This is a genomic window from Streptomyces sp. NPDC058291, from assembly GCF_042880855.1.
In the GTDB taxonomy this organism is placed as follows: Bacteria; Actinomycetota; Actinomycetes; order Streptomycetales; family Streptomycetaceae; genus Streptomyces.
In genome coordinates this window covers 114,104-166,320 of record NZ_JBHVYK010000002.1, presented here as the reverse complement: position 1 = coordinate 166,320, position 52,217 = coordinate 114,104, and the positions used below count along the sequence as shown (strand labels likewise).

Annotated in this window: 56 protein-coding genes and 2 tRNA genes (1 of these 58 cut by a window edge); 49 read left to right on the top strand and 9 right to left on the bottom strand. The window is 67.4% G+C overall.

Annotation, left to right across the window (positions count from 1 at the left end; all coding sequences use genetic code 11):
- Positions 1 to 111: 111 nt before the first annotated feature.
- Complete coding sequence (locus ACFVYK_RS01975) at positions 112 to 420, bottom strand: YtxH domain-containing protein (protein ID WP_389767446.1); 309 nt, start codon at positions 418 to 420, stop codon at positions 112 to 114.
- A 158-nt stretch (positions 421 to 578) separates the two neighbouring features.
- Here ACFVYK_RS01975 and ACFVYK_RS01970 point away from each other — a divergent pair.
- Both ACFVYK_RS01970 and ACFVYK_RS01965 read left to right on the top strand, forming a co-directional pair.
- Positions 579 to 651 (top strand) — tRNA-Asn (locus ACFVYK_RS01970).
- A 181-nt stretch (positions 652 to 832) separates the two neighbouring features.
- Positions 833 to 909, top strand: a tRNA-Ile gene (locus tag ACFVYK_RS01965).
- A gap of 123 nt (positions 910 to 1,032) precedes the next feature.
- Here the strand turns inward: ACFVYK_RS01965 and ACFVYK_RS01960 are convergent.
- A complete protein-coding gene (locus tag ACFVYK_RS01960; protein WP_389767444.1) occupies positions 1,033 to 2,616 on the bottom strand; it encodes a tyrosine-type recombinase/integrase in 1,584 nt (527 codons plus the stop codon).
- A 490-nt stretch (positions 2,617 to 3,106) separates the two neighbouring features.
- Here ACFVYK_RS01960 and ACFVYK_RS01955 point away from each other — a divergent pair, with 490 nt between their 5' ends.
- Positions 3,107 to 4,069 (top strand): recombinase family protein, encoded by a 963-nt coding sequence (locus ACFVYK_RS01955; protein WP_389767442.1) that lies wholly within the window; start codon positions 3,107 to 3,109, stop codon positions 4,067 to 4,069.
- On the opposite strand, the gene ACFVYK_RS01950 is transcribed toward ACFVYK_RS01955, so the two are convergent.
- Complete coding sequence (locus tag ACFVYK_RS01950; protein WP_361353932.1) at positions 4,055 to 4,831, bottom strand: hypothetical protein; 777 nt, start codon at positions 4,829 to 4,831, stop codon at positions 4,055 to 4,057. The two genes, ACFVYK_RS01955 and ACFVYK_RS01950, sit on opposite strands and share 15 nt — an antisense overlap.
- An 866-nt stretch (positions 4,832 to 5,697) precedes the next feature.
- On the opposite strand from ACFVYK_RS01950, the gene ACFVYK_RS01945 reads away from it, so the two are divergent.
- The 10 genes from ACFVYK_RS01945 (at position 5,698) to ACFVYK_RS01900 (ending at position 12,972) form a co-directional block, all read left to right on the top strand.
- The gene (locus ACFVYK_RS01945; protein WP_389767440.1) at positions 5,698 to 5,868 is read left to right on the top strand and encodes a hypothetical protein; all 171 of its coding nucleotides are present in this window, start codon (positions 5,698 to 5,700) and stop codon (positions 5,866 to 5,868) included.
- Positions 5,869 to 6,022: 154 nt separating this feature from the next.
- A complete protein-coding gene (locus ACFVYK_RS01940) occupies positions 6,023 to 7,183 on the top strand; it encodes a ParB/RepB/Spo0J family partition protein (protein ID WP_389767438.1) in 1,161 nt (386 codons plus the stop codon).
- Between the two features lie 60 nt (positions 7,184 to 7,243).
- Entirely contained in the window at positions 7,244 to 7,579 is a 336-nt protein-coding gene (locus ACFVYK_RS01935) for a hypothetical protein (protein WP_389767436.1), read from the top strand.
- Positions 7,576 to 7,827, top strand: coding sequence for a hypothetical protein (locus tag ACFVYK_RS01930; RefSeq protein ID WP_389767434.1), 252 nt, complete (start codon positions 7,576 to 7,578; stop codon positions 7,825 to 7,827). Before ACFVYK_RS01935 ends, ACFVYK_RS01930 begins: the two co-directional genes overlap by 4 nt.
- A gap of 15 nt (positions 7,828 to 7,842) precedes the next feature.
- Positions 7,843 to 8,757 carry a hypothetical protein gene (locus ACFVYK_RS01925; RefSeq protein WP_389767433.1) on the top strand — a complete coding sequence of 305 codons (915 nt, stop codon included), beginning with the start codon at positions 7,843 to 7,845 and terminating at the stop codon, positions 8,755 to 8,757.
- A gap of 252 nt (positions 8,758 to 9,009) precedes the next feature.
- Positions 9,010 to 9,222 carry a hypothetical protein gene (locus ACFVYK_RS01920; protein ID WP_389767431.1) on the top strand — a complete coding sequence of 71 codons (213 nt, stop codon included), beginning with the start codon at positions 9,010 to 9,012 and terminating at the stop codon, positions 9,220 to 9,222.
- A 399-nt stretch (positions 9,223 to 9,621) separates the two neighbouring features.
- On the top strand, positions 9,622 to 10,281 hold the full coding sequence (locus ACFVYK_RS01915; protein ID WP_389767429.1) for a ParB/RepB/Spo0J family partition protein: 660 nt from the start codon (positions 9,622 to 9,624) through the stop codon (positions 10,279 to 10,281).
- A complete protein-coding gene (locus ACFVYK_RS01910; protein WP_389767427.1) occupies positions 10,278 to 11,723 on the top strand; it encodes a methyltransferase domain-containing protein in 1,446 nt (481 codons plus the stop codon). Before ACFVYK_RS01915 ends, ACFVYK_RS01910 begins: the two co-directional genes overlap by 4 nt.
- Before the next feature lie 71 nt (positions 11,724 to 11,794).
- Positions 11,795 to 12,256, top strand: a complete 462-nt coding sequence (locus ACFVYK_RS01905; RefSeq protein ID WP_389767425.1) for a hypothetical protein — start codon at positions 11,795 to 11,797, stop codon at positions 12,254 to 12,256.
- 410 nt (positions 12,257 to 12,666) lie between these two features.
- On the top strand, positions 12,667 to 12,972 hold the full coding sequence (locus ACFVYK_RS01900; RefSeq protein ID WP_389767423.1) for a hypothetical protein: 306 nt from the start codon (positions 12,667 to 12,669) through the stop codon (positions 12,970 to 12,972).
- Between the two features lie 480 nt (positions 12,973 to 13,452).
- Here the strand turns inward: ACFVYK_RS01900 and ACFVYK_RS01895 are convergent, their stop codons facing one another.
- Positions 13,453 to 14,181 (bottom strand): GntR family transcriptional regulator, encoded by a 729-nt coding sequence (locus ACFVYK_RS01895; RefSeq protein WP_389767421.1) that lies wholly within the window; start codon positions 14,179 to 14,181, stop codon positions 13,453 to 13,455.
- 157 nt (positions 14,182 to 14,338) lie between these two features.
- On the opposite strand from ACFVYK_RS01895, the gene ACFVYK_RS01890 reads away from it, so the two are divergent.
- From ACFVYK_RS01890 to ACFVYK_RS01880, 3 genes are all read left to right on the top strand, one after another.
- Positions 14,339 to 14,875 (top strand): hypothetical protein, encoded by a 537-nt coding sequence (locus ACFVYK_RS01890; RefSeq protein ID WP_389767419.1) that lies wholly within the window; start codon positions 14,339 to 14,341, stop codon positions 14,873 to 14,875.
- Positions 14,872 to 16,410 carry a terminase large subunit domain-containing protein gene (locus tag ACFVYK_RS01885; protein WP_389767417.1) on the top strand — a complete coding sequence of 513 codons (1,539 nt, stop codon included), beginning with the start codon at positions 14,872 to 14,874 and terminating at the stop codon, positions 16,408 to 16,410. The genes ACFVYK_RS01890 and ACFVYK_RS01885 overlap by 4 nt, the downstream gene beginning before the upstream one ends.
- Before the next feature lie 735 nt (positions 16,411 to 17,145).
- Positions 17,146 to 17,355: a hypothetical protein gene (locus tag ACFVYK_RS01880; RefSeq protein ID WP_389767415.1), complete on the top strand. Its 210-nt coding sequence runs from the start codon at positions 17,146 to 17,148 to the stop codon at positions 17,353 to 17,355.
- Positions 17,356 to 17,432: 77 nt separating this feature from the next.
- On the opposite strand, the gene ACFVYK_RS01875 is transcribed toward ACFVYK_RS01880, so the two are convergent.
- Both ACFVYK_RS01875 and ACFVYK_RS01870 read right to left on the bottom strand, forming a co-directional pair.
- Positions 17,433 to 17,609 (bottom strand): hypothetical protein, encoded by a 177-nt coding sequence (locus ACFVYK_RS01875; RefSeq protein WP_389767413.1) that lies wholly within the window; start codon positions 17,607 to 17,609, stop codon positions 17,433 to 17,435.
- 125 nt (positions 17,610 to 17,734) lie between these two features.
- On the bottom strand, positions 17,735 to 18,640 hold the full coding sequence (locus ACFVYK_RS01870; protein ID WP_389767411.1) for a restriction endonuclease: 906 nt from the start codon (positions 18,638 to 18,640) through the stop codon (positions 17,735 to 17,737).
- A 238-nt stretch (positions 18,641 to 18,878) separates the two neighbouring features.
- On the opposite strand from ACFVYK_RS01870, the gene ACFVYK_RS01865 reads away from it, so the two are divergent.
- The 3 genes from ACFVYK_RS01865 to ACFVYK_RS01855 all read left to right on the top strand — a co-directional run bounded on the left by ACFVYK_RS01865 (position 18,879) and on the right by ACFVYK_RS01855 (position 22,146).
- A complete protein-coding gene (locus ACFVYK_RS01865) occupies positions 18,879 to 20,729 on the top strand; it encodes a hypothetical protein (RefSeq protein ID WP_389767409.1) in 1,851 nt (616 codons plus the stop codon).
- 76 nt (positions 20,730 to 20,805) lie between these two features.
- Positions 20,806 to 21,165, top strand: coding sequence for an STAS domain-containing protein (locus tag ACFVYK_RS01860; RefSeq protein WP_389767407.1), 360 nt, complete (start codon positions 20,806 to 20,808; stop codon positions 21,163 to 21,165).
- A 100-nt stretch (positions 21,166 to 21,265) separates the two neighbouring features.
- Positions 21,266 to 22,146, top strand: a protein-coding gene (locus tag ACFVYK_RS01855; RefSeq protein ID WP_389767405.1) for an IS5 family transposase whose coding sequence is annotated in 2 segments (ribosomal slippage) — positions 21,266 to 21,626 and positions 21,626 to 22,146 — 882 coding nt in all. Because the reading frame shifts where the segments join, the coding sequence is not laid out codon by codon here.
- Between the two features lie 85 nt (positions 22,147 to 22,231).
- Here ACFVYK_RS01855 and ACFVYK_RS01850 read toward each other — a convergent pair.
- On the bottom strand, positions 22,232 to 23,113 hold the full coding sequence (locus ACFVYK_RS01850; protein ID WP_389767403.1) for an alpha/beta fold hydrolase: 882 nt from the start codon (positions 23,111 to 23,113) through the stop codon (positions 22,232 to 22,234).
- 152 nt (positions 23,114 to 23,265) lie between these two features.
- Between ACFVYK_RS01850 and ACFVYK_RS01845 the strand changes: the two genes are divergently transcribed.
- The 6 genes from ACFVYK_RS01845 to ACFVYK_RS01820 all read left to right on the top strand — a co-directional run bounded on the left by ACFVYK_RS01845 (position 23,266) and on the right by ACFVYK_RS01820 (position 27,096).
- The gene (locus tag ACFVYK_RS01845) at positions 23,266 to 23,952 is read left to right on the top strand and encodes a hypothetical protein (RefSeq protein WP_389767401.1); all 687 of its coding nucleotides are present in this window, start codon (positions 23,266 to 23,268) and stop codon (positions 23,950 to 23,952) included.
- Between the two features lie 148 nt (positions 23,953 to 24,100).
- Positions 24,101 to 24,520 (top strand): head decoration protein, encoded by a 420-nt coding sequence (locus ACFVYK_RS01840; RefSeq protein ID WP_389767399.1) that lies wholly within the window; start codon positions 24,101 to 24,103, stop codon positions 24,518 to 24,520.
- 13 nt (positions 24,521 to 24,533) lie between these two features.
- Complete coding sequence (locus ACFVYK_RS01835; protein ID WP_389767397.1) at positions 24,534 to 25,589, top strand: major capsid protein; 1,056 nt, start codon at positions 24,534 to 24,536, stop codon at positions 25,587 to 25,589.
- Positions 25,589 to 25,873 (top strand): hypothetical protein, encoded by a 285-nt coding sequence (locus ACFVYK_RS01830; RefSeq protein WP_389767395.1) that lies wholly within the window; start codon positions 25,589 to 25,591, stop codon positions 25,871 to 25,873. The genes ACFVYK_RS01835 and ACFVYK_RS01830 overlap by 1 nt, the downstream gene beginning before the upstream one ends.
- Positions 25,874 to 25,943: 70 nt before the next feature.
- A complete protein-coding gene (locus ACFVYK_RS01825) occupies positions 25,944 to 26,270 on the top strand; it encodes a hypothetical protein (RefSeq protein WP_389767393.1) in 327 nt (108 codons plus the stop codon).
- A gap of 7 nt (positions 26,271 to 26,277) precedes the next feature.
- Positions 26,278 to 27,096 (top strand): hypothetical protein, encoded by an 819-nt coding sequence (locus ACFVYK_RS01820; RefSeq protein WP_389767391.1) that lies wholly within the window; start codon positions 26,278 to 26,280, stop codon positions 27,094 to 27,096.
- Between the two features lie 143 nt (positions 27,097 to 27,239).
- On the opposite strand, the gene ACFVYK_RS01815 is transcribed toward ACFVYK_RS01820, so the two are convergent.
- Both ACFVYK_RS01815 and ACFVYK_RS01810 read right to left on the bottom strand, forming a co-directional pair.
- A complete protein-coding gene (locus ACFVYK_RS01815; protein WP_389767389.1) occupies positions 27,240 to 27,863 on the bottom strand; it encodes a 2'-5' RNA ligase family protein in 624 nt (207 codons plus the stop codon).
- Between the two features lie 14 nt (positions 27,864 to 27,877).
- Complete coding sequence (locus ACFVYK_RS01810; protein WP_389767387.1) at positions 27,878 to 29,350, bottom strand: XRE family transcriptional regulator; 1,473 nt, start codon at positions 29,348 to 29,350, stop codon at positions 27,878 to 27,880.
- A 233-nt stretch (positions 29,351 to 29,583) separates the two neighbouring features.
- Here ACFVYK_RS01810 and ACFVYK_RS01805 point away from each other — a divergent pair, with 233 nt between their 5' ends.
- From ACFVYK_RS01805 to ACFVYK_RS01690, 24 genes are all read left to right on the top strand, one after another.
- The gene (locus ACFVYK_RS01805; RefSeq protein ID WP_389767385.1) at positions 29,584 to 30,096 is read left to right on the top strand and encodes a hypothetical protein; all 513 of its coding nucleotides are present in this window, start codon (positions 29,584 to 29,586) and stop codon (positions 30,094 to 30,096) included.
- 77 nt (positions 30,097 to 30,173) lie between these two features.
- Positions 30,174 to 31,634 carry an ATP-binding protein gene (locus ACFVYK_RS01800; RefSeq protein WP_389767384.1) on the top strand — a complete coding sequence of 487 codons (1,461 nt, stop codon included), beginning with the start codon at positions 30,174 to 30,176 and terminating at the stop codon, positions 31,632 to 31,634.
- Positions 31,635 to 31,666: 32 nt separating this feature from the next.
- On the top strand, positions 31,667 to 32,176 hold the full coding sequence (locus ACFVYK_RS01795) for a roadblock/LC7 domain-containing protein (protein ID WP_054244758.1): 510 nt from the start codon (positions 31,667 to 31,669) through the stop codon (positions 32,174 to 32,176).
- A 38-nt stretch (positions 32,177 to 32,214) separates the two neighbouring features.
- A complete protein-coding gene (locus tag ACFVYK_RS01790) occupies positions 32,215 to 32,580 on the top strand; it encodes a DUF742 domain-containing protein (RefSeq protein ID WP_307042632.1) in 366 nt (121 codons plus the stop codon).
- Between the two features lie 4 nt (positions 32,581 to 32,584).
- A complete protein-coding gene (locus ACFVYK_RS01785; RefSeq protein ID WP_389767382.1) occupies positions 32,585 to 33,184 on the top strand; it encodes an ATP/GTP-binding protein in 600 nt (199 codons plus the stop codon).
- 59 nt (positions 33,185 to 33,243) lie between these two features.
- Positions 33,244 to 33,792: a GAF domain-containing protein gene (locus ACFVYK_RS01780; RefSeq protein WP_389767380.1), complete on the top strand. Its 549-nt coding sequence runs from the start codon at positions 33,244 to 33,246 to the stop codon at positions 33,790 to 33,792.
- An 84-nt stretch (positions 33,793 to 33,876) separates the two neighbouring features.
- Positions 33,877 to 35,145 carry an acyl-CoA dehydrogenase family protein gene (locus ACFVYK_RS01775; protein ID WP_389767378.1) on the top strand — a complete coding sequence of 423 codons (1,269 nt, stop codon included), beginning with the start codon at positions 33,877 to 33,879 and terminating at the stop codon, positions 35,143 to 35,145.
- A 548-nt stretch (positions 35,146 to 35,693) separates the two neighbouring features.
- A complete protein-coding gene (locus ACFVYK_RS01770) occupies positions 35,694 to 36,722 on the top strand; it encodes a glycosyltransferase family 4 protein (RefSeq protein ID WP_389767376.1) in 1,029 nt (342 codons plus the stop codon).
- Complete coding sequence (locus ACFVYK_RS01765) at positions 36,719 to 37,426, top strand: hypothetical protein (protein ID WP_389767374.1); 708 nt, start codon at positions 36,719 to 36,721, stop codon at positions 37,424 to 37,426. The genes ACFVYK_RS01770 and ACFVYK_RS01765 overlap by 4 nt, the downstream gene beginning before the upstream one ends.
- A complete protein-coding gene (locus tag ACFVYK_RS01760; RefSeq protein WP_389767372.1) occupies positions 37,423 to 38,169 on the top strand; it encodes a class II aldolase/adducin family protein in 747 nt (248 codons plus the stop codon). The genes ACFVYK_RS01765 and ACFVYK_RS01760 overlap by 4 nt, the downstream gene beginning before the upstream one ends.
- A 102-nt stretch (positions 38,170 to 38,271) precedes the next feature.
- The gene (murA, locus tag ACFVYK_RS01755) at positions 38,272 to 39,621 is read left to right on the top strand and encodes a UDP-N-acetylglucosamine 1-carboxyvinyltransferase (protein WP_389767370.1); all 1,350 of its coding nucleotides are present in this window, start codon (positions 38,272 to 38,274) and stop codon (positions 39,619 to 39,621) included.
- A gap of 97 nt (positions 39,622 to 39,718) precedes the next feature.
- Complete coding sequence (locus tag ACFVYK_RS01750) at positions 39,719 to 40,834, top strand: hypothetical protein (protein ID WP_389767368.1); 1,116 nt, start codon at positions 39,719 to 39,721, stop codon at positions 40,832 to 40,834.
- Positions 40,776 to 41,168 carry a helix-turn-helix domain-containing protein gene (locus ACFVYK_RS01745; RefSeq protein ID WP_389767366.1) on the top strand — a complete coding sequence of 131 codons (393 nt, stop codon included), beginning with the start codon at positions 40,776 to 40,778 and terminating at the stop codon, positions 41,166 to 41,168. The genes ACFVYK_RS01750 and ACFVYK_RS01745 overlap by 59 nt, the downstream gene beginning before the upstream one ends.
- A 39-nt stretch (positions 41,169 to 41,207) precedes the next feature.
- A complete protein-coding gene (locus tag ACFVYK_RS01740; RefSeq protein WP_389767364.1) occupies positions 41,208 to 41,639 on the top strand; it encodes a DUF6093 family protein in 432 nt (143 codons plus the stop codon).
- A 1-nt stretch (position 41,640) separates the two neighbouring features.
- Positions 41,641 to 42,066, top strand: a complete 426-nt coding sequence (locus ACFVYK_RS01735; protein ID WP_389767362.1) for a DUF6093 family protein — start codon at positions 41,641 to 41,643, stop codon at positions 42,064 to 42,066.
- Positions 42,067 to 42,106: 40 nt separating this feature from the next.
- A complete protein-coding gene (locus tag ACFVYK_RS01730) occupies positions 42,107 to 42,517 on the top strand; it encodes a hypothetical protein (RefSeq protein WP_389767360.1) in 411 nt (136 codons plus the stop codon).
- On the top strand, positions 42,517 to 42,948 hold the full coding sequence (locus ACFVYK_RS01725; protein WP_054244746.1) for an HK97 gp10 family phage protein: 432 nt from the start codon (positions 42,517 to 42,519) through the stop codon (positions 42,946 to 42,948). Before ACFVYK_RS01730 ends, ACFVYK_RS01725 begins: the two co-directional genes overlap by 1 nt.
- Positions 42,949 to 42,989: 41 nt before the next feature.
- A complete protein-coding gene (locus ACFVYK_RS01720; protein WP_389767358.1) occupies positions 42,990 to 43,379 on the top strand; it encodes a hypothetical protein in 390 nt (129 codons plus the stop codon).
- 132 nt (positions 43,380 to 43,511) lie between these two features.
- The gene (locus ACFVYK_RS01715; RefSeq protein WP_159051579.1) at positions 43,512 to 44,006 is read left to right on the top strand and encodes a hypothetical protein; all 495 of its coding nucleotides are present in this window, start codon (positions 43,512 to 43,514) and stop codon (positions 44,004 to 44,006) included.
- A 14-nt stretch (positions 44,007 to 44,020) separates the two neighbouring features.
- Positions 44,021 to 44,632, top strand: coding sequence for a hypothetical protein (locus tag ACFVYK_RS01710; RefSeq protein ID WP_389767356.1), 612 nt, complete (start codon positions 44,021 to 44,023; stop codon positions 44,630 to 44,632).
- A 503-nt stretch (positions 44,633 to 45,135) separates the two neighbouring features.
- Positions 45,136 to 49,245 (top strand): phage tail tape measure protein, encoded by a 4,110-nt coding sequence (locus ACFVYK_RS01705; protein ID WP_389767354.1) that lies wholly within the window; start codon positions 45,136 to 45,138, stop codon positions 49,243 to 49,245.
- Entirely contained in the window at positions 49,245 to 50,147 is a 903-nt protein-coding gene (locus ACFVYK_RS01700; protein WP_389767352.1) for a hypothetical protein, read from the top strand. The genes ACFVYK_RS01705 and ACFVYK_RS01700 overlap by 1 nt, the downstream gene beginning before the upstream one ends.
- A 15-nt stretch (positions 50,148 to 50,162) precedes the next feature.
- Positions 50,163 to 51,092, top strand: a complete 930-nt coding sequence (locus tag ACFVYK_RS01695; RefSeq protein WP_307042600.1) for a hypothetical protein — start codon at positions 50,163 to 50,165, stop codon at positions 51,090 to 51,092.
- A 57-nt stretch (positions 51,093 to 51,149) separates the two neighbouring features.
- Positions 51,150 to 52,217, top strand: partial view of a hypothetical protein gene (locus tag ACFVYK_RS01690; protein ID WP_389767350.1) — the 5' portion only. Its footprint extends 36 nt past the window's final position; the window shows 1,068 of its 1,104 coding nt (coding positions 1-1,068); its start codon is at positions 51,150 to 51,152; its stop codon lies beyond the right edge, outside the window.

Genomic DNA, 52,217 nt, shown 5'->3' with positions numbered 1-52,217 from the left:
GGGCACCGCAAGGACCGCGGGCACCGCAAGGACCGCGGGCACCGCAAGGACCGCGGGCACCGCAAGGACCGCGAGGACCGGAAGAACCCCTGGGGGGCGGTAGGGGGACGGTCAGGGCGTGCTGCTGCTGCCCCAGTCGTCGCCCCCACCGTTGTGGGTGCTGCGTTCCTTCAGCGAGCGCACCCGGCCGGCCACCGACTCCGGCATCCGGTCGCCCACCTTGTCGCTGACCGCGTGGTACGCCTTGCCCGCGTACTGCCGGCCCTGCTGGGCTGCGGTCTCGGCGGTGTTGCGCACGGCGGGGTTCTGCGCGACCTGCCGGGCGGACTTCTTCAACTGCTCGTAGCGCTCGCGCCCGGCACGCGTGCCCAGTACGTAACCCAGAGCCAGTCCGACGACGAACGTGAGCTTGTAGCGCATCACTGCCACCCTTCCCTCGTGTAGGTCCCTGGCACGACGACGGCGCCGGGGGGAACCGATTGGCGGAGCACCCCCCTGCTTGCGCTAATGTATGTGTCGCAGAGAGCGAGCGCCCCCTGGCGAATACCCAGGTAGGCACGTTCGATGCAACGAGGCATTCCCCTGTAGCTCAATTGGCAGAGCAGCCGGCTGTTAACCGGCAGGTTACTGGTTCGAGTCCAGTCGGGGGAGCATCGTGAACGAGGGCCCCATGGGGGTCCTTTTTCATGTCGGTGTCACGCCGGCGGGAACCGTGCAGGCCAGGGGTGCTGTCCTCATGGTCACGGCAAGGCCGGCCAGCCGAAGCGTGAGATCGTATGAGCGGCTATGCTGCGGCAGACGGCGCGCACACATGTACGCGACACGCCGCTATGGGGCGGTAGCTCAGCCGGTTAGAGCAGCGGACTCATAATCCGTCGGCCGTGGGTTCGAGTCCCACCCGCCCCACCACTTGCTACGCGGGAAGAAACCTTCTGACCAGGCGCTTAGCCGGTAAGGGGTGAGTGCGGCAGGATCTTGGCGGCCCGTCCCGATCATGCAATCACGCCGGTTGGGACAATGTTGGGACGCCGGTCACGCGGCGGGACGCACCCCGTCGTCCGGCTCATCGCCCTCGGCGTTCGCGCTTGTCTCGGGAGCCTCCTCCTGCGCTTCCGGTCGGGTCGCCTTATCCCGCCGGGGGCCGGCCTTCTTCGAGCGGGGTACGACCGCGCTCGTGGACTCTGCCTCGGCGGTCAGAAGCTGCGGTAGGACGCTCGTGTAGGTGTCCGAGGTGATCTGGCGGGAGCTGTGCCCCAGCCGCTCTTGGACGACCTTGATGTCGGCCTTGCCGAGCAGCGCCAGCGTTGCAGACAGGTGCCGGGTGTCGTGCAGGCGGATAGGGGGCAGCCCAGACAGTTCGACGAGCCGGTTGAACCGTCGGCTGATCCAGTCGGGGTGGATCGCCTCGCCGTTCTCGTGGGTCCAGACCCGGTTGCTCTCGACCCATGCCTTCTGCCCGGACCACTGCTGCCGTTCCTGCTTCTGGGTTTCTCGCCACGCGGCCCACAGAGCGCGTGTCTGAGCGTCGAGCGTGACGGTGCGCACGCTGTCCTGCTTCGGGGCCTCGTCGTACATCCGGTAGGCGATCTCGACGGTCTGCGCGGAGATGCGGAACCACGATTTGGTCAGGCTGACCTCGCTCCACGGCAGCGCGCACATCTCACCGCGCCGGGGGCCCCGGAAGATGAACCCGTGCCACATGCCGCAGAGCCGGTCGTCGGCGATGAAGTCCAGGAACTCGCCGGTCTGCTCCGGGGTCCAGACCATGACGGGACTGGGTTTCACACCCGTGCGCTTCCACTCTTCGACCCGTTCCGGCGTCCAGACCAGTGCCTTGGGTCGCTTGATCGGGGGCAGCTCGACCATCGCGGCCCAGTTGGTCGTGTAGTCGCCGCGCTTGATACCGCTGCCCAAGAACGAGCTGAGGGTGGCGTTGATGCGGTGCATCGTGGAGGCGCTGGTGATCTTCCGCTTGCCCTTGCGGCCTTCTCGGAGGGCGGCGTTGGCGTCGAGGTAAGCGCGGCGCCTGGCGCGGCGCTCCTCCATCTTCCCCGCGGCGCGGACCCACGCCGTGTAGGCGGCGTCGCGAGCCTCCTGCAACTCCACTATCCGGCCGTGGTGGATCAGCCGCTCGGCGTTCTCCCGCTCGATCGCGTCGTACATCGCCTCGACGTGCCGCAGCCTGAGGTCTCGCCGCTTGATGTGCCCCAGGTGGGGTTCGAGGTAGAGGCGGACGTGCTCCTCGTACCCGTGGGAAGTTGTGCGGGCCAGGCTCCTCTTTCTCTTGAGCCAGGCTTCCAGGTCCTCTCCGACGGTGGCGTTGCTGAGGACGTCCGTGCCCTTGACGGCCTCGCGGTAGACCTCGGACGCCTTGACCTTCGCCGCATCCTTCGTGGGGAAGCCGCCACGGCGAACCCGCTGTCGCTTGCCGCCCTCGCCCGCTTCGAGCTCGAAGTAGAAGTACCAGCGGCCGTGGCCCTTCTGGTCTAGCTTGGGGCAGCTGGCACCCAGTAGTCGCCGCTTGGGGCGGCCACAGGCGTCGAGTGTCGGAGTGCCGCCTTCTCCGATCACGGGCTCCCGGCAGGCGCATTGCCGGTAGTAGCTGGGGTTGAACACGACCATCCCCTTCGTGGGCTCCGTTTGTGGATCTTCCGTGCCGGTCCTTGTCGAACCGATGGCCTATCTTGCCCCAACACTCCAGTGTTGGCGTATCCTTATGAGACGTTGGCGCGGGGGAGAACGCGACAACGGGAATGACAACGAAAGACGCCTCCGTAGCTACAGCCTCTGGGGCCAGCCCAATGACCCTGGAGGAACTGCTTGCGCTGCCGCCGACTGTGAACGTCACGACGGCCGCGCGGGCCCTGGGAATCGGTGTGCACAAGGCTTACAACTTGATCAAGGAGGGATCTTTCCCCGTGCAGACGCTCCCGCTGGGCAGCACGGTGAGGGTCCCTACGGCTGCGCTCTGGCAGGTGCTGGGAGTGACGCCACCTGCGCAGTGATCACCCGTAGCTTTGGCATAACGATTCCTAGGTCACGGCCCTCGCCGTGACCTAGGATCAGGCGGCTAGAGGAGGCGCATCAGAGAAGAACGGACGACCGCATGCCACGGCTCTACGGCTTCGACGACGCGTCGAAGCGTCGTCTGCGAGACGACGAAGTGGACCCGCTTCGCCAGATGGTGAGCCGGGCACTGAAAGGTCAGTCCAACGCGGACATCGCCGTGTGGGCGAACGGCGAGGGCTACCGGGGCACGCTCGGCGGCGAGTGGAAGGACGCGTCTGTCGGACGCCTCTTTCGCAACCCTGCCATCGCCGGACTGCGCTACGACGATGATGGCGAACTCGTCGACGCCGGCCACCCGGGCGCGATCACGCACGAAGAGTTCACGGCCCTCCTTGAGAGGGAGTCGAGCCGCAAGCCGGCCGAGGCCGCACCCCCCTACGACTACCTCCTGGTCGATGGCGGGTGCACGTGCGGAAAGTGCACGTGGCCGCTTCAGGGGGCACGGACCAACGCGGGAACCCCTGGCTACCGCTGTCGCCCCAAGGACAAAGACGGTCGGGGCGGGTGCGGCGAGGTCCGCATGGACGCCGAGCTGCTGGAGACCTACGTCGGCGAGCACGTCGTGGCGGAACTCCTCAAGCCTGGCGTCCGCAAGCAGCTCCTCAAGGCCCAGGAAGCCGTCCGCGTGCAGGTCGAGAAGATGAAGTCGGCCATCGAGGACCTGGAGGGCCGCCGGACCGAAGCGGCGACCCTCTACGGGCAGCGACAGATCAGCAGCGACGCGTTCGTGACCGCAGACCGCGAGATCACGGCCAATCTCAAAGACACCCGGTCGCGGCTTCGGTATGCGGAGCAGATGGCGAACTTCTCTCTCGGGGATGCCAAGGATCTCGTGCGCTGGTGGAACACAGCACCGTCCGCGTCCAAGAGGGCGATCGCGAGGCTGTTCTTGAAGAAGATCGAGGTCTTCCCCGCCAGTGCGCGGGGAGTCCGCACCGTTGAGCCGGGCCGGGTGGTCCTCCACTGGCGCAAGCTGCGTGATCTCTCAGGCAGCCTGTGACGTAGGTACCTCGCGTGACGAACGGCGCCTGCCAACCATGGCGAGGGTCAGCCCTGTGATCAGCGCGATCACGGCGAGCCCGGCCAGGACGGGTGAAACGATCTCCTCGGCGCGCAGCGACCACGGGTGCCCGAGGTAGTGAGTTACCAGGTATGACCCCTTGCTGGCCGCGTAGGCGACGCCGAAGACGGCTGCGACCGCCGACAAGGCCAGGCCTCTCGCCGTCCAAGCGTGTGCGGTCTGCCTCGCGAACAGGGCCATGCCCGAGCAGAGGAACGCGATCTCCCCGCAAGTGATCGCCACGTAGGCCAGATAGACCATGAGATAGACCGTGACGCCCGGAACCGTCGCGAACTCAGTTGTGAACTCAACGCTGTCGTCGGTCGTTTCGATGAACAACGGCAGCATCGCAGCGAGGACGCATACCGCGAAGGCGATGCGTGCGTACAGGCTGGCCCTCAACACCTCGTGGTTGTAGGACCAGTCAACGAGCATGAATTGGAGGCTGCCGCACCACAGCACGGCGCAGATGTGTGCTCCGAGCTTTGCCGCGTTGTGCAAGCCGGTCACGGATTCTGCGAGGTCCGCGACCGGAGGTATGGCGAGGATGACGCCGACCGTGCAGACGCCGAACGCAACGGCTCGAGCGAAGCGAGCGATGCGGTATTCGTTTCGGTAACGCTGACGCCAGGCTTCACGGGCGGAGAGCGCGGTGCCCGCTAAGCCGAACAGAGCGCACAGGCCGAAGACGAGGCCGTCCATGTGGTTCAGGTTCCTTCCAGGTCAGAGACGGCCCGTTCAGCCGCCTCTGTAAAACTGAGCCGCCTCCGCCGGCCTGGTCGCGGTGGTTCAGCGACTGGCGGCGGAGGCTCTGGCACTTCGGGGACCGTGAGATCGCTGTGTCCATGTCTTGCACGGATCCCACGTGCGGCCTCCAAAAGTTCGGCAACCCCGGCTTGGCCCAGGTCGTGAACCAGACGGAGCGCCTCGCGAGCGTCTTGATGCTCCTCATAGACCGACAGCGAGGTCAAACCGTTGTAACCGGGGAGTAGATAAGCTACCGGACAGTCGAATGCCCGTGCGAGGCCTAGCAGTTGAGAAGTTGACGGGTTTGTCTTGATTCCGTTCAGGAGGTCATTCACCACCTGGTGGGTCATCGCCGGTTTGCCACCGGGCGTCTCAGCTGTGGCGGCGGCGATGGCGCGCGTACTCGGGGTCTTCCCGTCGGCTCCGCGCTTCCTGCTGAGCAGCACGGCGAGCTTGCTGGCGAGAGGGATATCCGGGCCGTGCGGCATGGGGCTTGCTACTCCTCGGGTGCGCGCCACGCCTCACCCCGGGCGGTGACTTGGCGCGCGTTCAGTGCTGGTCGGGGACATATGGTGCTTCGTGTGGCAGCTTAATGTCTATGCCTGTTGACATTAGGTGATGCCGCGAAGCAAGATCTGTTACGGCATCAGGATCGCGTACTCAGCATGCAGGCCGCCGCCCCTCTTCCGCCGTTCAGGCTGCGAGATTGTGACAGGCGCCGCCCGGCAGCTCGATGTGTGCCTAAACGTTGCTTGTGTGGGGATCTAATCGGCTCGCCGCTCGTTAAGAGGGCGGAGCGCCGCAATGCGGGGAGGGTATGGGTGGGGATCGAGCTCGGACGAGTGCTGGCCCGACTGGAGGAGTCCGGCGGCGCAGAGAACGTCGCCCTGGATGACGAGTCAGCTCGCGCCGTGCTGGGGGCCCTGTCGATCGTCGACCCGAAGCGTGTCGAGCGCGAGGCGGAGCGTCTTGGCTGTGTCGCCACTGGCTGATTCGCCGAGTAGTCACGGACGCGGGGTCCCGGACGGGGTCCCGCGTCCACGCGTTTGACCTGCAAAAACTTCGAGAAAATTGTGGACCCACCCCCTAAATGCATATAGAATAGAACCAGAAGGGAGGGGGAAGGAAGAAGCCCCCACCGACCTCTTGGAGACCGAAGTGCCGCACAAGTTCGCCACCCTGAAGATGCGCCAGATCCGCCGCAACCCGAACCAGCCCCGCGAGACCTTCAACGAGGAGGCCCTGGGCGAGCTCGCCAACTCCATCAAGCAGCACGGTCTCCTCCAGCCGATCGTCGTCCGCAAGGTCGCGGAGGGCGGCTACGAGCTGATCGCCGGCGAGCGCCGTTTCCGCGCCAACGAACTCGCGGGCAACATCACCATCGAGACGAAGATCCTCGTGACCGAGGGTGACGCCGAGATCAGCGACATGGACTCCTTCAAGAAGGCCATGGCCGAGAACCTGAACCGTGAGGACATGCTTCCGCTTGAGGAGGCGCGCGGCTTCAAGAAGGTCCTTGACGAGGAGGAGGACGCCGACCCGGCCAGCGTCGCCAAGACCTTCTCCAAGTCGGTCCAGTACGTCAACCAGCGCCTGGCCCTGCTCAACCTGCGCCCGGAGATCCAGGCCGCCGTCGACCTCGGGCACATCGGCACCCAGGCCGCCGTCCAGATCGCCGCCCTCTCCCGGGGCAACCAGAAGGCCGTCTTCGAGGACTGGAAGAAGGGCGACAAGAGCGACAACCAGCTCGTCCACATCGCCTACGCCATGCGCAAGCAGGAGAAGGCGGCCCAGCAGGATTCCATGGTCGACGTTGAGGAGATGTCCCCCGAGGAGAAGGCGCAGCACGCCCGCGCGCAGGCCAAGACCAAGAGCGACCTCGACCAGATCGAGCGCATGTGCGAGCTGTTGGACAGCATCGGCAAGGCGGACCCGATGGAGCTGGCCCGCGCCCTGGAGGGTCAGGTGGGCAAGCGGGTGGAGCAGTTGGACCGAGTCGCCAACTTCGTCCAGAAGGCCCGCTTCCAGCTCCGTCAGGCCAAGGCGCACGCCGACGCCAGCGAGATCATGGTCAACCCCGCGGCCGCCGCCCCCGACCTGGTCGCGGAGGCCGACGCCGCACTCGCCAGCCTGGAGCCCGCCGCCGACCCGTCCGCCGACGTCACCCAGGAGGCGGACGCGGAGACGACCCCGGCCGCTCCGCAGGCCGAGGCGGCTGACGACACGCAGCAGGAGGGCGCCCCCGAGCCGACGACGGAGGCGGATGCGGGCGACGCCGAGACCGAGCCGGTCACCATCGCAGCCTGAACCACACACCCCGGGGCGGCCCCAAGCGGGCCGCCCCCCTCTTCCACCAGGAGATCCATCGTGATGAACGACATCCGCACCATGCGCAACATCAATCGCAACCTCTTCAAAGGGGTGCCGGCCACGGCCAACGCCCTGGAGGAGTACGACTCCGACGCCGCCCAGCTCGTTCGGGAGGCCGCCCAGCATCTGGTCAAGGCCCGCCGCGACAACGACCCGCAGGCGCTGAACGAGGCCAGCAGCGCGACCTTCCTCGCCGCAGCCGAACTCCTCAACCAGGCCGGTGGTTCCGTCTACGTCCGCTTCCCCATCATGGTCGCGGCGCGGCTGGTGGAACTCGAAGCGGCGCTGCTCATCGCCACGGCCGCGAACCAGGCTGAGGGGCAGAGCGCATGAAGCGGCCCGAGCGCATCAACGGCCTCAAGACCTGGCCCGAAGACGGAACCCTCCCGCCCGAAGTCTGCCGCCGCTGCAACGCCGACCTGGCCGACACCCGCAATCAGCTCGCCTCCGCAATCTGCGTCGTCTGCGGCTACTGGGTCTGCGAGCTGTGCGACGGCGGCACGGACCCCGCGACGGGCGACGCCGTCTGCGAGGACCACAAGAGCCACCCGCTCGCCGCCAACTGCACCGAGTACGCCTGATCAGGAGTTCCAGCCATGCAGATAGATCCCGACGTTCTCGACGTCCTTCACGCCGCCACGGTCGACGGCCCGGCACTCCGCCTGAACGGCCAGCTCGACCGCAAGCTGTACGAGCGCGTCAACCTCGCCCTACACGCGGCGGGCGGCGTCTGGCACCGCTTCAAGAAGGCCCACATCTTCACCACCGACGCCGCCGACGCCATAGCCGGGCTGCTCGCCACGGGCGAGGTGGTCACCGACGCCGACCGTGGGTTCTACCCGACGCCGCAGCCCACCGTCGAACGCCTCCTGGAGCTGGCCGAACTCGAGGCCGGATGCGAGGTGCTGGAGCCCTCGGCGGGGCGCGGCGCTATCGCCGAAGCCGTCGCCGCCTGCGGGGCCATCGTGGACTGCGTCGAACTCGACACCGCCCGTGCCGAGCACATCCGCGCCGGCGGGTACGCCCGGCAGGTCGCGAACGCCGACTTTTTCAGCGTGCCGGTGGAGCGCCGCTACCAGCGGGTCATCATGAACCCGCCGTTCGCGGGACGCCAGGACATCCGGCACGTGGAGCGGGCGCTGCGCTTCATCCAGCCCGGTGGCCTGCTCGTCGCGATCATGTACGGCAGCCTCACCTACCGGGGTGATCGCAGAACCAAGGACTTCCTCGCCCGGATACGGGAGGCGCGGGGGGCCATGTGGGAGCTGCCCCCAGACGCGTTCCCGGCGGTAGGGGTGGGCACCGTGATCGTGGTCATCCCGGTCCGCGAGGTGGCACCCCCTCGCGGCACACGGCAGATCACGCTCAGGCCCGAGGACTTCAATGCTCGGCCCCGCGCCGTGCAGCAGGGCCTGTTCCTCACCGACGAACCGACCGCTCACGGAACGGCGCCCTTGGATGGGCTCGGCTACGGAACGCCACACGACGGCAGGGACCGCTCTTACGGCTAGATAGATCCCAACACTCAGGAGTGATAGGGTCTATCTCGTTGGCGGGAACGGCCACAGCCGAGGAACCGGCCCACCAACATGCCGTGGCATGCGGCATCCCCTTCGGTGCCTGGCGGGTGGCCAATCCCCCGCGCCCTACCCGCCAGGCACCGGCTCCGCGCCGACGCGAAGCCACACGGACCGCACGCCACGAACACGACCGGACCCGCTCCCGCTCACGCCGGGAGCGGGTCCCGTGCACTCCGGAGCGACATGAGCGCAGACGACTTCAACGGCAATCCGGAAGACCGCGAGCTGTACCTGCGTCTGCTCATCGAACGGGACGGCCCGCCGGACAGGGCCGCCGACGAGCGAGACCCGGGCCGAAGGGTTCAGCAGAGCCCCGACCCGAACGCGGCGCAGCGAAGCGCGGAGCTCGAAGCAGCCATCGCCACCAGACGACGACCCAGGAGAACAGCGGCATGACCCAGGATTCGGCACCCCTCCAGACCGAACAGCGCGAGCCCCCCGTGCCGGGTGCCGAGTGGTGCAACGCCTGCGACGCCTGGTGCCTCCCCCCGGGCATCTGCCGCTGCAACAACCGATAGGCGTCCGGCGACCGCCGCGGCGGTCGCCACCTGATTCATCGACCCGCTCACCGCCAGCACCATCACCGACGATGAACTCGACGCCGCCCGCGCCGAGCTTCGCTACTACCGGGCCACGGCAAGGCGGCCAACACCGCGACCGCCAGCGGCACTCCGCCAGCGACAGGCCGGGCCACCGGGGACGGCAGTCGGCCGACGGAACTGAGCCAAGCCCGCTGCTGATCGTCTACTGTTGGCGTGCGTAGGGCGCGGGGAACGGCCTACACAAGGGACGCCCGTGACCGCGCTCGCCAACATCCCCGAACAGCTCCAGCCGCTCGCCGTCCCCATCGGCGACCTGGTCCCGTACCACCGCAACCCCCGCACCGGCGACATCCCGGCTATCGCCGAGTCGCTGACGGTCAACGGCCAGTACCGGCCCGTCGTCATCAACAAGGGCACCCACACCGGGCGGCCGAACGAGATCCTGGCGGGTAACCACACCGTTGCAGCGGCCCAGCAGCTCGGCTGGGAGCACATCGCGGCCACCTGGGTCGACGTCGATGACGACGCCGCGGCCCGCATCGTCATCGTGGACAACCGCACCAACGACCTCGCCGGTTACGACACCGCCCTGCTCGCGGAAGTCCTCTCCGAAATTCCCGATCTCGCTGGCACCGGGTACGACCGCGAGAGCGTCGACCGGCTCCTGGACGACACCTCGCTTCCCGAGGCGCTGGAGCTGACCTCCGACGGCGCGGGCACCGGAGCCGCAGCCACCGTCGACTACCTCCAGTGGGGCTACCTCCAGTGGGAGTCCAAGCGCGTCCGGATCACCTCCGAAGAGGTCGAAGCCCTCAACGGCATCTACACGAAGTTCGTGGACGACACCAACAGCGACCTCGGCTTCGGCTGGCACGTCCTCCAGGAAGCCCACCAGGAGGGCGACACCGCATGAGCAAGGCACCCACCACGACTTTCCACGAGGCGTACCCCCTCGATCAACTGCGCCCCGCCGACTACAACCCGCGCCGCCTCAGCGAGACAGCCTTCGTCCGCCTCCAGGCATCGCTGCGCCGCCACGGAGTCGTCAAGCCGGTGATCCTCAACGCGGACGGCACGCTGGTCGCGGGCCACCAGAGGACCAAGGGTCTACAGGCCATCGGCATGACCCACACGCCCGCGGTCATGCTCGGCACGAAGGTCCGCCTCCAGGACGAGATCCAGTTCAACTTGCTGCACAACCGGGTGGAGACCGAGGCCAGCGTCGTCTACGCCGAGCCCGGCGAGATCGGCGCCTGGTCCTGGATTCCGTGGCAGTCGATCCGCGTCGCCGAGCGCAAGAACCTCTCCTTCGTCAACGCCATCGGTCACATGACGGCCGGCCACGGCCCCTGGGGCAGCGTCATCATCGACGATCAGGGCCGCATCGTCCTCAACGCCGAGTACGCCGTCGTCGCCTCCTTCTCCCGCTTCGACCTCCTCGCCTGGACCGTGGCCTCGGCCGACGCCGCCCAGCTGCACGCCGACCTCACCGGCGAGTACGGCGTGTACGACTGGAGCGCCATCGAGAGCAAGGCACCCGTCTGGAACCAGCACATCGTCCAGCCCAAGCGGCTCCGCCAGTTCTCCTCCAAGGCCAAGGCGGGCAAGCTCGCCTACGGCTCCGAGACCTGGGACCAGCTCGTCACGCCCTGGCTCAAGCCCACGCACCGCGTGGTTGACTTCGGCGCCGGATACGGCGACTACGCCAAGCACCTGCGCGCCAAGGGCTTCAACATCCACGACTACGAGCCCTACCGCTGCCGGGACGGCTCGTACGCCGTCGACATCCGGGCCGTCGTCGGCATGATCCGCGACATCGACAAGGACATCCATGCCAACGGGCTGTACGACGTCGTGGTCCTGGACTCCGTCATCAACGCCACCACCTCGCTCGACTACCAGCACTGGGTGATGACCACCGTCAACGCCCTGTGCGCCGCCGACGGAGTGGTCTGCCTCGGTACTCGGAGCCTCGCTCGCGAACTGCGTGACGAGCAGGCCAAGCGCGTAACCTCCCAGACCGCGACGACGAAGATGAGTTTTCTCGACGAGGACAACGTCGAGATGAACTTCGTCAAGGGGAAGTGGCAGAAGCTCCGCTTCCACACCCCCGAGACGCTGGAACCCATGCTGCGCCGCTACTTCGAGGACGTGAAGGTCACAGACCTCAGCGGGTCCAACCTCAAGGCGACATGCCGCCGCCCCATCGCGCTCCCCAAAGAGGAATACGAGAAGGCATTCGAAGAGGAATTCAACATGCCTTACCCGAATGACTTCCGTCATGACAGGCATCTGGAATTGGTGGGAAATTTGATAAAATTGGTAGTAGAGAGAAATGAATCTCTCGCCAGTTAGAGAGTGCAATTGGGGAGCGCATGTCGCAGCGAATACAGATCCGAATCGAATCACGAAGTCGGTACCACATCATGTGGCTGGCTGGCGTGCGGCACGTCGCCCTTGACCAGCACTGCCTGCGCAGCTTCGGCCAGCCCGACCGCCCCCGGCTCGACATCAGCCGCCGGCACCAGGCGATCGAACTTCCCGAGCACAACCCGCCCCTGGCTTGGTACCTGTGCGCGCTGCCCAACCCGTGGAAGTGGAGCGACAACGCGCACCTTGCCTTCGAGGGCGCCCCCGGAGAGCAGTGGGACGGCCCCGCCCTGGTGCCCGGCCTGTATGTGCACCTGGACAACGCTCGCCCCATCACGGGCTGGGGCGAGCACAACATCCCCGAGAACGAGCCGCGCAGGAAGTCGGTCCGCTTCCGGACTTGTCGCAACTACCAGTTTGCCTGGTGGCTGCGGACCGAACGCAACGCGCCCGACGCGCCACCCGAGTACGTGCCGCCCAAGCGGCCTGGTGAGGGCGAGCAGATGTCACTGATGTGACGCTGGTGGGGCTGGACGAACGTCGTCTGGCCCCACTGCTGTCTTGTGATCCCGCCTGGCCCCATCCGCCGTCCTGGTTGTCTCCTCGCCGCGCACAGCACGAACCAGCGCCCGTCATGAATCGACGAGAGGGGGAGCTGGTCGAGCAGCCCATGGGCCACGAAGATGACGACGGAGAGCACTCCGACCCAGGCCAAGATCCACAGGATGACGGTCGAGTCCACCGTTCGGGTTCCCTTTCAAAGGGCCGAACTGTGCGCGGGCGCGATGACGGGCGCCACGGGGAAAGGCTCATGCGCAGGCAAGCGCGCGATGGCCTGCAGGAACGTGGAAAGTCCCCTGCCCGCCGCTGTATGCTCCCGACCCAGCTGCGGCCTACGCAGAGACGTCTCGACGCACAAGGGGGCACCATGCTGCAGGTCCAGGACTGGTTACTTGTTGGACTCGGCGGGATATTCGTGATCTTCGGCCTTACCCTCCGCTTGACGTCCCGCGGCAAGGCGGAGCCGGCAAACACGGCTTCCAAACACCGTTTCGGCGGTCCCAACCGGTGGATGTACCCACTGTTTAGTGGGCTCTGTCTACTGTTCGGCAATCTTCCGCGACTTCTCGGCGCGCCGTACGTGGCGGTCGGAGTCTTCGACGCCATGGGCCTTTCACTGGCGATCGCCATGGGCGTCCTCGCGATCCGGCAGCTGCGACTCGGGGTGAGGTGACGGTACTGGGATCAGGCGTGAAGTGACCTGCGCTGCCTGCGGATTACTGGACCTGGAAAGCGGTGCGCCGGTCCTTCACCGCTGACGGAAGCAGGGGCTGACCAGCGAGTTGCCTGACCGGCTCCGCGCGACCCGTGAAGCAGAGGGCCGGGATGCGGAGCCTACGGCGGGGGTGATCGACTCGCAGTCCGCGACGGATACTGCGACGGTCGAGGCCGCGACCAGCGGCATGAGTCCGACCTCGACCTGTGCGGCGGCGGAGCGGGATGACGTTGCTATCACCGCCACCGGCGTCGCCGCCGGTGGTCACCGCGCGGGTGTGGTCGTCGGACGGGCCCTCCCAGTGAGCCTCGTCGACAATGCACTACCCCCGACCGAGGCCCCGAATTACGCCTGCCCGGACTTGGGGGGCCACGGACCGCAGCGCCAGCCTCGCCATAACAGCGAGCGACGGGCGCTTACCAGGAAAGGCTCAGTGGCTCAGTCCAAGCGATAGGAATGCTCAAATTCCTGCTTGTTGGCAGGTAGCAGCGCATCAGAGACGTGCACGGCTTGCCCCGATACATCGCGGGCAATAGCCAGGATGCTGAGGGCGGCCGTGTTGGCAGGCAGGCCCAGAAGCTCGGCTTCACTGGCATCGGGGAGCCGAGCGGAGATCCGCTCAGTCACATGATCGAGGCGGACTTTCAGGCGGGCTTCTAGGTATTCACGAAGCCCTCTATTCAGCGGCTCGAAGTTCCCCAATTCGGTTCCATCGGTCAGGCTGGCGGGGAAGTACGACGAGACCAGCTCAACCGCTTCTCCGCCCTCCTCGATCAGGAAACGCCGCAGCAACACGTCGGCCTGCTCCGGTAGCTCCAGTGCGAAGGCAACGCGCGCTGGAGCCGGTACCCAGTCAACCGCAACCAGCCGTCCGGGGGCCTGCGACTCGTTACGGTTCAGGGTGTCGCGCCCCCGACGATCACTTTCCTCGACGGCAGCTGGCCGTCCTCGCACGATGGTGCCGTACCCCTGGCGGGACTCCAGCCAGCCATCGCGTTTGAGCAGTTCAAGTGCTCGTACGACAGTTGGACGGGACATCCCGAATTCCTGGACCAGCTGGTTTTCGCTGGGCACCCTCGTGCCAGGCGGATACGTACCAGCCTCGATACGCCGTTGGACTGTCTGGGCGAGGCGTACGTACTTGGGTGCTTCCACTTCGTACGCCATGAGTGCCACCTATCGGAATTAGCCAAGTCGACTGGTCAACCAGACTACCCACTGTGTAAGGGACCCCTCAGCTGCCCTCTGACACAGGCCAGTCGCGACGAAGTGGGATCATGGCCTCGGGCGCGGGGGCGCACCCGAGCTGTGGAGGACCCCCGCCGTGGGACGCCCCGACAAAGCCGCGCGTGCGGCCATCGCGCGCCGCCGCTCGGACGCCATCGACCTACGACTCGCCGGCGTGGACTGGCTCACGATCGCCCGAAAACTCGCCGCCGACCCCACCGCCAACTCCGATGGCATCGCCTACCCCCTGGGCTATGGCATCGAGCGGTACCGCAAGAACCAGGATCCGCCCACCGACGAGGCCCTGATCCACGCCGCCTGCCGTGACGTCCGTACCGCACTCGCTGACCGCCGCGCCGAGTTGAACGACGACGTCGACGAGCTGCGCGCACTTGAGGCCGACCGCCTCGACCGGCTGTTCTTCGTGGCATACAAGAAGGCGGTCCGGGACCAGGACCTCGCGGCCATCGACCGAACCCTGCGGATCATGGAGCGGCGCGCCCGGCTGCTCGGCCTCGACATGCCCGTCAGGACGGAGCTGTCTGGCCCCGACGGCGGGCCGGTGCAGATCGAGAACGTCACTGCCGACGAACTCGACGCGCTGATCGCCCTGACCGACCCGGACGCCGAATGAGGCCCAGGGACAACGAGAGCGTCATCGCCCACTACAAGACGCTGCCGCCAGCCCAACGCCGTGCCATCGCCCGGTCCGCCTCCCCGACGCTGCGGGCCGAGCTGGCACGCGCGGAACGGCAGTTGGCCATGGACCGCTCGCCAGGCGCACTCGCCGCTGTCCTCACCGGCGGGCGAGAGATGCAGGCACCGCACCTCGACCTCATTGACCGCGCTTTCATCGACATGGCCGACGGCCGATGCGACAGGGTCATGCTCACGATGCCCCCGCGGCACGGCAAGAGCCGGCGCGCCTCCCGCTGGGCTCCGCTCTGGTACCTGCGGCGCAACCCGAGCCACCGCATGATGATCGCCAGCTACTCCGCCGACCTGGCCGACGACCACGGCCGGTGGATCAGGGACGCCATCTACACCTGGGGCGACGACCTCGGCATCCAGCTCGCGCCCGGCAGCAAGGCCGCCAACCGCTTCGACATCGTCGGCGGCGAAGGCGGGCTCCTCGCTGCGGGCATCGGAGGTGGCCTCACCGGACGCGGCGCCCACATCGCCATCGTGGACGACCCGGTCAAGGACATGGCCGATGCGGACTCGCCAACTATGCGCAAACGCGCCTGGGACTGGTGGACCTCCGTAATACAGACCCGACTCGAACCGACCGGAGCCATCTGCCTGATCCAGACGCGCTGGCACGAAGACGATCTCGCCGGGCGCATCCTCGCCACCGAGCGAGACGCATGGCGCGTCATTGACCTCCCGGCCCTTGCCGACAGCCCCGATGACCCGCTCGGCCGGACACCCGGCGAGCCGCTGTGGCCCCAGCGATTCGACGCCGCCCACCACGCCCGAACCCGCAAGCGCGTCGGCGAACGAGTCTGGGGCGCCCTCTACATGCAGAAGCCGAGGCCGCCAGAGGGAGGCGTCTGGAAGCGCGAGTGGATCGACACCGCCAGGATCAACGCTGTCCAGTTCTCCGGTATCGACATGGCGCGCATCGTCGTGGCTGTCGACCCCGCCGGCGGAGAGTCCACCGTCGGCGACGAAACCGGCGTCATCGGAGTCGGCCGGGACTTCGACCGGCAGCTATACGTCCTCGCCGACCGATCCGGCTCCATGGGCGCCAATGACTGGGGCCTTGCCGCCTGCCGACTGGCCCTTGAACTCAAAGCAGACGCCATCGTGGTGGAGAAGAACTACGGGGGCGACATGGCGCGGCAGATCGTCACCCAGGCGTGGGAGCAGCTTCGCCGCGAGGGCGTCACCAAAGGCCTGCTCATGCCCATGATCCTCGAAGTCACCGCCAAGGTAGGAAAGCGCCTGCGCGCAGCACCCGTAGCCCAGCTCTACGAACAGCAGCTCGTCCACCACGTCGGCGAGTACACCGAGCTGGAGGACCAGATGGTCACCTGGGTCGAAGGCATGGACAGCCCGGACCGTATGGACGCGGCGGTCCACGGACTGACAGAACTCGCCGACCCGGACCAACTCGACACGCTGCCAACCGACATCGATGACGACCGCTTCGACGGCCGCCGCTGAGCCGCGCCAGCAAAACTGCCAGAAACGGCCCCAAGAGGAAACTGCCCGGCCAGTGGGCCGTCTCGCCGTGTAGTGACGCGGAAAACTTGCCGCACAGCGAGACCTGCATCAAGTTTTACGTGTCATACGTACTCCTGCGTGGCTCCCACGTGGCTATGCTCGGGAGCGTTGCACACTCTCGTTTCGGTGTGCACTGTGATCGAAGGTGCGGGTACCGGCCGCCAAAGATTGCCGTCCTGAACGGCCGGTACCCATCGGGCTACTGGTCGCCGAAGTGGCTGCTCAGCCAGAAAACGATCTGGACGAGTAACCAGACTCGGCGGCCAGTGAGCCGTCGTCGCCTCGGCTTAGCGTGATCTCCCATCTCACTCTCCCTTCACCGTGAGGTGCCCGAACACACCGGACGTGTGAGCGGGCGAGCGAGACGGGTGAGCAACAGCCGTGGCATTGCGACCCTATGCATCAACTCCTGCGCCGGGGGCGGCTTTCCCCAACTCTGTTGATGACGATCGCACTTCTGTGGATGATCTCCCTCGGTCCGGCTCCTTGGATACCCTCCCGATCATGAGAACTCGGGGGAGAGCGTGCATCGGTGTGTGGGGTGCTCTGGCTGTCGTCGTGTGCCTCGCCGGTTGCTCAGCCGGCACAGACAAGCCGAGCGCAGAGGATCAGCGAGCCGCTCACCTCGACCGCGTACGCGAGACGTACCGGCTCGGGCGCAGCGAGGGGCTGGCCTTGCAGCGGCAGAAGATCGCCGACGGCGTGGCACCCGCTTATTCCAGCCCCAGCGAGAAGGAGTGCGCCGACCGATGGGACCAGCTCGGCGAGCACGAGCAGAGCGCAGGCGACCGAGGTGGCTTCCTCGCAGCTTGTTCTTCGATACCGGCCCCGGGCATGCCCGGCTACGACGAGGCCGTGGCTGAGGCGGCCGAGAAGAGGCCGTAACGCGTGTGGTGAACCGACGGCGTGTCTTCCTCAGGCACGGTGGCGGTCGCACCACTGGAGCGACCGCCACCGGCTAGCTACCGCCGCTGCTCGAACATGACCAGGAACGGGGAGACGAATCCCGACGCTTCGACCGGGCTGGTGTCTCCGAAGATGATCAGCAGCACGCCGGCCACCAGGGCGAGCCCGTAGATTCGGGCCGCGGTGGCGTCGTGGCCGTCGCTGACTTCGGGAACGGCGTTGTTTTCGCACATAATGGAGTAGCTCCTGTTCTTCGCTGGACAAGGGCACACGGTTACTCACAGCGACTAGGACCCCTGTGGTAACCAGACGGCGGCTGGGGCGGCGGCGCATTGCAGTGCGCGTACTGCCTCAGCCGTTAGTCATGAGTCGATGTGAAGCCTCCTTCATGGTTAGGCCATACGACCTCAATGCACAGGGACGCGCATAGGTCGAGCAGGTCCTCCCTCGGTGCTCCGGGCACGAGCAGTGCGAGAGTGGGAGTGGGGTGGAAGAAGCGCCGGTAGTCCATCAGGGTGCCGATCGCACCGCGAACTGACTGCCGGGTGGTGTTGTGCTTCACCTCGATGAGCCGGTTCTCGGTGGCGTCCAGAAGATCGACACGGGCAATCCTGGTCTCGCCCTTCACTCGTACCTGTGCGCTGACGACCTCCCGCCCGAGTCCACGCAGGTGATTCGCGTAGTCCGTGGTCAAACGGCGGAGGATGTCGCCAGTGGACTCCTGGATCTGTAGTCGGCGTTCAGGGACAATCCTGAACTCAGCCGCCTGGGTGATGCGTGTCTCAGTCAGCGGAGTGACCGGCAAGCGGGGGCCCTCCGGGATGGTGGCTCCTACCGGCCGCAGTCGGAAGACGATCACGGTCCGCATCTGACCGTTCGCGTCTGGCGCGTCCGCGATGTAGTACGGCTGCTCGGAGTCGACCTCGAAGCGGCCCAAGTACCGGTAGAGCCGATCCGATTGGTCTGAATGCTTGCGGAGTTGGTGGAACAGGTGCACCGTGCGCCCCTGCTCCTTGTGACGCAGCAGGGCCAGGTTCCCTCTTGTCATCTCCTGGTCGCCGTTCATGCCGGCGCCCGAGAAGTGGAAGATCCCGTCTTCCCCCCACCCTGTGGAGTCATCGGGCGATGGCCGCTCGGTGACGAAGACCATCACCATCTGGGCCTGGGTCGAAGGGGAGATGCCGCCTTGAGGGGTCCCACCAAAGCGCCTGTGCAGATCGCGGCGCGCAACGACCTCGCCCACCGTCAGCTCATCCTTGGCCACCGTTCCACCTCCCATGCCCTGAAGGTTATCGCAGTCACCGTGAATGGAGAGGGTGACTTTGCCTAGTCACGTGAAAGGAGCAGGTACCTTAACTGCACCTATGCGTTGAAAAGGTGATGAAATCCTCTGCGGGCACAGGCGGTACGTTATGGATTCGTTACTTAAAGGCTTTGAGGTCAGGGCGGAAGACGTAGGGTGTTGCCCTGCGGCGCGGGGCCGACTGCCTGGAGGGGCACCCGTGCGCCTGCGCGAGCTGATCACCGACGTCTGGAGCTGGCTGGACTACAAGCCAGTCATGGCCGACCCGCGCCGACCTGGCCGCAACGCCTGGGCGCAGCTGACCTCATCCTGGGTCCCCGACGAGGACCTGCGGCGCCTGGCCGCCTACCGTCTGCTGGCCGCGTACGACTCCAACCAGGCCGGCCAGGTCGCCGCGATCACCGGGGACGACGAAGCCGGAACCGAGCGGCGCGAGCTCGGCGACGCCTCGAAGCTGGTGGACACCGCGCTCGGCTACCTTCTCGGCTCGGAGCAGACCATCACGGTCGCGGGCGCGGAGCACGCCGACGACGAGCCGACGGACGAGGCCGCCATGGCGCTGGCCGTTCAGGACAAGCTGAGGGCGTGGGCTGAGAAGGAGCTGCTGCCCCTGCGTATCCAGCAGGCGGAGCGGACCGCCATCCTGCTGGGCGACGCGGTCTACAGCCTCGCCTGGGAACCGGCGAAGGGCCGCGTCCTGCTGCGGACCTGGGACCCGGGCCTGTACTTCCCGGAGTGGCCGGAGGACGGCGAGCAGGACGGTGCCGAGTTCCCGATGCGCGTGCATCTGGCCTGGGAGCTGCCGGAGGACAAGCGGCGCGGCCTGAAGGCCAGGCTCCGCCGGATCACGTACGAACTCGGGCCCGTCGGTCCGGCCACCCGGCGCGGCACGGCGAAGGACGGCACCGCAGTACGCGAGTACGTCCTCGCCGACGACGGCAAACCGGTCCTGAGCAAGGGCGACTCCCTCAACAGGGAGACGGGGGCGATCACCCGCACCTACCCGTGGGCTCCCGGCCGACCGACTTCGTGGACGTGCTACCTCACCGATGCCGAATGGGAACTGGATGACCTCAAGTACGCCGACTTCCTCTACGACCTGCCCATGCACAAGGCCAGCTACCGGGTCCGATCAGACGGCGAAGTCCTGGACCGCCTCGACCTGATGGTGGACTTCATCCCCCTCGTCCATGTCACCAACTCCATCCCGGCCAGCGGTGAGCACTGGGGCAAGCCCACCGTCGCCACCGTCCTCCAGGCCCTGGACGAGCTGTCCGCCACCGACACCGACAGCTCCGGGGCCTCAGCCACCACCGGCTCGCCGATCATCGGCCTGGCCGGGGCGCGGCTTCCCATCGACCGCGCCACCGGCCAGCCCCTCCCGGTCAAGGTCAGGGCCGGGACGGTCTGGCAGCTCAACGACAACGGGCGCATGGACGTCCTGGACACCTCCGCTCAGCTCGCCGAACTGCGCTCCCGCGTCGACCACATCCTCGATCGGATCTCCGCGAACAGCCGTCTCACGGCGGCTGGCCTGGGCACGCTCGACCCGACCGCTCTGCCGTCCGGCTACGCACTGCAACTCGCACTCGGCCCGTTGGACACCCTCGTTGCCGCCATGCGCCTGGCCCGGACCCACAAGTACGCCGTCCTGCTGCGCATGGTCCAACGCCTCCACCAGGCAGGGCACGCAGAAGGATGGCCCGCGGGGGAGTCGCTGCCCGCACGCCTGATGTGGGGTCCGCACACTCCGACCGACCGCGCCGCGGTCCTCGACGAGGTGGTCAAGGGCGTGGGTGCGGGAGTCCTGTCGGTGGAGACCGGCATCCGCATGCTGATCGACGCCGGATACCCGATCGACGACGCTCAAGGCGAAATCGAACGCATCCAGGCTCGCGCCTTCGAGGCCGCCGCGCGCCTCGCAGACGCAACTGGGGACAACGCGGCCGTGCGTCGGTATCTCGGTCTGCCTGCGACGGAAACGCAGCTGCCGACGGTCCCGCTGATCGGCTCCTCTTCCGGCCCCCAGCACGACGACGGTGGCGCGTAAAGGCTTTCTATGCACTCGGGGCTCCCTCGCCCGGTACAAGCCACGCAGGCATACTGTCGACATGAGTTCCTTGGGCATGAGTGGCAACGAGCAGTCTGACCAGGTCACCGGACCAGGTCCGGACCGGGCTGCGGTGTTGCAATACGAAAGGAATGGTGCCTGGGTCGTTGTCGCTCACGGGGACTACGACCTGAACTCGATTGCTCCGCTGGAAGATGCCCTTGTGACCGCTGCCAGGAAGCATTCGAAGGTCGTCCTGGATGTCTCGGCTCTTACCTTTGCGGACTCGACGTTCTTGAATTTGCTGATACGCATCCACCGCGAGACCGGGATGCGTCTGGCTGGCCCCCCGGCAAACCTCCAACGCCTGCTTGAGATCACCGGAGCGGACGGGGTCTTGGACGTGCGGGCTACGGTGGGGGATGCCGTTTCATGATCCCCGCCGTGGCAGCCCGAGATCGGTTGGCTGTTGTGGGTGGCTAGGGCCTGTCCAACGGATCATGTGACCTTCGCGGGCCTGGCTCGTTGGCCTGTCCGTGAGGCGGGGAGATCTGTCGAACGAGGAATGGGCCCGGCTGAAGCCGCATCTACCGAAGTCCGCTAAGCGGGGCGGTCGTTGGGTGAGCCATCGGAGGGTCATCAACGGGATCTTGTACCGGAATCGCACGGGGGTGCCCTGGCGGGATCTGCCTGCGCGTTTCGGCAAGTGGAAGACCGTGTATGAGAGACACAGACGCTGGTCGGCGGACGGCACGTGGGACAGGCTCTTCGCCGCTGTCCTGGCTGACGCCGACGCGGAGGGCCGTATCGACTGGTCGATGGTGAGCGTGGACTCCACCTCCTGCCGGGCTCACCAGCACGCTGCCGGCGCCCGCAAGCGACGCCCGCGGGTGCCGGGAAAAGATCAACGCCCCGGCAGCACCGCTCCGACGAGGGGCTCGGACGCTCTCGGGGCGGCCTCACCTGCAAGATCCACCTCGTTGGGGAAGGCGGACGCCGCCCGCTGGCCCTGCTGATCACGCCAGGCCAGTGGGGCGACGCCCCACAGTTCATCCCCATCATGGAACGTGTCCGAGTCGCCCGTCTCGGCGGCGGACGTCCGCGCACCCGACCGGACCGTCTCGGCGGTGACAAGGCGTACTCCTCGCGCCGCAATCGCCGATACCTGCGACGACGCCAGATCAAGCACACGATCCCCGAACCGAAGAACCAGCGGGCCAACCGCCAGAGCCGCGGCAGCAGGGGCGGCCGGCCTGCGGGCTTCGACAAGACGATCTACAAAAGGAGGAACGAAGTCGAGCGAACGATCAATGCGCTCAAGACCTGCAGGGCCGTGGCCACGAGGTACGACAAGCCTGCCTACATCTTCCACGGCACCATCATCATCGCCTCGATTCGACTCTGGCTGCGCCCATGATCTGGGACAGACCTGGCGTACTCGAGGCCGGCACCAGTACCGGAGCAGCCGCATCTCCCCTCAATGCTGCTCTGGCCATGCTTGCTCAACCGGTATGGGTCACCACGGCATCGATGAGCTCGGGCCAGAGTTCACGCGGGCGATCGTGGCCCATGTCGGGGACCAGCAGGAGTTGGGCGCCGGGAACCAGCTCCGCGGTGCGTTTCCCGCCGCTGGGGTCGATCAGCGTGTCGTCCAGGCCGTGGATCACCAGCGTCGGCACCCGCAGCTCACGCAGTGCATCCGCACGTGAACCGCTGAGGATCATCGCGCCGAGCTGCCGCCCGATCCCCTCGGGGTAGTAGGCGCGGTCGTAGCTCGCGGCGGCCAGCTCACGCAGCACCGAGGCGTCGCCGTATCGCTTGGAGGCCCACACCAGTTCCCGCTCCGCCGCCGCAACGTATCCCTCGCGGTCCGCGGGCTTGGGACTGAACAGCACCGCCTGGGCCTCCGGGCTGGACTGGCCGTATTCGCTCTCGCCGGTCGAGGACATCATCGACGTCAAGGTCAGCACCCGCTCCGGGCAGGAGAGGGCCATCACCTGGGCGATCATCCCTCCCATCGAGGCACCGACCACGTGGGCGCGTTCGATACCGAGCGCGGTGAGCAGGCCGAGGCCGTCACCCGCCATGTCGAGAAGCCGATAGGGAACCATGGCGAGGGCGGCGGGAATGTCTCCCGAGCTGACGGCGGCGATGAACTTGCCCATGTCCACAGGATGATCGTCGAACTTGGCGGACAGCCCGCAGTCCCGGTTGTCGCACCGGATCACGTAACGGCCGCGGTCTGCCAGTGCTCGGCAAAAGTCCTCGTGCCAGGCGAGCATCTGCGCGCCGAAACCCATCACCAGCAGGACTGGCGGGTCTCCAGGGTCGCCGAAACTCTCGTACGCGATAGACACCTCAGGGGACACGTCAACGATCGACATGCACGGAGACTGTCCTAGTCATCCACGGAGCGCACCCAGAATATCGTCCGGTGACCTGCACATACTTTCCTGGCTTCTGCCCATGATCCGTCGGACAGGCCCTAGACTGATTTACGGCGCGGGGGCGCTGGAGACCTGTGGATGGTTCACGCATGACGCGCCCCTCGCTCCCCAACCCGCTCGAACCTGCCGGGCACCGCCGTGACGGGCGGCCGATCTACCCGATCCTCGGTGCTTCTCCCGAGGACGACTCCAACAAGCCTGAAGGCGACGGCGGCGCGGCCGGCGGCACGGTCACGCAGGAGGACCTGTCGCGGCTGCTGGCCCGCGAGAAGACGCAAGGCGGACGCGCGGCCGTGAAGAAGCTGCTCGGCGATCTCGGCTTCGACAACTCCGAGGCGCTGACCGAGTTCATCACCACCCAGCGCGAGGCCGAGCAGGCCGCCTTGTCCGAGGTCGAACGTCGGGAGCAGGCGGCCGAGGAGAAGCTGAGGGTCGCCGAGGCGCGAGAGGCCCAGGCCGCTGCCAAAGAGCGTGCGGCAGTCCGGCGCGCATCCCTCGCCGGACTTGGCGCGGCCGGGGACGACTTGAATGACGCGGTGCTCCTCATCGACCGTGCCCTAGCCGATCAGCCCGACGCCGCTGACGACGCGGTCGCCACAGCTGCCGAGCAGTTGAAGGAGCGCAGGCCGGAGCTGTTCGGCCAGACCCGCGAGGCCACACCGCCCGCCCCCGGCGGTTCCCCCGCAGGCGGGCCGCCGTCGCGTGGGGGCGTACCGCCCAAGCCGGGCGCGGCCGGACTGGAGATGGCGCGGCGCAGGGGATTCATCTCCGGCTGACCAAGCCCAGCGACGTCATGGCGCACACCATGACCCCACCGGCGGGATAGCCGGACATGGGGACCACGCCCCTCACACCTCCCGTGGACGGCACCACCATCAGGTGAGTGCGCGAATCCGATCGCTTCACGTCCACGGGAGGACGGCTGTGACACTCCAGCCCATCACCACGTCGACGTCGTACACCGCTGACCGGGCCTGGCTCGCGGCGCTGCACGGCACCGACTCCACCGAGACCATCACGCTCGACGTGTCGAAGCTGACCGCGGGCACGCACACCGCCGCATCGACCGACACCGGCCAGCCGTACAGTCGTGTCCTGTCCGGCGTGCCCGTCGGCAAGATCACCGCGAGCGGCCTGTACGGAGCCTTCGATCCGACGGCGACCGACGGCCGCCAGAACCTCGCCGGTCACGTCTTCGCCGAGGCGCTGTTCGCGCCGACCGCCACGAAGGTGCCCGCCGCGCTGCTGTGGCACGGCGTCGTCGTCGCCGCGAAGGTCCCCGGCGGCATCGACCTCACCAAGGTCACCCCTTCGGTGACCGGTCCCCAGATCCGGTACGTGTGAGAGGCGGCCGACGATGACCATTCAGGACCTGATCAAGAACGTCGCCGCCCGCGACCTCACGACCTTCGCCCGCGCGATCCCCTCGCCGGCGGACCACCTGTTCACCAGGGACGGCGGGATCATCCCGACGCTGGAGCAGGACGAGGTGAAGTGGCGGGTCAAGGACAACGGCCGGTACGTCAACGTCGCCAAGTACCGGGCCTTCGACGCCAGCGTGCCGTTCGCATCCCGCGAGGCGTGGCAGACCACCCGCGAGGGCATGCTGCCTCCCCTCGGTCAGAAGCTCCTCGTGGGCGAGCAGGAGCAGATCCTGCTGGAAGCGTCCCGAGGCGCGGACGAGGACCGGCTGATCGAGCTGCTGTACGACGACACCGAGCGGCACGTCGAGGCGATCCGCTCCCGTGTCGAGCTGGCCTGGGGTGACGTCCTGGTCGACGGGAAGTTCTCGCTCGTCGCGGAGAACGGGCTGACCACCGAGGTCGACTGGGGCGTGCCGGCGGGCAACCTGCCGACCGTGCCGAAGCTCTGGTCGGACCCCACGTCCGACCCGATCAGGGACGAGCTGGGCTGGATTCAGTACCTCGACGACCGAGGCGCGCCCTTCCCGGAGCTGGTGGTCACCAGCCGCAAGGCGTTCTCGTTCCTGGCCGCCAACAACGCCTACAGGGCGGCGTACTACGGCTCGGTGAACCCCTCGAACACCCCGACCGCCACGCTCACGCCTCAGCAGATCAACGTGGTCCGTGACAACTACGGCCTGCCCCCGATCACCTTCTACAAGGGGCAGGTGCGCGTCGACGGCGTTCAGACCAAGGTCCTCCCCGAGGACCGGTGGATCATGCTGCCGCCGGACCGTACGAAGTGGGGGCAGACCATCTTCGGCGTGACCGCCGAGGGCCTGGCCCTGTCACGCGGGACGAACCCGGAGATCACCAAGGAGGACCGTCCGGGGATCATCATCACCCGCGGTGCCCAGGACGACCCGGTCCAGATCTGGACCAAGGGGGCCGCAGTCGGCATGCCCGTGCTGCACACGCCGGACGCCCACATCGTGGCGAAGGTGATCTGATGGGCCGCCGTCTTGCAGCCGCCGTGCACGTCCAGCATCCGAAGTCGCGCGAGTGGATCGTGCTGGAGCCGGGTGACGAACCCGACGAGGACGTGGCCGCCGAGATCACCAACCCGGACGCGTGGGAGGACGACGAGCCGTCGTCGCCGGAGGAGTCCTCTCCGGAGGAGTCCGAGCTGGACGAGTCACAGCCCTTCGGTTTCGCCGCCCCGCCCGAAGCCGAGACTGAGCCCGCGCAGTCGGCACCGCGGCGCCGCAGGAAGACCGCCGACTCCGACGCGTAGAACCCCGACGCCTCAGCCCGTCCCCGCCCTTCCCCGGTCGGGGGCGGGCGACGGCCATCCTGGAGCACTGATGGACCCGACTCTCCTCGCCTGGCTGCGAGCGCAGCTGGGCACTGCCACGGACGAACAGGACCTCGTCAGCCGCTACGAGCGCCTGGGCCGAGCTCGCGCCGTCGCCGCCGAAGTCCTGGCCGAGCGGCGTGCCAAGCTGCTCGCCGAGCCGCTGCGCATGACTGTCGACGGCGTGGTCACCATCGACCAGAGCAACAACCTCGCCGGACTGGAGCGCCAGATCACCGGCCTCGCTGAACTCGTCGCCCCGGACGATCCGGCGGCAGGCGAGGCCAGCGCCGACCTGGTCACCGTGCCGCTCCTGCCTCCTCGGCGCAGAAGGTAGAGCGGCCGTGCCGTACGAATGGCCACCGCTGGTGCCCGGAGACCCGGACGAGATCGCGCGCCGGGTCGCGGAAGTACTCGAGGAAGCCTGGCATCGACTAGCCTCCAAACAGCGCGCCGTCCTGACCCAGTTCGCCGACAACCCGAGGACGCCGCACACCGTGGCGACGTTGGAGGAGTTCAAGCAGGCGATCCGAGCCTTCCGCCAGCGCGTCGACCAGGAGGCCCGGCAGTTCGTTGAACGGCAGCTGCCTCACCTGTACGCCGCCGGGGCCCAAGCCGCCGCCGAAGCCCTCGACGTGACCTTCACCTGGACCACCTTCCATCGCGATGCCCTACAGTCGCTTGCGGCCGACTCCTACGCCGACTTCCTGCGCCGCTCCCAGGAAGCCGAGCGTATGGCCAACCAGTTCTACCGCGCGGTGCGGGAGGCAGCCCGCCGAGAGGTCCCGCTGCTCGCGGCGGGCAACATGACGGCGAAGCAGGCCGCGAAGAACCTTGCGGCCAGGCTTGCCGCCGAGCACAAGCTGACCCACGTCGTCTACCGCAACGGTGCTCGCGTCCCGGTTCGTGCCTGGGCGGAGGCTGCCACCCTCGCTAAGTCGGCTGTCGCGTACAACGCCGGCACTCTCAACCGGACCCGCGAGGCAGGGGTCACCATGGTCGAGGTCTTCGACGGGGCGGACTGCGGTTGGACCACCCATCAGGACACCGACAAGGCCAACCGCACGGTGCGGACCGTCGAGGAGGCTGCCGATTGGCCGATCTCCCATCCGCGCTGTCGGCGTGGGTTCGGGCCGCGCCCGGATCTCGTGGAAGCGGCCTGAGCCGGACTGTCGGGCTCTGCTGCCAAGAAGTGGCTTGCCACCGGGCCTTGGGGGCTCACAGTCCAGCCTCATCTGCTCCTGTGCGGGGCGCGGGGTCTTGCGGCCCACGGACGGGCGGCAAGGCCCCGCTTGGCAGAGGACCGTCAGCCGAGCGGTACCTTCGCGAAGGTCTCCCACTCGTACATCTGGTTGTCCCGGTGGATCACGATGAGCTCCGCGGTGGAGATACGAGCATGCGCCGGCGTGACGTTGAGGCCGCTGAGGACCTGCGCGATCGGCTTGGCGGCACCGTCTTGGGCGCTGTAGGCCACCGAGACGTGTGGAGTGAAGCCCTCTGCCTTTTCTGGGACCTCGCCGAGAACGTCCCCGATCGCCTCCCGAATGGCGTTTCTGACGGCTCGGACAGGGCCGTCGGGGTGGACATGCAGGAGCACCGCTTCGGGGTCCAGCACCGCCGGTCCGATCAGGGCGTCGAAGGCGGGGATTGCGGTCAGTCGTGTTTGGGCTGCGTCCACGATGCTGTGGACGTCCTGCTCTTTTGTCTCACCCACGAAGCCGATGCCCTGCATGGTCAGGTGCAGCCACTGGTCGGGGATCGGGGTGAGGCTGTCTCCGAGAGGTGCGAGCGCGGAGCGGTACTCGGCAGCGAGCCGGTGCACATCGTCCTGGCCTTCGAACGTCAGGTGCCAGGTGTAGAAGCGGCGGCCAACGCTCCAGCCGGGCCGCCACCACCAGTGGTTGCGCATGGTCTCGGGTTGAGTCGTCATAGCGTGGGATCAAATCAGGGAGAGCCCTCTCCTGGCGAGAGTGCAAGGTGTCGTGGAGCGGAGTCGACGCAGAACTCTTCGACGGCTTGCCTCAGTCCGACGGTCGCGGTGCCACTGGCATAGGGGCGGCCGACGCTCGCACACAGTTCGCTGAGGCGGCGGGTGACGGGTTCCAGGCGGTGGTCTGGCGGAAGCGCGAGGACAGGGGCAAGGGACTCGAGAGCGCCCTCTGCTTCACCCTGGGCCAGATGGGCTGCTGCCTGACTGATGTGGATCTGCGCCTCGGTGCCGTACGCTCTGACCGGCTGCACAGCCAGGAGTCTGAGGGCGCTATCTGCGGACCTCAAGGCATCAGCGGGACGACCCACACGCAGTTGGACGGCTGCGGCGTAGTTCTCCTGACGCGCTGGCAGGCAGGCGAAGATGCCCCCGATCTCGTCTTCGCCGGTCATTTCGGCGCGCGCGTCTTGGGCATGCGCGAGCGCCGTCAGCGCCTCGTCCTGGGCACCCAGTTCGGACCAGGCGTCGGCTTCCTGGCAGGCGAGGAGCACTGCCACCGTGCCCGTGGTGTTGTATGTGGCACCGTGCCGGGCGAAGTTGATCGCCTCCCGATGGCGTCCGTCCCAAAACGCCACCTTGGAACGAGTCGAAAGCACCCAGGCACGCAGTTCGTTGTGACCTGCCAGTTCGGCGCACAGCCACGCTGTCCGGCCTTGGGTGTCCGCATTCCGCAGCTGACCCAAGTCTGAGGACATCCATGCCAGGAGCCCGCACAGGTAGCCGGCCGCGGCGTACAGGTCGGCCGACTGCCGGGGGTACTGGTGGCCTTCGAGGAGGGCGAAGACGCGATCGCGAAGCGCCCGGGTCCGCACGAAGAGCGGGACGGGATCTGAGGTGAGGTAGTCAGACGCGAGCGAACGCGTCTCGGCCATCAGTTGCTCAAGTGCGATGTCGCCGACGTTCGAGGCCTCTGCCCACTGGGCCCACGTCGCAGACTCGTCGGCGGCTAGGCGCACGAGATCGGTTCCGGTTGGCTCCTGCGCGGCGACGAGGGACGTCGGTGGGCTTGGCGGTCCGGCGGTCGGCGGACGGTTGATGAGCAGACGCAGATCCGACTTGGGCAGCGCCCGTCGATCTTCCAGGTCCAATAGATCCTCTACGCCACATGCGAAGGCCTCCGCCATGGCAGACAGGACCGGGAGGCTGGGACGACGTGAGGAGGGGCCCGGCCACTTCTCCCACTTGCCTACAAGGGAGGCGTCGGCGGCGACAGACTCGCCGGGACGTGAGGTGCTGGCTTGGGTGATCCGATCTGCCGTCTCTTGAAGCGTCCAGCCGTGGGCGTGGCGCCACGCTTCCCTGGGGCGCATCCGGAAGCGGGAGCGCAGCTCGATGGCGATGTCCGCGAGCGTGCATCCGGCGGCAGTCATGTCTTGGCGGAGGGCGTCCCGGTCTGCCTTAGAACCGGGCTTCGAGGGGGCGTTCATGGGCGTGCTCCCTATGCGGTGTCGGGGACTCACGGTAGCTGCGTCAGCGATCGTTCGGCTGGGCTTGGCCTGGAGGAATGGGGATGGGGAGACCAACTGTCCGTCCAGAAAGGCGGGTTTTCCCTGGCCGGTGCGGCGGTGGGTGTCCAGAAAAGTTGGTCACCGGTGCCCGTGACGCCAACTGCCCGGATTGAAACGGTAGGGGCACCGCAACCGGCATCCCGAGGACACACATGACGACACTTCAGAACGAGGCGGGCAGGTCCGCCTCGCGACGCTGCGCGGACGAGGCTCAGACCCTCCTTCCTCTGCGATGGCCGGAGAAGCCCGCGTTCGACTGGAGCACGTCGCTGCTGGCAAATGAGGCAGCTGGACCCAACGCCCGGTTGCGGACCCGGACCTGGCTCACGATTGGCCACTGGCACGGGAACGTGGACATCGCGGCCCGGGTCACCGACAAGCTGGTGGACAACGCCGTCAAGCACGGCAAGATTTCCGCACCCGCCCGTATTCCCCTGCGGATGGCGGTGATCCCGGAGACCCACGAGTTGATGATCGAGGTGGACGACGCCTCCCCGGACTTCCCAGGCTTCAACGAGGTGGCGAAGCAGTCTGGCGAAGTCCGAGGTACGCCTACGGGGCTGTGGTGGGTGGCCCACTACCGGGGGCGTCTGTCGTGGGACGTGAAGAGCGTCGACGGCGAGGCCGTGGGCAAGACCGTGCAGGCCATTCTCCCCGTCACCTGATGTGCTGACGAGGGACCGCCTGGCCGGCTTATTCCCCTCCTCTGCTCCCTGTCGGAACTGACTCTTGAGGAACCTCCATGTCTGACCGCGTGCCTTCCTCCCGGCCGGTCAATCATCGCCGTAGACGAAACCGCCGTAGCGAGAATCGTTTCCTCGATGAGGTCGGCGGTGTGTTGCTCGCGCCGTTGCTGTGCATCGTCGCGCTGTGGGGCATGACCATCCTCGCCGTTTGGGTTTACCGGCTCGGGATCATCCAGCTAGCGACGGCTCTTGGCGGCAGCGTGCTGATCGCGGCTCTGCTCGGCTTCATCCGGATTCGGGCAGTGGCGGCCTCGTTCCAACTCAAGCGGGACGCGGAGCTACAGCTGATCGCGGAAGCCGCAGGAGCAGCTGAGCAGACCATTATCTGGACGGCAGATGAGCTGTGCCGAGGAACCCGGCCGTCGCTCCCGCAGGAGTGGCGAGCTGGCGATGATCCGCTGGAGAAGGTCTTCGAACTGATCGGGAACCTCCAGGTGCAGGGTGCGGGTGCCCTGCTGCGGGTGCACGACGAGTCGCAGGCGGCCGTGCTGGTGGAGATGCACCGGACCTTGACGCGACGCCAGCACGTTTTGATCGACGAGATGCTGGAGCACCTGACCGGTTTGCAGGAGGCGACCGAGGACCCGGTGCTTCTGGACTGGAGCTTCAAGATCGACCATCTTGCGACGCGGCTGCGGCGCATGGTGGAGAGCGTGTCGGTCGTCCTCGGCGGCCGGTCCCTGCGTGAGACGCGTAGACCCGTACAGGTCGGCACGGTGCTCCGCGGCGCGAAGTCTGAGGTGGTCAAGTACCCGCGCGTGCTCACTGTGCCCGGCGACGTCGGTGCCGGGTTCGCGCTGCCCGCCCACGTGCACCCCGAGGTGGCGCACCTGCTCGCGGAGCTGATCGACAATGGGCTGGAGCACTCGGACCCGGCGACCCAGGTTGTCGTGCGCGCCGGGAAGGTGGCGTCCGGACTTCTGATCGAGGTCGAAGACCGGGCGACGCTCCTGATGGACCCTGGCCAGCGGGACATGTTGAATCATCTACTCGCTCACCCGGGCCAGGCCGATGTCGCTGCCCAGGTGCGCCGCGGACATCTCGGCCTCATCACCACCGCAAAGATCGCTGCGCGGCACGGTTTGAAGGTCTGGCTCACCCTGAACGCAATGGGTGGGACCACCGCTAACGTGATCATCCCGAATCGCTACCTCGTTCCGGTCGCTCCCGCCGTCGGCACCGTCAGCATCTCCACCGCGCCGGTACCGGCCGCCCCGCATCCGGCGCATGCAGGCGTCGTGCAGCCGCTCGTGCGCCCCGCACCGGGCAACGGCGGCGCGGCGGATCGGCTGCCCCGGCGCCAGCGGGTGGACAGGCCCATGCCGTCTGCAGCCGCCGAGCCGGCGATGTCGTCCCAGGCGGCGAACCCCCGGGCCGCAGCGGATTGGCGCGCGAGCCTTGCCGCAGGGCTGAGCGCCGATCCCGGCCCCGGCACATCCCGGAACAGTCCCTCGTGACCCGACCTCTGATTCTTATGGAGCGAACTGCCATGGCCTACGACGTGAACGGCACAGCTGGTGTGGTGTCCGACCTTCCCGCAGCCTCCCCCGACGAGGTGAAGGGGCAGATGACGCGCCTGCTCGATCAGTTCGTCGACGACACTCCGGGTGTTACAGACGCGCTGCTGCTCTCGCGCGACGGGATGCAGCAGGTGCGCTGCTCGCATATGGAGGCCGACTGGGCCGACGAGTTGGCCGCGGCGTTCGCGGGGATGGCGGGTCTGGCCGGAGGGGTCTCCGGGCCGATGCGTGCAAAGCTGCCGCCCCAGCAGGTCTTGGTGGAGCGGGATGACGCGATCTTCCTGGTCACCGGTGCGGGCGTCGGGCGGGCGTTCAACAAGAGCGGGGGCAGTGTTGCGACGGTGCTGGTGGTGCTGGCCTGCTCCGACGCGAACATCGGCACGATCGGCTACGCCACCGGGCGTCTGGTGACGCGGTTCGCACCGTTCATGACCACCCCCGTCCGCGCCCGCGACGGCCAGAGCGACGGTGCCGCATGAGCCACCGTCCACGCCATGCCTCGTTACCGGCCGGGGCGGTGGATGAGAGAGCCTCGATCGTGCGGCTGTACGCCGTTACCGACGGCCGTACCCGCCCCCGACACCTCCTGGGCCTGCACACCGTGCTGGGTCCCGGCCGCCGCAAGCCCCGCCCCGGGCTGGCCGAGGAGAGCGCCCAGATCATCGAGCTGTGCCGACAGCGGCGGCGTCCGCTCGCGGAACTGGCCGGCACGCTCGGTCTGCACGTAGCCGCAGTTACGGTCTTGGTCTCCGACCTGATCGACGCGGACTCCCTGGCCGTGCCCGCGCCGGACCGGGCGGACGGAGAAGGGCCCGACCTCCAGACGCTCCAGGCGCTCAGTGCCGGTCTCAGGCGCAAGTGGCCCAACGCGAAGGCCGGGTGAGTCCATGACCCAGCCGCCACGGCCCGCCGAGCGGTCCGTCCTGAAACTGGTTGTCGCCGGGGGATTCGGCGTCGGCAAGACCACCGCCATCGCCTCCATCAGCGACATCCCTCCCCTGCGCACGGAGGAAGTCCTCACCGCGCAGGGCGAGACCGTCGACAGCCTGCACGGCATCGAGGAGAAGACGACCACCACGGTCGCCTTCGACTTCGGCCGGGTCGGCTGGGACGAACCCGAGCCTGTCGAGCTGTACCTGTTCGGCACCCCCGGACAGCCGCGGTTCTGGAGCTTCTGGCACCACATCGCTCAGGGCGCCTTCGGCGCCGTCATCCTGGCCGACACTCGCAGACTCGCCAGCAGCTTCCCCGCGGCCGACTTCTTCGAACAGCTCGGCTTGCCCTTCGTCATCGCCATCAACCGCTTCCCCGGGGCTGCCCCGCGCAGCCTGGACGAGATCCGCGAGGCCTTCGACGTCAACGCCGCAGTGCCGCTGATGTTCTGTGACGCCCGCAAGTCCGATTCCGTCGCCGGAATCCTGCTCGCCCTGGTGCAGCACGTAGTGAAGACCGCAACCGCCGACTCCGCATTCCTGGACGTACTATGACCCTCACTCCGCCCCACCAGGCCGCTTCCGTACCGGCCCCCATCCCGTCCCTTCACACGGTGCAGCGCCGGATTCACGTCGTCACCGACGACCCGGACACAGAACTCACCGAGATGGCCACCCGCCTGTCGCGGCTCAATGAGCTGGGCATCCGCATGGAGGGAACCGAGGCCCTCGACGACATCGCCGACGACATTGGCGAGCGCGCCGGCTTCCTCTACGCCATGGTGAACGCCTTCGGCGAAGAACAGACCTTCCTCGGCTTGCGCAACCCGCCGCGCGACGCCGGCTACCCCCTCGTCGGCCGCACCATGAGCCGCGCCCACGGGTACTGCCCCGAGGTCGTCCAGCGCAGGCGCGGCCTGCCCCTACCAAACGTGGCCGCCTCCCCGCGCTTCCAGGGCAACCACGTCGTCGACGCCATCGGCATCCAGTCCTACTTCGGTGCCCCCATCATCGACGCGGCCACCGGCCTCGTGCTGGCCACGGTCTGCATCGTCGACCCCGAGGCGCGCACCCTCGCCGACGCGGCGCGGCTCCAGGCCATCGTCAAGGACGGCACCCGTGCGGCCGCCGCCGAACTCAAGATCAAAATGCCTGTCCCCTGACGCACCGAGTGTCCGGGAACCCCCCCACGCGGTTCTGGCCGCAGCCGTCACGTGAGCCCATCAGGGAGAGGGAACGCCATGCCCATGCCCACCACGCCCGCCACCCTCGACAGGTTCCTCACCCCCAGCCACCAGGCTCTGTGGGCGGACGTCGACGCCTTCGCCCAGGAGGAGGTCCTTCCCCAGGTGGAGCGCATGGAGAGCGCGCCCAGCCGCGTCGACCGGAAGCTGGTTCGGCTCATGGCCAGCCGCCGCTGGTTCGGCGTCACCGTCCCCGCCGCATTCGGCGGCATGCACGCCGGCCACGTCGCAAAAACGGTCCTGATCCACCGCCTCGCCCGCGTCTCCGGCGCAGCCGCCGCCATCCTCCAGGCCAGTCTGATCCCGGTCGCCGCCCTGCTCCACTACGGCAACGACGATCAGCGCACCGCGCTGCTCCCCAGCGTCGCCGACGGGAGCATGCTGATGTCGATCGCGGTCACCGAGCCGGACCAGGGCGGCCACATCGGCGGAATGAAGACCAGTGCCGAGTGGGACGGCAAGGCATGGGTCCTGTCCGGAACCAAGGTCCACGTCGGCAACAGCCACCTGGCGGACCGTCACGTCGTCGTCGCCCGCACCGCCCCGCCGCGCACGCGCACCTCCCAGGCTCTCACCGCCTTCCTCGTCGAAGCAGACCAGAAGGGAGTCCACGCCCACCGCTACACCAGCAAGCTCGGCCTGCACGGTTTCAGCTTCGGCGTGATCAGCTTCGACCGCGTCCGCATCCCGCCTCACAACGTCCTGGGTGAGGAAGGGCAGGGCTTCGACATCGCGCAGTCCAGCAGCATCCTGTACGGAAGACCCAACCTGGCCGCGCTCAGCCTCGGCCTGCACGAGAGCGCCGTCGCCCTCACCACGCAGTACGTCAGCCACCGGCCCCGCTACAAAGGGGCAATCGCCGACCTCGGCGTGGTCCGCGACCGGCTGGGCCAGATGTCGGCTCGGGTGGTCATGGCCCGGATCCTGGCCTATCACGCCGTCGACATGCTCGACCATGGTCTGCCCTGCGACGCGGAACTCACCGCGGCCAAGGGCCTCGGCCACGAACTCGCAGCTGAGGCTGGCCGGGACGCCATGGAACTGCACGGCGCGAATGCGCTCACCGAGGACTACCCCCTCGAGCGGGTCTGGCGCGACATGCAGACCACCTATGCACCCGCTGGCACCGGCGAAGTCCAGCGCATCCGCCTCGCTCAGGCGCTCCTGCGCGAACACGGCCACGCTGGTGAGGAGACCGAACACACGCAGTGGTCCGCCCACCTCGCCCACCTCACACGGCACGCCCGCGCAGACCCGGCGCCCGCCCTCTAAAGCTCCCGCGCACGGCAACCCCGTACATCCGCATTGCCGTGCGCGGGCCCCCAGCCCCGCCGCAGTCCAACCCGTCCAGGCCAGGGCTGCGGCGGGGCGCACATCGCCACGCCTTTGCCCGCCTACCCCCTTCTCAGAGGACCGCATGAACATCATCTGACGGGGCCCGCCGCCCTCTGCCGTCCCTCGCCAGGCAACCCCGTCCCCCAGCGCGAATACCAGCCCGGTGCGCGGACGAGGGACCGACGCGCCCTCCACCGTGAGCGTGCTATAGCCGCCCCCGCGCCGAGTGATCCATCGAGAGACATCGGCGACGTAGACCAAGGACAACAACGGTGCAGCCCGACCATCCCGCCTTCCTTTTTCCAGGCGCATCGCCCCGCCCCCGTCTTCCAGGGGACGTCGTGTGCTCCGAGAAACGTCCCGTGACCAAAATCGCCGCTTCCTTAGGAGGCACAGTGGTTCCGCACGTTGTCCTGACCTGGGTCACTACGGCCCGAGGCGGAGCAGAGCACTCCGTCATAGAACTGGCGGGCAACCTCGCCCGGATGGTGCCCGACGTGGATGTGCTGTGGTGGCGTCAGGGCGGACCGGCCGCCGGTATCTGCGCCCCGGCTCGTGTCCACGAGGTCACGAACTGGCAGGAGTACCAGCAGGCGTTTACGCGCATCTGCCAGCCTGCCGACGGCCGACCCGTCGTGGTGATCTCCAGCCACCGCACCGCGGCCGCCGACGTGGTCCTGGGCCCGCACACCCGGGTTATCCCGGTCGTCCGGCACGTCGTCAATGCCGAGCAGGTGCTGCGGGTGATCGACCCGGACCAGGGTGCGATGGTCAAGAGGACGATCGGGGACCTTCCGTGGGAGCTTCTGACTGCCGTGCCCGTATGGGTGGGCATCTCGCATGCATCGTCAGCAGCCCTGCGGGTGCACGCGCCCAAGGCGCGGTACGTCAGCACCATCCACAACGGTGTCGCCATCCCGGCCGAAATCCCCGAGCGCACCAGACCCGGCACGGGCCGGCTCCTCGTCGCCGCAGTCGCCCGTACGGTGCCCTGGAAACGCACGGAACACCTGGTGCGGGCGGTCGCCGACCCACGTTTGTCCACCGCGGTGCGTCTGGACGTGTTTGGGGAAGCGGGCTCCCAACAGAGTGAACTGGAAGACCTGGTGCGCGAACTCGCGGCACCGGTGCACTTCCTCGGGTACACCGAGGATCTGCCCCGGCGACTGGCCGGGTACGACCTGCTGGCCACCGCCTCGGTCCAGGAGGGCTTCGGACGCGCTGTCATCGACGCCGCCGGTGCAGCGATACCCGCCCTGGTGCCCAACGCCGGAGCCAGCCCCGAACTCGTCATCGATGCTCTGACCGGCATGGTCTACGACCCGGACGATCCCGGCGACCTCGTGGCCGCCCTCACCGACGCGCTTCTCGATCGCGCCTCGCTGGCGAGGATGGGCAGCGCCGCCCGCGCTCTGGCTGAAGCCTGGTACACCCCGGGCCGCTGCGCGGCCCAGTATCTGACGCTGGTGATGGGCCAGCGCCCCGCCGCCCGCGCACTCGAGCCCGCCCGGTGAACGAGGTCGGCCCCCTGCTCGGCGATGTGCTGCGCCTGGCCGACGACCCGTTCCTGAGGGAGCTGGGTGCCGGCGTCCTGGACGAGCAGCCCATCGCGTCCATCGGCGACGTGTCCGGCGCTGTATACGAACTGGTGTGCGCCTCGCTCGGCCCCCGGCCGCGCATCCATCCCGAGGCCTACGTCTCCCCGCTGGCGAACGTGGCCGACGATGTGGTGATCGGTCCGGGCGTGCGCGTCCACGAGTACTCGACCGTGCGCGGGCGGACAGTGATCTCATCCCATGTGCACATCGGGTACGGGTGCGAGATCTCCCGCAGCCTCGTCGGCGAACACAGCATCCTGTCCCACCGGGCGACCGTGGGCTGTTGCGTCATCGGCCGCGGCTGCTACTTCTCCGCAGACCTGCTCACCGCGGCCTGCGTGATGACCAACGAAGACATGCTCCGCCCGGACAAGCCCATCAGCTTCGCGTTGCCGGATGGCCGACGGATGAGTACCGGCGAACCGAAATGGTCAGCGGTGATCGGCGACGGCGTCCGCGCCGGCGCACGGGTCACCGTCGGGCCGGGCTCCGTCATCAACGCCCGATCGGTCCTGGCCTCGAACACCACCGTCGCCACGGTGTGGATCCCCGCCAACAGCCGGGTGAGCGGGCCGCAGTCCGGAAGCCAGATCACAACCCCCTTGGAAGGACTGTCATGAGGTACGAAACCGTACGCAGGCACCTCGTCAGCGTGATCGACGACATGGTCGCCTGGCAGCTGCTCAACCCGGCGGGAGGCGCCGTGTCGGTGCGTATGCCGGACGGGAACATTCTCCTGTCCTGTACCCGACTGGCGTTCGACCGCTGGAAGGTCAGCCCTCGCGACTTCATCGTCCTGGCCCCCGACGGGGAGATCATCGAGCAGACCGGCGGCCTGGGCGCATCCGGTACTCCGGTGCACCTGGACCTGTACCGGATGCTGCCGCGCGCCGGGGCCGTCGTGCACACCCACGCCCCCTACAGCCTGGTCTACGCGTCCCTGGGCCTGCCGGTACCGAGCGTGACCAACCGAGCCGACACCTTCGGTGACATCCCCTGTCTCCTCGCGGACGACAGTGCGGTAAAGGCCGACTTCATCGCCAACCCCGTTCCTCTGGACTTGCCGGCGGGCATGGTGAACCGGCCCGACGTCGCCGCCGTCAGCCTTCTGGAGTACCGGCCGCAGCTGGAGAAGGTCATCGCGCCTCGCGCCGACGAACTGCAACGTCACGGCCTGGCCTTCACCCTCTACCGGCACGGTGCGTTCACCGTCGGCCGACAGCTGGAGGAGACCGTCGACCTGATGCTGCGCCTGGAGGAGACCGCGCGGACCGCGCTGTTGCAGCCCCAGCTCACTGGCGGAGCTGTCTACCCCAACCGGGTGTACCGACCCGAATGGCGGGGCGCGGCGGTGCAACCGTGACCACACCAGTATCGTCGTATCTCATGGGGCGGGATTTGATCTAGAGGCATAGTGATATTCCGCCCTAAAGTATCCGCAAACTGGGACAGGAAACGTCGCCGCATGCATATCTTGACCTCGCAGGAGCAGCCCATGGCCGCCGACCGGCACACCTACCGCATCACTGGCGGAGTACCGCTTCACGGCACGGTCGAAGCCTCCGGCGCGAAGAACGCTGTGACCAAGGAACTCGTTGCCACGCTGCTGACCGGCGAACCCTGCGTGCTCCATGGCGTGCCCCGCATCCTCGAGGTGGACCTCGTCCTCGGCATGCTCACCGAGCTGGGCACCCAGGTGTCCTGGCTCGGCGAGCACACCGTCCGCGTTCACACCCCAGAGGTGACCAGCACCTCGCTGTCCTCTATGTACTCCGGCGTCAACCGGATCCCGATCCTCATGATGGGACCCCTGCTCCACCGGCGCGGCGAAACCGTCGTTCCGCTTCCCGGTGGCTGCACCATCGGCAAGCGGCCCATCGACTTCCATCTCCGAGGTCTCGCCCAGATGGGTGCTGACATCGTGGACCGGCCCGGCTCTGTCAAGGTGTCTGCCGACCGGCTCACGGGTGCACACGTCCACTTGCCGTTTCCCTCGGTCGGAGCTACCGAGAACCTGCTCCTGGCGGCCGTCCTCGCCAAGGGCACAACCGTCATCTCGAACGCGGCCGTCGAGCCCGAGATCGTCGACTTGGTGCTGATGCTCCAGAAGATGGGGGCTCTGATCACCATCGACACCGACCGAACGCTCACCGTCTCCGGCGTTGACGAACTCCGCGGCGTCGAGCACCACACCGTCGCCGACCGCATCGAGATCGCCTCCTTCGCCGCGGCAGCAGTCGCCACCGACGGCCGCATCGAGGTGCGCGGCGCACGCCAGGATCACCTGATCACCTTTCTCAACGTACTGCGCCACGTCGGCGGCGAGTTCAACGAGACGGAGCACGGCTTGGAGTTCTTCCGGGCCCGGCCGCTAACCGCCACCGACGTCGAGACCGGTGTCCATCCCGGGTTCATGACCGACTGGCAGCAGCCGATGACGGTCCTGCTCACCCAGGCGACCGGCACTTCCGTCGTCCACGAGACGATCTATGAGGACCGGTTCGGCTATGCCCAGCAGCTCAGCGATTCCATGGGCGCCGGCATCGAGCTGACCACCCGGTGCTTGGGAGCGGCCGCCTGCCGGTGGCACAACCGCGATTATCAGCACACCGCCAAGATCACCGGCCCGACCCCGCTCAAAGCCGCAGACCTCGTCATTCCCGACCTGCGCGCTGGCTTCGGCTACGTCCTCGCCGCCCTCGTCGCGGACGGCATGAGCACCATCAGCGGCACCCGCTACCTCGAACGCGGCTACGAGGAACCCGTCGCCAAGCTCACCGCGGTCGGCGCCAACATCACCACCCAACCCGCCTGACATCTCCGTGCCGCCCGCCCACAGCAGGACGGGCGGCACCCCGGCTGAAGAGGACCCGTCCGTGCGAAATGCCTTACCTCTCCTACCTCCGCAGCGGGTGTGGGAGCCGGTCATCGACCAGCACGACACCTGGCTCGCGATCAATCCGGATCAGGGCTGCCCCAAGGTCTGCGACTACTGCTACCTCCTCGACCGCGGTCAAACGCGCGTCAAGCCAGCCCAACTGGCCACCCCTCAGCGGACCGTCGACCTGCTCCTGTCGAGCCCCTACTACTACCGGCAAGCCGTGCTTGCCCTTTACACCTGCACCGATGCCCTCGCCACCCCACGCAACCGCGCCCATCTTGTCGGGCTCCTGGGCGAACTCGTCGCCAGGAGCGTACGCAACCCGGTGTGCCTGATCACGAAGTGCGCCGTCACCCAAGACGTCATAGACGCCATCCTCGCGGCGCGGGCGGCCGGCATCCCCGTGATCGTGTACCTCAGCTACTCCGGGCTCGGCCCTGACATCGAACGCGGCATCGACCACGAAGCACTCCGTGCCAACTTCCCGCGTCTGAGCGAACACGGGATTCCCGTTATCCACTACTGGCGTCCGCTCATCCACGCGAACGCCGCCCCTGAGACGATCACCCATGTCCTGGACTGGGCCGCTCGCTACTCCACCTGTTCCGTAGCTGTCGGCCTCAAGGTCAAGCGAGGCTCCCGGCAGCAGATGGCTGACCTCTGGCCCGCACTGAGCGACGAAAACCTGCCCCTGGAGTCGGCCGACGCCGTATGGCCGCGCGAGACCTGGGACCTGCTGGATACCCTGCCGCTCCGATATCCCGACCACCCCATCTATCAGACCAACTCCTGCGCCCTCGCCCACGTTCTGGCGCGCCCGGACAACCACAATGTCCACGCCACCCCCACCTGTACGGCCAACCACTGCCCGGTCAGCCAGCGCGAACGCTGCGCCACCGCCTCCCCGCCCTCGGTCAATGCCGACGCCATCCGGAACCAGCTCGTGTGGCTCGGCGTGCCTACGCTCCCAGTCTTCGACTGGGACGCAACGACACGCACCGTCACCATTCAGGGAGCCCTCAGCCTCCGTGACCGCAGCAACATCGCCCAACGGCTCGGCATCGCCGTCCAAGCTGCACGAGGCAGCAATGAGCAGTACTGGTCCGGCCGACTCGAAGGCCGACAACCCATCATCGTCGACTCGTAACGGCTGCTCCGAAACGCCGAAGAAGCATGAGGCAGCGGCGTCTGGAAGACCGAATGAGAGCTACGTCAATCGCTTCAAGGCGGACTTGGCGCGCTCTCTCGTCCTTCTCCGGGAACAACGTGGTTGGTCGGTGTACGACTTGGAACGGCGAACAGGAGTCAGCCGTTCGACGATTTCACGGATCGAACGAGCCGTGACCGAACCGACGACGACCGTTTTAGTGAAGGTTTGCCTGGCATACGGCTGTCCCGCGTCACGTCTTCTGGCTGAAATCGAATCTCGGCTGCCCCGCCCTAACGGCTCCAGCACGACCGCCGCGCAAGTCACGGATTGACGAACAGAGTCGCTGACTTTGCCCAGTAGGGTCGTTGGTATGAGTACACCCACGGAAGGGCTGACCCTGGGGGCCGTCAGCGCGATCGTCGAGAAGAAGATTCTCACCAACAAGATCCGCATCTGTCGGCCTGGCGAGCCGGTATTCAATCCGGACACGGGACAGTACGAGCCCGGCCCGCCCCGCACCATCTATGAGGGCCCGGGGGCGATCTTCCCGACCGGAGGTCCTTCCGTCGTCCTGCACCTCGCCGGACAGGCGTACGTGGACGACACCCCGTCCCGCTACCGACTGCTAACGCCGCTGTTAGCGCCGGTCGCCTCACGCGAGGACACCGTGGCCGTCGTAGAGACCGAAGACGAGTCGGCCATCGGCCGGACCTGGCGCGTCATCGACATCGGAGAGACCTCCACCCTGAGCATTGTGCGCACTACGTGGGTGGACCAGAACACGCAGACGGCAGGAGCGTGAGGTGACCACCGCCATCGACCCGGAGGAAGTACGCAAGGAGCTGGAGGCCAAGCTCCTTCTCGACACGGTGAGGGTCACCCGTCCTACCGGCACGCCGGCCCTCGACCCCGCGACGGGGCTCCTCGGGGAGGTGCCTGCCGACCTGGTCTACGAGGGTCTGGGAGCCATGCTGTCCGGCCACGGCCAGGTGACCGCGGAGGGGATCGTCGGCAAGCAGTGGCTTGACGACACGGTCTCCTGGTATCGGCTGCTGACACCGCTCAGTGCGCCCGTGCCAGCACGGTATGACCGGGTGGAGGTCACGGTCGCGCACTCGGGCAGCGCGGCAACGGGCGGTCGGACCTGGCAGGTCCTCGACCCTGCCGAAGCGTCGACCGTGGAGCTGGTGCGTGTGACGCGGCTGGACGAGATCACGCCGCCGTCGTGAGGCGAATCGGAGTGCCGGAAAACCGTCCTACGCTCGACGTATGGAGATCATGGACACTCCGGCCGCCGAACTTCAGCAGGTCAACGTCACGGCGGACGGCAGCAAGGCTTCGATACTCATCGACGGAATCGACTACTCCCGCGTCGTATCCGGCTACACCATTCACCAACAGGCTGGCAAAGCAGCGGACTTGGTAATTCAGTTCGCGCAGGGCAAGACCAGCCCCGACTTCGACGGAAACGCGAGAGTCGCCGTAGGAATGCCGTATGAACCGGGACCGGCAGCCGCCCACTTTCTCTCGGCCATCGACGCTGGGCTGCTGGAGAAGGCGGCGCTCGCCCGCCCGGACATGGACGGCGGGCCGCACGGCTTCACCAAGGCCGTACTGGCACAGCTCCAGCAGTGGGCGCGGGGGGAGTTCGACCAAGACCAAGCCCAGGAGGTGAGCTGATGGCTTCCCCACGGAACCCGCACCCGAACGCTCACCCTTCGGCGGGTGCGTACAGCAACGCCCCGCAGATCGCGGCGCTGTTGAACGCTCGCGCCGCCGCCGCACTGCCAGCGGTGTCCAGCGTCGTGCAGCACTACGCCATGCTGCTCGAAACCGCGATCAAGGCCAACGCGAGCGGTCGGCCAGGACCGAACGCGCCGACGGGTGACTACCGTCGCTCGTGGACCCACGAGCTCAGCACGAGCGGCCTGAACGTTGAGGCGACCGTCGGCACCAACAAGCCCCAGAGCAGGCGCCTGGAGTACGGCTTCGTTGGGGCCGATAGCCTGGGGCGGATCTACAACCAGCCGCCCTACCCGCACGTGGGTCCGGCCGTCGAACAGATCCGTCCCGCCTTCCTGGCAGCCATCGGAGCGGCGGTGGGGGACTAATGGCCGTGTCCGGGCGAGTGCTCAGCCTCGCGGTCCAAGCCATGCTCGCCAGCGCCACCGGCCGGTCATGCGGGTATGGGACGGCTCCCACTTCCAGCAGTCTGCCCACCGGCGCGGCCACCCCCTACAGCGTGCTCTATCCCGTCGGCTTGACCAGCGACGGACCACCCTTTGGAGACGCCAGCGCGGACGCTCGAATCGTCTATCAAGTCACGTCAGTTGCCACCACCGCCGAGCAGGCGGAGTGGATGGCCGACAAGGTCCGCGCCGGCATGCTGGCCCGGACGACGCTCGGCTACACCTACTCGATCAATGCCACCGGCTACATGGTCATGTCCCGTGAGCTGGACAAAGAGGAAGGCGTGACTGTCGCCAGCGGCGTATACAGTTACGTTCAGCGGTTCGCGATCGAGGTCACCACCCTCGGCTGACCGCCGTACCTCACCGCGGAGGCCCATCGCGGACGCCCGACCACTCGGTACGGGCCGACTCCCAGATTGATCTGTTGGGGACGGGCCTGCCGTATTCCGGGGCCGTCAGCGTCCCCGGAGAGTGAGAGTCGCGTGTCAGCCACGCAGCAGCGTTTCATGCGCCGAGGCACCACCCTCTTCTTCTTCCTGAAGAAGATCGCCTCCGACGACAACATCCCCACCCGCGCCGAACTCGGGCCCACGAACGCCACGAACTTGTCGGACACCATCTCCGACGTCGAAGGCTGGTCGCTGGAGAACACCCCGATCGACACCCCGGACATGGGGTCGACGTTCTCCACCACCATCCCCGGCGAGGACAAGGCGGACAACAGCTCGCTGACGTTCTACGAAGACAAGATCAGCGACGAGATCGAGACCCTGCTGTCCAAGGGCGTCGTCGGGTTCATCGCCATTCTGCGCAAGGGCGACGTGCCGCAGTCCAAGTCGCTCGACGCGTTCCCGGTCCGCGTCGGCAGCCGCAGCCCCTCGTACAGCACCGCGTCGGAACCGGCGAAGTTCAAGGTGACTTTCGGCATCACCGACGAGCCCACCCTCGACGCCGCCGTGCCGGCGAAGACCGTCTGAGCCGGGGCTGCCGTATGACCGCTTCAGCGATAGTCGAACCCCCGGCCGCCGCCGTCGCCCGCGACGCCCACTGGTCGGCGAAGATGGCGCGGCTCAAGGCGCGCAAGCTCCCCGAGCGCAGCCTTCGGTTGTGCGACGACGACGAGGCGAAGAAGAACGCCACCGACGCCGCGTTGGAACTGGCCAAGGCGCGCACGACCGCCCGCGGGCAGTCCATCGAGCAAGGGGTCTCGGAGGCCGACCGCGAGGAATGGACGGTCAGCCAGCCAGAAGTCGTCGCCGCACAGCTGCGACTCGACGCCGCCGAACAGGTCTTGGAGGACGCGACAGTCGTCCTGATTTTCCGAGCCCTGCCGCGCCCGGCCTGGGAGCAGCTCCTCCGCGATCATCCGCCGACGGAGGCCCAGGCCGACCAGGGCATGGAGTACAACGTCGAGACGTATCCCGCCGCCCTCATCGCCGCTTGCCACATCGAGCGGGACGAAGCCGGGGACGAGGTCCCCGGAATGAGCGAGCAGGAGGCGCAGGAACTTCTCGACGCGTGGCCTGACTCCGAGGCGAAGGCCCTGTTCACCTGCGCGCTCCTGGTCAACCAGACGCTGAGGGCGGATCTGGGAAAAGGCTGACCTCCGACCCGGGCTTTCGCGCAGAGATGGAGGTCTGCGCCTCGTACGGCATCCCGCACTCGCAGTTCACCGGGGCGGGAGACGGGCGGTGGTCGGCGCTCGACCGTGCGAAGGCCCTCGCTTACCTCAACTTCTCGCGAACGGTGTGCGAGTCGTGCGGGACCAGGCCGGAGGAGTGGGACGAGCAGGCGGGTGGCGACCGCTTCGCATACGTCAGTGAGACACACCGGTGCGTTGGCTGCGAGCTGATCGCCATGGAGCAGGAACAGGTCCCGGAAGGTCCGGAGGGGCGTGGGGTGAAGGTCGGGCTTCGGCCCAGAAAGCAGGCGTAGCCAGTGGCTGGGGCCTACACCCTCTACGTCCAGGTTCAGGCTGGCGTCACCGGTCTGGTCGGAGGTCTCCGCACGGCGGCGGGCCAGGTCACCGCGTTCGGTGGCCAGGTCCGCCGCGTCGACGGTGACCTCAACGCGCTCGCGGCACGGTCGGAACGGACCTGCCGTGCGATGACCACGGGATTCACCGTGATGGGCGTCGCTCTCGGCGGCGCGTTCGTCATGGGCGTTCGAAGCGCCATCGAGCTCGAGAAGCACATGGCGAACGTCATGACGATCTCGAAGGAGATCAACAGCACCAACATCGGCCACTTCACGGACCAGATCGTTGAGCTGAGCACTCAGCTCCCGCAGTCCGCCGCCCAGCTTGCCGAGGGCCTGTACCAGGTCGTCTCGACCGGCTTCGACGGCGCTGACGCCATGACGATCCTGCGCGTGGCTGCCCGCGGTGCCGCCGCCGGCCTGACGACGACCGAGACGTCCGCCCGCGCCCTGCTTGGCGTCCTCAAGGCATACGGGATGGACGCCTCGCAGGCCAGCGACGTCATGGACGTCATGTTCCAGACCGTCAACTACGGCGTCGTCTCGTTCGACGAGCTGGCACAGCAACTCGGTGACGTTGTCCCGATGGCCGCTGCGGCGGGCGTGAAATTCGAGGACATCAGCTCGGCGCTCGCTGCGGTCACCCTCTCGGGCATCCCGGCCGCCGAGGGAGTCACGGCACTGAACATGCTGCTGACGCGCATGATGAAGCCCACCCAAGAGCTGTCCAACATGATCAAGGGCTTCGGGTACGAATCGGCTGCCGCAGCCCTCCAGCAGGACGGCCTCTACGTCGTCATGCAGAAAGTGCGCAACGCCACCGGCGGCAGCGCCGACCAGTTGGTTCCTCTCCTGCGCGACATCCGAGCGGTCCGCGCCGCCCTCGCCCTCTCGGCCGCCGACGGAAAGAACTACGCCGCGACCTACCAGGGCATCAGCCAGGAGGTCGAGCGCGCCGGCGCGACGCAGAAGGCGTATGCGATCCAGATGGACACCACCGCGGGCCAGTGGAGTCTGTTCCAGAACCAGGCCCAGGCGCTCGGCATCGACATGGCGCGCGTGCTGCTGCCCGCCCTGCAAGGGGTGGGGGAGTACCTGAACGTGCTGGCCGGGGCGATCAACGATCTGCCAGGCCCGGTGAAGTCTGTCATGGGCGTCGTGCTGGCCCTGTCGGCTGCGGCTCTCCTCGCCAAGGCGGCCTTCCTGCGGTTCGGCGCACAGCTCACCGTCTTCCGGACCGAACTCGCCGCAGCGCGGGCCGGGGGCTCCGCCCTCCCCGCCGTCCTCAGCGGAGCCGGCATCGCGGTGGCCGGTCTGACGGCGCTGATGACGATCGGCATCGGCGTGTACGCCGCCTACTCGGCCAGCAAGCAGAAGGCCAAGGCCGCGACCGAGGAACTGGTCGACGCCCTGCGCAAGGAGAGGGAGGAGGGCGAGCAAGGAGCCGGGCTGCGCACCCTCACCGAACAGCTCACGAACAGCGACGACGTCAAGAAGCTCAAGGACGCCGGGATCGACGTAGCGACCGCCATCGACGCGATCACGTCCGGCGGCGCGAAGCTCCAGAAGCTCAAGGAAGATCTGGACACTCAGAAGGCTCTGACCTGGGACATCGGCTCATACGCGGCCGATCCGGAGTGGGATGCAGCCAAGAAGGTCTTGGACAAGCAGCACAAGATCTGGAGCAACGCGGTCAAGCAGGAAAGCCAGCTTGCCGCGAACATGGCGATCGTCAACAACAAGATCAAGAACAACCGTCGCGAAATGCTCGGGGCCTGGGACCTGACGCAATTGCTGCCGACGGACAAAAACGGAGCACCGCAGTTCACCGACCAGATGGAGGCGATGAGCAAGGCTCTCGCCTCGATCGTCGACCCGGCGAAGGCGTGGAAGGCCGCTCAGGACAAGGTCGCCGAGGCCAACCGAAAAGCGGGCAGGTCTGCCGACGCCTCGAAGGCTTCCCTGTCGGACTACGTCACCGAGCTGCGCAAGCAGCTCAAGGCGCAGCGCGAGTTCCAGAAGAACCTGGGCGAGCTGGCGGCCGCGGGACACCTCGATCTTGCCGACCACTTCTCCGACCTCGGCCCCGACTCCGCCCCGATCCTTGACGAGCTGGTCAAGCAACTCCAGAACGGCAAGGGCAAGGTCGCCGACGAACTCGAAGCGATCATCCAGGAATCGTCCGCCCGCTCGACCCCTGCCTTCCGCGCCGGCCTGGAGCAGTTGCCCGCCATCTCGGCGAAGTACGGGAAGAAGGTCGCTGAGGCATGGGCTGACGCGGCGGCCACCAACGACCCCGGCAAGCTAGCCCGCGTCATGCGGGACATGACCGTGGCGGACATGGAGACAGCGGCGAAGAAGCTGCCCACGTCCGCCGCCGCGCAACTTGAACAGGGCATGAACCTTTTGTCCGACGTGTCAGCCAAGTATGGCAAGGAGGCCTCGACTTCGCTGGCGCAGTCCTTCCTCAAGGGAGACATCGGAGAGATCCGCTCGCAGCTCAACGCCCTGTACGGAGCAGACCTGCCGATCAAGGCACCCGATCTGACCGGTGTCGTAGGAGCATTCAAGGCGGCTGGCGTCCAGTCGAACTCCGAGTGGTCCGGGATGCTCAGCCTCATCGTCGCGGTGGCCCAGCAGAAGGGAACGGCGGCGGCCTCCGCTCTCACCAGTGCCCTTCTCTCCGGCGACATGGCAGCGGTTCAAACACAGCTCGACGGCATCGGCGCGTCCGTGGGGCGCATCCCCGGGACCAAGACCATCACCGTGACCGTCAACAAACCCGCTGCAATCACCATCCCGTTCTTCGCTAAGCCGCAGCCAACCTCGTGGGACAAGGACGGCAACGGCGTACCCGATTCAATCCAGGCTCCGAAGAAGCAGGCCAACGGCGGACTGATCGACTTCTACGCCGACGGCGGGGTCCGATCCCGCCGTGAGGAACACACGGCGCAGATCGCTCCCGCCGGCGCGTGGCGCGTGTGGGCCGAACCCGAAACCCAAGGAGAGGCGTACATTCCGCTTGCCGGAGCGAAACGGGCCCGATCGAAGCGGATCTTGGAGGAGGTCGCCAGCCGCTTCGGCGGCGAAGTCACCTACCACGCCGACGGCGGCCTATCGGGCTTCACCTACCAGCCTCAGTCGCTGTACTCCCTGCCCGGAATCGCCAGCGATTCACAGGACAAGAAGGGCAACTTCAGCCTCGCGCTGTTCGCGAAGAAGCTCCATTCATCGGTGGCGACCGCCAAGCGGTGGCGTCGCGACCTCGACACGGTGGCTCGCCGCGCTGGCCAGGACGTGGCAGACGCCCTCGCAGAGATGGGCGAGGAAGGGGTGTCGCTCACTCGCAAGATGGCGACCGGCAGCTCGCGCTACGTGCGGTCCATGGCGAAAGACCTGCGGGAGCTGGCCGCCGCGTCGAAGGCGAGCCTGGGCGAGTACACCGGGCAGCTCCGCCAAGCGGTGAAGGACCAGACCGGCTTCGAGAAGAACTTGGCGAAGCTCGCGGCCGGCGGCTTCGGCGACCTCGCCAAGCGCCTGGCCGAGCAGGGCGACCAGGACGCGGCCGAACTCGCCACCCAGGCCGTGAAGGACAAGAAGAAGGCGAAGGCGGCGAACGGCGCCGCCCGCAGCGCCGACAAGACCGTGCCCAGTGACGACCTGCCGGACCTGGTCGCGATCATCGGCGCGATCAAGAGCAAGACGACCGGGTTGCACGCGGTGGCAGACGCCACCGGGCTCGATGAGGACCACATCATCGAGATCGCCAACCTCGGCCTGTCCCGGCTCAAGAGCGCACTGGGCTCGAAGGGCGCCAAGTTCTTCTCCGACCTGAGCCGTGCGAACAAAGGACTGTCGTACGCCAACGGCGGCATCCTCACGCCCGGCCTCTACGCCACCTCCGGCGGCCTGATCAAGTTCGCCGAACCGAGCACCGGCGGAGAGGCATTCATCCCGCTCGGCGCGGCGAAGCGCAGCAGCGCCCTCACTGTCCTGCACGACGTCGCCACACGCTTCGGGATGCGCCTGGCCAGCGGTGCCGCCCCACCAGCCATGCGGCTCGTCGACGCTCGGCCCGCTCCGGTCCAAGTCGTCATCGTCCGCGACGAGCGGCCCGCCGCCCTCGTCGGATCCATGCCCGTGACCGTCAACGGTGGTGCCGACGCCAAGGCAGCGGACCGGGTCGGCACGGAGATCATGCGGCGGCTGCGGAACGCTCAGCGAGGAGGCCGTATCTGATGGCGGTCATCAATCAGGAGTGGCAGATCGACTTCGCGGGCGTCCTCATGGGCCCCGGTACTCCGTACCCCGTCAGCAACATCACCGGTCTTGGGACACCAGAAGTCCGGGCCCAAGACGTCGAGTTGCCTACGGACGACGGCTCGTTCCCCGGCGTGGACTACTACAGCCCTCGCACGGTGACGATTGAGGCCGGCATCCGGACACCGGGTGACCCGCACGCCGCCGTCGACGCGCTCGCCGCACTCGACCAGGCTGCAGCCGACCCGGCGACCCGGAAGAGTGCGGGCGCCGTGCAGACCCTGCGGCTGTGGTGGCCGGGCCGTACCAACCCCAAGCGGCTCTACGGCAGGGTCCGCCGAGTAGAGGCCGTGTCCATGGCGCAGGCGATCTACGGCTGGATCCCGATCACTTTGGACTTCACTGCGACCGCCCCCGAGTGGCACGACGACACCGAGCAGCAGATCACGCTACCCCTCGCTCGCGACTTCGAGGAGGAGGGCTTCACCGCTCCGGTAACCGCACCGATTACGACCGGCGTGGCCAATCCTCAGGAGCGGCCAGGCTGGGTCACCAACTTCGGTGACTTGGCTGCCTGGCCCTCCTTGACGATCAGTGGCCCGGTGGTGAATCCCCGCATCTGGATCACGGAGACGGGCCGTGTTCTCGACCTCGCGCTGGCTCTGGGGGAGAGCGACATCCTTCAGATCGACACGCGTCCCGGAACGCGCTGGGTGCTGCACAACGGCGGCAACGCCGCGTACGCCCTGTCTGCCGCGTCCCGGTTGGACCTCTTTCAGATCCCGCCCCGTCGGACCAGCGAAATTCGGTGGATCGGGGCGGACTACACCAACTCCACCCGCCTCAAGGTGTCTTGGCGCGACGCCTACACCGCCCTGTAAGGAGAGCACTACCAGATGGCACTGATCCAGCCGCCCATGCTGACTCATGGCGGCACCCACCCGGCCCGCGCCTTCCGGATGATGATCCGCGACCTCGCTTGCGGCAATTCGGGCGTGACCGAAGGAAATGACCTGAAAGTCAGGGAGTGGGCCACCCCCGGCGCCGGCGTGCGTGTCGGCGATGGCTCGGCCGTGGTGGGCGGAGCGGCCTGGGGCCAGGGCTCCTACACCCAGTACAACGTGGGCGATGCCATCGTGCCAATCGCCCCGACGGGATCCTCGGCTCGATCCGACCTGATCTGCTTGCGAGTCGAGGACCCGGACTACGAAGGAAACCGGAATCCGGCCGCCGACGAGATCGGCTACTTCCACGTCGTGTCCGGGGTGTCCGCCACGACAAAGACGGTGCCGCCCGGAATGACGGCCATCCCATTGGCCCGACTGAATCTTCCGGCGAACACAGCCACGGTCACCAACGCGATGGTTGTAGACCTGCGGCAGATCGCGAACCCGCGGCGCGACCGACGGCTCTACACAGCCTTCCCGTCAACGCTGAGCGAGCTGAAGTACCAGGACAACAAATGGCATGCCTGGCCTACTTCGGCCAGTTGGGCGGTCCCCATCCCTGCCTGGGCCGTGTCGGCCAAGGCCGTCATCACCATTGCCGGACTTCGTATGGCACGGGCTGACGTGTTCGCCTCCATGCAAACGAAGTTGGGCGCTGACCTCGGAGACAACACCGCCATCGACGACGACCAGGGTGCAAACACCCGCCGACAGACCATCGTCGTGGCGGACAACATCACCATCAGCGCGGCCCAACGCGGCACCACCCAGACTCTCTCGCTCCAGACCTACATGTCCAAGTCAGAAACAGGTGACCTGGGGGTCGACAGCTCCACCTCGATCATCGCCGACGTCGAGTTCACCGAAGGCGTCCTCTGACACGACGCGCATTGCCATAAACCCATCCCGGCGCGGGGGAGATCAAGGACGCGCCCGATGGCAACGCCGTCATACCGCTATCTCACCACCGACGCGCTCACCAACAAGGTCCTGGCCTGGGACCTGCCGCTCAGCGGCGTTGAGTTCGGGCCCGCGCTGTCTGCGACCGGCGGCCTCGTCGGGACTGTTGAGCCCCGTCTCGCCCAGCTCGTCCGCTCTCAGCTCGCCCCCGGGAACACCAAAATCTTCGTTGAGCGAGACGGGCGGCTGCTATGGGGCGGTCTGATCTGGCGGGCTGACCCCGAGGGCCAACAGCTGAACATCGAGGCCTCCGGGTGGGGCTCGTACCCGTACCGCCGCTACGACATCCACGGACAGCTCAACGCCCGCGGCCCCTATACCTACGCGGACCCGTGCAGAGTCATCCGCGACGTGTGGGCGTACTGCCAGGAGCAACCTGACGGGCAGCTCGGCGTTCAGGTCGACGGCACCACTTCCAAGGTCACAGTCGGCACCCCCGAGGACCCTTATCGGGTCGACTGGTGGGACACGCCCTCGCTCGGCGACGTCATCGCGGACATGGTCGCCGTCGAAGGCGGCCCCGAGTGGACCGAAGACGTCGCTTGGCAGAGCGGAACCCCGCAGGGCCACATCCGAATCGGCTGGCCTCGTCTCGGCCGCCGCCGCACGGACATCCACTTCGAGTCCGGCGTGAACGTCGTCAAGGCGGTCCCGGTCGAGTACGACGCCGACAACCTCGCCCAGGTCGTCATTGCGCTCGGAGCTGGCGAGGGCCGCAACCGCCGCCGCGCCGTCGACGCCGTACGGGACGGCCGGCTACGCCTGGAACACCTGCTCGACGTACCGCAGGAGAAGGCGAACGACAGGCTGGCCGCGCGCGCCCGTACAGAGCGCATCTCCCGACAGGTCATCGGAGAAGTCACTGAGATCACCGTCCGTGACCACCCGGCGGCTCGCTTGGGTTCCTGGCAGATCGGCGACGACGTACGGGCCCGAGTCCACGACCAGTGGACCGACTTCGACGCCTGGTCCCGCATCGTCAGCTGGCAGATCCGACCCGCCTCCGGAGACACCCCCGAGCAGGCCGTCATCCAGCTCCAGCGC

Excerpts from the sequence above, each read along its gene's own strand:
- ACFVYK_RS01740 (WP_389767364.1), top strand. The coding sequence starts at position 41,208 with ATGAGTACACCCACGGAAGGGCTGACCCTGGGGGCCGTCAGCGCGATC.
- ACFVYK_RS01800 (WP_389767384.1), top strand. The coding sequence starts at position 30,174 with ATGTCTGACCGCGTGCCTTCCTCCCGGCCGGTCAATCATCGCCGTAGA.
- ACFVYK_RS01950 (WP_361353932.1), bottom strand. The coding sequence starts at position 4,831 with ATGGACGGCCTCGTCTTCGGCCTGTGCGCTCTGTTCGGCTTAGCGGGC.
- ACFVYK_RS01885 (WP_389767417.1), top strand. The coding sequence starts at position 14,872 with ATGAGGCCCAGGGACAACGAGAGCGTCATCGCCCACTACAAGACGCTG.
- ACFVYK_RS01825 (WP_389767393.1), top strand. The coding sequence starts at position 25,944 with ATGGACCCGACTCTCCTCGCCTGGCTGCGAGCGCAGCTGGGCACTGCC.
- ACFVYK_RS01925 (WP_389767433.1), top strand. The coding sequence starts at position 7,843 with ATGCAGATAGATCCCGACGTTCTCGACGTCCTTCACGCCGCCACGGTC.
- ACFVYK_RS01760 (WP_389767372.1), top strand. The coding sequence starts at position 37,423 with ATGAGGTACGAAACCGTACGCAGGCACCTCGTCAGCGTGATCGACGAC.
- ACFVYK_RS01830 (WP_389767395.1), top strand. The coding sequence starts at position 25,589 with ATGGGCCGCCGTCTTGCAGCCGCCGTGCACGTCCAGCATCCGAAGTCG.
- ACFVYK_RS01775 (WP_389767378.1), top strand. The coding sequence starts at position 33,877 with ATGCCCACCACGCCCGCCACCCTCGACAGGTTCCTCACCCCCAGCCAC.
- ACFVYK_RS01795 (WP_054244758.1), top strand. The coding sequence starts at position 31,667 with ATGGCCTACGACGTGAACGGCACAGCTGGTGTGGTGTCCGACCTTCCC.
- ACFVYK_RS01700 (WP_389767352.1), top strand. The coding sequence starts at position 49,245 with ATGGCGGTCATCAATCAGGAGTGGCAGATCGACTTCGCGGGCGTCCTC.
- ACFVYK_RS01730 (WP_389767360.1), top strand. The coding sequence starts at position 42,107 with ATGGAGATCATGGACACTCCGGCCGCCGAACTTCAGCAGGTCAACGTC.
- ACFVYK_RS01850 (WP_389767403.1), bottom strand. The coding sequence starts at position 23,113 with ATGTCGATCGTTGACGTGTCCCCTGAGGTGTCTATCGCGTACGAGAGT.
- ACFVYK_RS01770 (WP_389767376.1), top strand. The coding sequence starts at position 35,694 with ATGGTGCCCGACGTGGATGTGCTGTGGTGGCGTCAGGGCGGACCGGCC.
- ACFVYK_RS01845 (WP_389767401.1), top strand. The coding sequence starts at position 23,266 with ATGACGCGCCCCTCGCTCCCCAACCCGCTCGAACCTGCCGGGCACCGC.
- ACFVYK_RS01920 (WP_389767431.1), top strand. The coding sequence starts at position 9,010 with ATGAGCGCAGACGACTTCAACGGCAATCCGGAAGACCGCGAGCTGTAC.
- ACFVYK_RS01860 (WP_389767407.1), top strand. The coding sequence starts at position 20,806 with ATGAGTGGCAACGAGCAGTCTGACCAGGTCACCGGACCAGGTCCGGAC.
- ACFVYK_RS01900 (WP_389767423.1), top strand. The coding sequence starts at position 12,667 with ATGCTGCAGGTCCAGGACTGGTTACTTGTTGGACTCGGCGGGATATTC.
- ACFVYK_RS01875 (WP_389767413.1), bottom strand. The coding sequence starts at position 17,609 with ATGTGCGAAAACAACGCCGTTCCCGAAGTCAGCGACGGCCACGACGCC.
- ACFVYK_RS01705 (WP_389767354.1), top strand. The coding sequence starts at position 45,136 with ATGACCACGGGATTCACCGTGATGGGCGTCGCTCTCGGCGGCGCGTTC.
- ACFVYK_RS01745 (WP_389767366.1), top strand. The coding sequence starts at position 40,776 with ATGAGCAGTACTGGTCCGGCCGACTCGAAGGCCGACAACCCATCATCG.
- ACFVYK_RS01930 (WP_389767434.1), top strand. The coding sequence starts at position 7,576 with ATGAAGCGGCCCGAGCGCATCAACGGCCTCAAGACCTGGCCCGAAGAC.
- ACFVYK_RS01895 (WP_389767421.1), bottom strand. The coding sequence starts at position 14,181 with ATGGCGTACGAAGTGGAAGCACCCAAGTACGTACGCCTCGCCCAGACA.
- ACFVYK_RS01710 (WP_389767356.1), top strand. The coding sequence starts at position 44,021 with ATGACCGCTTCAGCGATAGTCGAACCCCCGGCCGCCGCCGTCGCCCGC.
- ACFVYK_RS01785 (WP_389767382.1), top strand. The coding sequence starts at position 32,585 with ATGACCCAGCCGCCACGGCCCGCCGAGCGGTCCGTCCTGAAACTGGTT.
- ACFVYK_RS01910 (WP_389767427.1), top strand. The coding sequence starts at position 10,278 with ATGAGCAAGGCACCCACCACGACTTTCCACGAGGCGTACCCCCTCGAT.
- ACFVYK_RS01720 (WP_389767358.1), top strand. The coding sequence starts at position 42,990 with ATGCTCGCCAGCGCCACCGGCCGGTCATGCGGGTATGGGACGGCTCCC.
- ACFVYK_RS01955 (WP_389767442.1), top strand. The coding sequence starts at position 3,107 with ATGCCACGGCTCTACGGCTTCGACGACGCGTCGAAGCGTCGTCTGCGA.
- ACFVYK_RS01905 (WP_389767425.1), top strand. The coding sequence starts at position 11,795 with ATGTGGCTGGCTGGCGTGCGGCACGTCGCCCTTGACCAGCACTGCCTG.
- ACFVYK_RS01810 (WP_389767387.1), bottom strand. The coding sequence starts at position 29,350 with ATGAACGCCCCCTCGAAGCCCGGTTCTAAGGCAGACCGGGACGCCCTC.
- ACFVYK_RS01805 (WP_389767385.1), top strand. The coding sequence starts at position 29,584 with ATGACGACACTTCAGAACGAGGCGGGCAGGTCCGCCTCGCGACGCTGC.
- ACFVYK_RS01725 (WP_054244746.1), top strand. The coding sequence starts at position 42,517 with ATGGCTTCCCCACGGAACCCGCACCCGAACGCTCACCCTTCGGCGGGT.
- ACFVYK_RS01815 (WP_389767389.1), bottom strand. The coding sequence starts at position 27,863 with ATGACGACTCAACCCGAGACCATGCGCAACCACTGGTGGTGGCGGCCC.
- ACFVYK_RS01975 (WP_389767446.1), bottom strand. The coding sequence starts at position 420 with ATGCGCTACAAGCTCACGTTCGTCGTCGGACTGGCTCTGGGTTACGTA.
- murA (WP_389767370.1), top strand. The coding sequence starts at position 38,272 with ATGCATATCTTGACCTCGCAGGAGCAGCCCATGGCCGCCGACCGGCAC.
- ACFVYK_RS01835 (WP_389767397.1), top strand. The coding sequence starts at position 24,534 with ATGACCATTCAGGACCTGATCAAGAACGTCGCCGCCCGCGACCTCACG.
- ACFVYK_RS01695 (WP_307042600.1), top strand. The coding sequence starts at position 50,163 with ATGGCACTGATCCAGCCGCCCATGCTGACTCATGGCGGCACCCACCCG.